Genomic DNA, 57,671 nt, shown 5'->3' with positions numbered 1-57,671 from the left:
GACAAACAACATCACCGACCACCAGGCGATGCCGTTCAGTGCCTGTATGACCTGGGTATTGAAAACAAAAGCATAGTAATCGGGAAATGCGCTGCCCAAGATACCCGGCCCCAACAAAATCCCGGTGATGATTTGCACCACCACCAAGGGCGCGAAGTAATCGGTCCGGCCGATTCGCCAAATTAGGTACGGCAAGCTGTAGATAATGGTCAGGGCGATCAGAAATATTTCAGTCGTGTTCATAGTGCCAATCGTTTGGAGTCAGTCGCGTAAGGCAGGTATTATGGCAAATTTACCGCCGATGAACCGATGCAAGCCATTGCTTAGTACAGTGGCTCGAACAAAATTAAATCCACCGCCCCTAGTCCCGATTTTTCTTACACAGGCAAAACAGCATGTCACAATCTGAACGTTTCGATGCCGCCGTCATCGGCGGCGGTCCCGCCGGTACCAGCGCGGCGATCATCTTGGCCAAAGCCGGCAAGCACGTGGTGTTGTTCGAGCGCTCACGCTTTCCACGCTTTCAAATCGGCGAATCCTTGTTGCCGGCTTGCTGGGAGCTTTGGCGGCGGCTGGGCGTGACGGAAAAAATCGAAGCCGAAGGTTTTACCGTCAAGCAAGGCGCAAACTTCGGCATGTTCAATCAAAAACCCGATGTATTGCTGCTGACAGCGGAATATCCGGGGTATTTCGAACGACCCTATACCTATCACGTGGAGCGCGCCCGTTTCGATGAAATTTTGCTGGAGCATGCCGCCGAATGCGGCGTTGATGTGCGGCGGGAGTGGGCGGTGGCCGACGTATTATTCGACGGCAAACGAGCGATTGGCGTGAGCGCCGGCCCGAATGATTCTGACCCCGCGCCCATTCATGCTTCAGTGGTCATCGACGCTTCAGGGCGTGAGTCCCTGATCGCCCGTAAGTTAAACTGGCGACGCCCCTTACCGGAATTGAATAAAATCGCCCATTTTGCCCATTTCAAAGGTGGCTTTCGCCGCGACCCGCACGGTTTTATCAATTTTGGAGACGTGATAGACGGTTCGGTCACCACCGACATTCATACCATTGATGGCGGCTGGATTTGGTACATTCCGTTACGCGACGACATCGTCAGCGTCGGTGCGGTCTTGGATACCCGCTTTGCGAAAAACTTGGGCGATTCGCCGCAACAGCGCTTTGACGCCGCCATTCAAAGCTGCGACTGCGTGCAAGAGTGGCTGGCAGACGCAGAGCAAGCCATGGACATCAAAACCATTTCATCCATTGGCTATATGAACGAACGTTTTCACGGCGACGGCTTTATGCTGGTGGGCGATGCGTCGATGTTTGTCGATCCGGTATTTTCCGCCGGGGTAACGCTGGCGATGCGCAGTGGGGTTTACGCGGCCGACGCGGCGCTGGAAGGTTTTGCCAACTGCGACGATTTCAGTGCCGCGCGTTTCAGTCATTACGAAGCCCGCATCCGCGAACCGATGGGGCGGATCTTTCAAATGATCTACAACTGGTACCGAATCCTGGAACAAAAAGACGCCAACAATATCATCTTACGTTCCCGGCAAAGCCCCATGCTGCGCGAACGCTTTATTGTCTTGCTGTCCGGTGGTTATGACATGGTCAGCATGAAACAAATTCTGGAGGCCGGTCAGGAACCGAGTTCTACTTATTTGATTTCTTGAACTTGATTGGCGTTTTAAGTCAGCCAATTAAAAGACGCCCAAATATCCAAAGCTTACTAAGCTCCGTGCAGCTAGCCGCGTAACGTTAAGGCGATCTTAATATTGCCGGCTAAAATGACTTCGCCGACGGTTTTAAAACGTTGGCAACCTAATAACGACACTACCGAGGCACACATGAACAACATCAACACATTTTTACTATCGGGCGCGTTGCTGGCATTTTTTGGCTTGGCGCAACCCTGCTTCGCCGGCATCGAAACCCCGCGCATCGACCAGCGCCAGGAAAATCAGGAAAGACGCATTGAGCAGGGCGAGGCTTCCGGCGCCTTGACCGACCGCGAAGCCAACCGTTTGGAACACCAACAAATGCGCATAGAACACCAAGAAGCCGCAGCGAAAGCTGATGGTGTGGTCACTGCCGGCGAACGAGCCCGATTGACCCATCAACAAAACAAAGCCAGCCGCAATATCGCTCGTAAAAAGCATAATTTAAGACGGGATTAAGCCAGCGCAATTCAGCCCGGTTCGGCGTTCCCGCGAATGCGGGAGCGCCGTAAAATCAAAAACCAGGAACCCAGTATCTCGGTGCGCTTTAAAATGGACTACGTAAAAACCACACCTAATAGCCGGATTCGTTGCCTGTTTAAGCTTCGCCTTTCATCAAATTCAGCAGTTCATCAGCCGACACTTTGCCGCTAATATCCGCGCCATCCAACAAGCTGTCGGCCAAATCGCGTTTATGGCTGTGCAGCGCGACGATTTTTTCCTCAATGGTATTTTTTGCAATCATCCTATAGATCGTCACCGGCCGCTGTTGGCCCATGCGGTGCGCGCGGTCTGAGGCTTGGTCTTCCACCGCCGGATTCCACCAAGGGTCCATATGAATCACATAGTCGGCGGCGGTTAAATTTAAACCCACGCCGCCGGCCTTCAAGCTGATCAGGAACAATTCGCCGTCGCCGCGCTGAAAGGCGTCTACCCGTTGCTGGCGCTCTTTGGCCGGCGTACTGCCGTCCAGATATTGATAACGAATGCCGCGCTGTTCAATGTAGTTTTTAATCAATTGCAAATGGTCGACAAACTGGCTGAACACCAGAGCCTTGTGTTTGTTATCCAGCAATTCGTCGACGATGTCACCGAACGCCGCCAGCTTGCTGCTGGGCAAAGCCACCGCGGCGTTGGCCAACAAGGTATTGCAGCAACTACGGCGCAATTTGCTGATGGCCGCCAGAATCTGTAATTGTTTTTGCCCGGCCGGTGCATCGGCGCTAGTCAATGCCGCCAGACTATCCCGGCGCAAGGCTTCGTAGAAGGCCATTTCCTCACTGCTCAGCTCGACATAAATCGGGATTTCTGTGCGGGGTGGCAGCTCCTGCAATACCTGGGTTTTGGTGCGGCGCAGAATAAAAGGCTGGATCAGTTTCTTCAATTGGAAACGGGCCTCGGCACTGCGGTCGCGTTCGATAGGGCCGGCAAAGCGTTGATTGAACTGTTCCAATGAACCCAATAAACCGGGATTGATAAACCTGAACAAATTCCACAGTTCGCCCAAATGATTTTCCAAAGGCGTGCCGGTCATGATCAGTTTAAACTCGGCTTGCAGATTCATCGCCCCCTGCGAGCGGCGGGTGGCGATGTTTTTGATCCACTGCGCCTCGTCGAGAATCACAGTCTGGAACTGGATTTTCGCCAACATTTCGGCGACTTGTTCCTGTTGCAACAAGCCGTAACTGCAAATCAGTAAATCGTAAGGCCCCAGGTTATCCAGCAAGCGCTGGCGATCACCGCTACCGAGAATTTGCGGATGCAGAGTCGGCGCAAAACGGCTGGCTTCGTTTTCCCAATTCATGCACACCGAAGTCGGTGCGACGATCAGGCTGGGGCCGTTCGGGGCACGGTCAACCAGCAGGGCCAAGCCTTGCACCGTCTTGCCCAAGCCCATATCATCCGCCAGACACGCGCCGACACCCCAGCGAGCCAGGCGCGCCAACCAGCGATAACCGTCCATTTGATAGTCGCGCAATTCGGCTTGAAAAGTAGACGGTACTTTAGGCTGATAGTCTCGCGAATCCTTCAGACGCTGCATGTGCGCTTGCCAATGTTTATCGGCTTTGAAGCCGGCCTCGTCCTGCCAGTCTTCCAGCGTCAGGGCAGCCAACGGATTGATCCGGACTTTCTTGCCGTGCAGATCCGCGTAGGCGCGTAAATCGTCGAGGCGGCGGCGAAACTCTTCGGTCAAAGCAATGAATTGACCGTCCTGCAATTTCAAGAAGCGGCCTTCGCGATTGTTCAATAAACCCAGCAATTGCTGAATTTCGATGACGGTATCTTCATTGACCTGCAACTCGCCCTGCAGGGCAAACCAATCGTTGTCGCGCTTGATTTGCATGCTAAAGCCGCTGCCGTTGGTTTGCCCCAACAACCGAAATCTGACGCCTTCCGGCCATTCCAATACGGCTTGTTCGGCCGGCAACGCCTGTAATTGCAACAGCAGCTCCAGACATTGTTCAGGTTGATCCAGCAAATAATCACCGGCACCATCGCGTTCCGCCTGCTCCAACACATCGCAAGCCTGCAAAACGGCTTGCGCGCGCTGTTTTTCCAAAGCCAGATCGCGTTTGGTCTGGCAATGGCTGCCGTCGATTTCGGCTAACACGCTTTCGCCGCCATGCCCAGGTTGATAATAGGCGCCGCCGCTGGCGAACGGCCGGATCAGCATCGCCACGCGCAGACCTTCGCCCCAGGGTAATAAATGCACGCGCGGGGTGGCGTCGGCCTGGACTTGCTCGGCGCTACTGGAACTGCCGCCTATATCCGAATGTACGGTCAACAAGCCGGAAATACTGGTCAGAGTTTGCAAGACTCGGTCTTGCGCCGATACCGGCACCTCCAGGCCCTTGGCGCCCAATACCGCGAGGATTTTATGATGGTCGGCGGTGAACTCCAGCACGCGCAAGCGCGTGGGTGTTTCCTTGGCGACATAGAATTTTTGTTCGTGTCCGGGCACGGGTTCCAGGCTGATTTTGATCTTGTCGCTACCAGCCAGTTTTTTCACCCGCAGTTCGGCTTCGCCCTTGACCACATCCACCCGTACTTCGGGCGCATCGGCCCAAAACAACAGCGGGTGTCCCAGCAAGGCCTGCGGCATGCTATTGTCGAACTCAAAATAAGTGCCGCTGCCGTACCAGCCGCTATCGCGGTATTCCTTGATATGCGCGCACAGCTTAATGTCCTGTTCGGTTAAATAGTCAAACTTGTTGGTTTCGTGCGCCAACCGTTTCAAGGCAATCGCCCTGCCCTTACTCCAGCCGCCTTTGGCTTGTTGTTTTTGTTCGCGCGGCTCGATGTCCAGATGATGGCTAATGTCATCGTAACTCAACAACCAGACCAAGCGCGTTGGCTTGTCGATAAGCGCGGCGGTATCGGCTTTTTTTTCGGCCTTGGGCAAATTTAATAAGGCATCCAGTGCCAAGTCCCAATCCGGGCGGCTGGCAAATAAATCCGCCAACGCCGGCCTGGCATCGAAAAAGCTGCAATCCCATTGCAGGGAACGCGGCGGCTCTATATGGGTAAAGATCTTGGCTAATTCGGCGGCCGGCCAACGATAACCGTTGTCCACCAGATGCCGGTACAGCTTTTGACTCAGTGGCGTGACATGATTGAATTGATCGGCTTTAACCCAAAATTTGATCAGGGTTAAAAACACATGCAGCAGTAATGGCGGAGTGAGCAAGGTGTCCGGGTAGCCGCTTTCCCGATAGCCGCTACTGATTTTATAGGTCAAATCGGTGTTTAACAGTTGCTCCCGCAATGACAAATCGCCTTGTAAAAAACGCTGAAACAAGGCCAACTGATGATAAATGCCCAACCAATAATTGTCGGCTTTGATCGCTTGATTGATCAGTGTGCTGAGTTTGGCGCGTTGTTTGGCGTCATTGTTTTTCAGGATAGCCAGCGGGTAAAACACGCCTGCCAAGCCGTAAAAATAGGCAGTGCGTTGTCCGGAAACCTTGCGTAGCTGTGCCAAAGCGCCCTCGAAACGGCTGACCGCTGCCGCGTAATCGCCGCGCAGAAAAATCAATGTCGCCGCGAGCGCTTGCAGCTCAGGATCATTTTGATCTGCGACCCGTTGCTCGACTGCATCCCAGTCACCCCGCAGCAAGCGTAACTCCAAAGCGACGCGGTTCAACAATTCCTGCTGCACACCCTGGCTAACGAACAATAACTGCTCTAAAAAGCCATCCAATTTTTCGTCGGCATACAGATACAGCAGTTGATGTAAGCCCGAAAACCCGGCCAGCCCCAGCAATAATTGCGGATGATGCGTAGTAAACCACGCGACATCCAGCGGGTTTAAAAACCAGGAAAGATACAGTTCGTTAACCGGCGGCAGTTTACCGAGGTAGTGGGCACCGGATTCCAGGCACTCGTCTACTTTGGCGTAATCGCCGCGATAAAATTGGATCCGCGCTTCGCGAATGCAGTCGTCCACGGTGCTGTAACGATAGTAGCCATGGCCGGGCGGATTGTTCATTTGTACGGCGCCGGCAAACAAATCAAACTCTTTGTCTTCGACCGCTTGGCGGGTCAACACTTCCGCTAGGGTTCGGCAGCACCGGGTGCCGCCGGATTTGAGGTTTTCTTCCAGCAAACCGGCTTTGATCAGCGGCTTTAGCCGGGCTTTGACAGCTTCCGACTTAAGTGTTTTCTCACCCTCCCTGATACCCAAACTGCCCAGGCATTTCGCCAAATTGATCAGCGAACTATAGCCGTAATAAACCGCCAGCAACTTCATAATAACCTGTTGCTCTGGGGTTAATGTTCGAAAAGTTTTAAGGCGTTCGACTAAACGAGAAGATTGCATGATTCCGGCAAAACGGCAAAAGAGGGGATGTTACCAGCTTGGCAGGGCAAGCTAAAGAACCTCAAGTCAACACAAACAAAAAAGCCCGCCGAAGCGGGCTTTATTTTAGCGGTGGGTAACTTACAGCTTTGCCAATACCTTAGCCACTGTCTCACCCATCGCCGCAGGAGTTGGGGCAATAATTACGCCCAACTCTTTGAGCATTTCCACTTTCTCCGCCGCCGACTCGCCTACTGAGGAAATAATCGCTCCGGCGTGGCCCATACGGCGGCCTTTCGGAGCGGTTAAACCGGCGATGTAGGCCACAACGGGCTTGGTCATATGTTCTTTGGCAAACATACCGGCTTCCACTTCTTGCGGTCCGCCGATCTCGCCGATCATCACCACCACTTTCGTTTCCGGGTCTTGCTCGAATTTTTCCAGAATATCGCGGTGCGAGCTGCCGTTAATCGGGTCGCCACCGATACCGACTGAAGTCGACACGCCGATGCCCAGCGCTTTCATTTGATCGGCCGCTTCGTAACCCAGGGTACCGGAACGACCGACGATGCCGACGTTACCAGGTATATAAATATGCCCCGGCATGATGCCCAGCATGGCTTTGCCCGGACTGATGGTGCCGGCACAGTTAGGGCCGGTCAGCACCATGCGTTTTTCCTTGGGAAATTTGCTCAGAAAGATTTTGACTTTCATCATGTCCTGAGTCGGGATGCCGTCGGTAATCGATACGCAGTATTTGATGCCGGCTTCGGCGGCTTCCATGATCGAATCGGCGGCATAAGCCGGCGGCACGAACACGATACTGGCTTCGGCGCCGGCTTGTTCGACAGCGTCCTTGACGGTATTGAACACCGGGCGGTCCAAATGTTTTTGCCCGCCCTTACCCGGCGTCACGCCGCCGACCACGTTGGAACCGTAGTCGATCATCTCCTGGGCGTGAAAAGTACCAATCTTACCGGTAAAGCCTTGAACGATGATGCGAGTGTTTTGATCGATAAAAATTGCCATGTCTGTTCCTTAAGCTTGCGCGGCTACAACTTTGTTACGGGCTTCGACCGCTTTCTCGGCGGCTTCCGCCAAGGTATTTGCCGTGATGATGGGCAAACCGCTTTCTTCGATGATTCTGCGGCCTTCCTCAACGTTGGTACCGGACAGACGGACCACCAGCGGCACCTGCATGTCGATTTTTTTCACCGCATGGACCACGCCTTCGGCAATCCAGTCGCAACGGTTGATACCGGCAAAAATGTTGACCAGCATGGCTTTGACGTTTTTATCCTGCAACACCATCCGGAAGGCTTTTTCGGTGCGTTCGGCCGATGCACCGCCGCCGACGTCCAGGAAATTCGCCGGCTCGCCGCCCGCCAATTTAATCATGTCCATCGTCGCCATCGCCAAGCCGGCGCCGTTGATCATGCAACCGATGTCGCCGTCCAGACCGACGTAGCTCAAACCTCGGTCAGCGGCCGCCATTTCCCGTGGGTCTTCTTGCGTTTTGTCGCGCAATTCGGAGATTTTTTGCCGACGGAACAAGGCGTTGTCGTCAAAGCCCATTTTGGCGTCGAGTGCGATCAATTCGTCGTGGCCGGTAATGACCAAAGGATTGATTTCGACCATGTTGGCGTCCAGTTCACGCATGGCACGGTAGCAGCCTTGAATCAACTTCACGGCTTGCGGAATCAGATCGGCGTTCAAGCCCAGCGCAAAGGCCATTTCGCGGGCTTGGAAATCCTGTAAACCAACTGCAGGTTCAATGTAGATTTTTTTGATCGCATCCGGATTATTTTCCGCCAGCTCCTCAATCTCCATACCGCCTTGCGCGGAACCGACCATGACAATCCGCTCCTGGGCACGGTCGATCAACAGGCTGAAATACAGTTCCTTGGCAATATCGGTTCCGGCTTCGACGTATAAGCGCAGGCATTGTTTGCCGGCAGGACCGGTTTGGTGTGTCACCAATTTTTTGCCCAGCAAAGATTCGGCGGCATCGCTGACTTCGTCGTGGGTTTTGCAAATCTTGATACCGCCGGCCTTGCCGCGGGCGCCGGAATGAATCTGGGCTTTAACCACCCAGACGTGGCCGCCGATTTCGCGGGCGCGTTGCACCGCATCTTCCGGGCTGTAAGCCAGACCGCCATCCGCTATTTTCACGCCATAGTCGGCCAATAGCTGTTTTGCTTGGTACTCATGAATGTCCATGCACTCTCTCGTGATATTGGAAAAATGTAGGTTGGGTTAGGCATCAGCCCTAACCCAACACGAAGGCCTTAAATGTTGGGTTACCCTTGGTTTTTTCCCAAAGAGCAACCCAACCTACAATTTTTTATTTTGATTTCGCGGCAATCGCTTCGGCGGCACGGACGATGTTGTTCGCCATCCGTTCGGAAGCTGCATCAATCAAACGACCATCCAGTGCGGCAGCGCCTTTGCCTTGCGCGGCGGCTTCCTGCAACGCTACCAGGATGCGCTTGGCTTTTTCGACTTCCGCAGCAGGCGGGGTGAATACTTCGTTCGCTAAAGCGATTTGCGAGGGATGAATCGCCCATTTGCCTTCACAGCCCAGCGCAGCAGCGCGGCGGGCACCGGCTTTATAGCCTTCAGGGTCTTTGATGTCGCCGAATGGACCGTCGATAGGACGCAGTCCGTAGGCACGGCACGCCACCGTCATCCTGCTAATCGCCGCATGCCATTGGTCGCCGGGATAATCGGGATTCAAACCACCGATATTCACGGTACGGGCCCGATTGCTGGCGGCATAATCGGCGACGCCGAAATGCAGGGCTTCCACCCGACCGCTAAGCGCACCTTGTTTGGCAATATCTTCGACGTTGGCCATGCCCAGTGCCGTTTCGATCAGGCACTCGATGCCGATTTTGTTTTTCAGGCCTTCCTGCATTTCCAGCTGCGACAGCATCGCGTCGACCATATAGACATCGCCGTAGACGCCGACTTTGGGAATCAACAGCGTATCGATTTTAGCGCCGGCTTGTTCGACCAAGTCAACCAGGTCGCGCACCATATATTGCGTATCCAGACCGTTGATACGTACGGACAGCGTGATGCCGTTACCTTTCCAATCCAAATCGTTGATGGCCTGGATGACGTTTTTCCGCGCTTGCAGTTTATCGTCAGGCGCAACGGCGTCTTCCAGATCGAGAAACACAAAGTCCACACCACTTTTTAAGGCTTTTTCAAACATTTCCGGACTGGAACCCGGTACCGCCAATTCGCAACGTTGCACGCGCTGGGCATTAGCTTCGTAAAGAGTGTGACTCATGTATGTTTCCTACGGTTGGTTGGCCGGCTAAAAAACCGCGCCATGTATGGGTTGAAGAACGTGACATTTTACTTTCAGGGCCTGCAATGTCAATTGCGCTTGTCAGCTTCGGTGCAGGTTTGCGCCAGTAAACGACTTGCCGAATCACGGCTTCTGTGGCAACATCCCGCGATTTTCTAAGCTTCCAAAATTCCAAGGAGACACCAGATGGCAGGTCGCAATCACCTATTTGTTCCAGGGCCAACCAATACCCCACATGAAATTCTGAGCGCGATGCATGTGCCGATGGAAGATCACCGTTCGCCTATCTTCCCTAAATTGCTGGCGCCGATTTTGGAAGACCTGAAAAAAGTGTTCCGCACCGAAACCGGCCAATGCTTCGTATTCCCCGCCACCGGCACCGCCGGCTGGGAAGTGGCGATGACCAACTGCCTGAACCAAGGCGATAAGGTATTGATTTACCGCTTTGGTCAGTTCGGTCATTTGTGGGCGGAAGCTTCAAAAAAACTGGGCTTTGACGTGGAAATTCATCAGGTTGAATGGGGCAAAGGCATTCCTTTGGATCATTTGCAGGCGCGTCTTAACGAAGATAAAAACCACGAAATCAAAGCGATTCTGGCGACACATAACGAAACTTCTACCGGCGTCACCAGCGACATCCCTGGCGTGCGCAAAGCGCTGGATACGGCAAGCCATCCTGCGTTGCTGTTCGTCGACGGTGTCAGCTCGATAGGCAGCCTGGATTTCCGTCAAGACGAATGGGGCGTGGACGCCAGCATCGCCGGCTCGCAAAAAGGCTTTATGTTACCTGCCGGCCTGGCAATTCTGGGCTTCAGCCAAAAAGCCCTGGCCGCGATTGACAACAGCAACTTCCCGCGGTCTTTCTTCTCATTGAAAGACATGGCAGCCTCCAATAAAGACGGCTACACCCCTTACACGCCATCCACACCAATGTTGTACGGCCTGCGTAAAGCGCTGGAATTGTTGCTGGAAGAAGGTATGGAAAACGTCTACGCCCGTCATCACCGCTTGGGTGAAGGCGTGCGCCGTGCAGTCGCGGCCTGGGGCTTGCAAACTTGCGCGCAAGCAGGTTGGGACTCCGACACCGTCACTGCCATCGTGGTACCGGCCGATAAAGATGCCCGCCACGTCATCAGCACCGCGTACAACAAATACAACATTTCATTGGGCGCAGGCCTTAGCGAAGTAGCCGGTAAAGTGTTCCGCATCGGCCACGTTGGCGATATGAACGATGTTTCCTTGTTGGGTGCGATTGCCGGCGTGGAAATGGCTATGCTGGACCATGGCTTTGACATCAAAGCCGGCAGCGGCGTAGCTGCAGCCATCGAGTATTACCGCTCAACGGCTAAATAACATTCCCTAGATTTGGCGGGTGGCCTGCTTAACCAGCCACCCGTCATTCGATCAGCTTGTTATTCCCTCCGCCCTAGCCCCCCATCACAGCCCAAAACAGGCGGATATAGCACTTCCCTGTACTTTAGAACACGAGACAAGCAGCTGTGTTTTGTGCTTTAAGCACCAAAACTAACCATCTTTTGCACCATTCCACACCAAAAACACCTGATTTTTCACATCAAAAACAATGAAAACATCAGTAATTATTTAAAATAAAAGACTTTTTAAATAAGGGCATTGCTATTGCTTGATATTTTTTTGAGTTATCTTCTGACTCCAAAACCAAAGGAGAAAATCATGAGACACCGCCTATTGTTGTTAGCAGCACTGATCGCTCCTGCTCATGCGGAAATTCATGAACACGAGCCCACTGAAGTTCACCATCAAGAATTGCTAAAAAACGCCACTCAAAATAGCTTGGCGCCAAATTCCGACTTTTTAGCACCCGGCCTATGCTGGCTACCCAGCAGCTTAACCGGCAACCATAGCATCGACCAGATCAACACTTGCGTTATGGAAGCCATTTACACCTCAGGATTAAATCGCGGAAATACCATAGAAGCGCGCGAAATTGGCGCAGTGAACTGGTCCGTGATGAACTATCCCGCCATCAGTAGCGGAGCCTGGTCATTTATCCCCGACATTGGTTACCAGTTTCTAATGGAGAAAACCGCAGATGCCCAACCCGGCCAGCCAGACGTTGCGGTGCTTAGTGAAAAATCCTTGTCATCTATGCCCCTCGCCACGCTAACTTGGTTCGTATTGGGCTGCATGCTGGGTTCTTTAGCGTTGCTGCGTAGGAACCAAGAAAAGCTGGCAATCGTCACCGATTAAATTTTTAGCGGACGTTTGCACTGTTAATTTCAATTCTTTATAGTCCCATCTGCCGGTGCTTTGTTCAGCACCGGCATTGTCTGGGGCTAGTCCGCTATCTACCGATCATCAGACGACAAAGCGTTGGGAGATGCGAATATGGCAAAAACTCTATATCAACTGTTAAACATACCCGAGTCCGCCGACGACGAACAAATCCATCGCGCATTCAAGGATATTGAACGCCATTTGCTAAAACGCGAAGACGACGCCGGCATCGATACACTGAACCGAACCCGAGAAGCATTTGTAATCCTGTCCGACGCCAATCGGCGCATCGCCTATGATCGTAAATTGGCAGCCAGCCGCTTGCCGCAGGATCTATCGCCACCCGCCACTATCAACCGCCATCCCGTATCACCATGGTTGCAACGAGTAGCGATTGCCGCACTGCTGCTATTTCCAATTGGCTCTTGGCTTTATCACGATCATCAGCAAACCAAACAACAAGCCGAACTAGAGCGCATCCAAAATGACAAAGCTATTGAGGCTGCCGAATTGCTAAAAAACCAGCGGGAGCAAGCGTTACGCGAAAATCAACAGATTAGCGCTCAATACCAAGACGAACAGGCAGCCAAACGCGCGGAAATGGAATTAAGGCTCAGGCAACAGCAGCTGGATGACGCCAGAATACTGACCGAGCAACAGCTGCAAAACCAAGCTAGCGGCCTGGATTTAATGGAGAAACGTCTGAACACGGACGCGCGTGCACAAGAACAAAACATCGCCGAACGCCAAGCCGAACTGCAATACCAAAAACCGGCGATGGCGATGGCCTTGCAAGAGCAAAAAGACCAACATTTGGCCCTGCAGCGGCAAAGATCCCTAAAGCAACACGATGAAAACATAGCCAGCATCAATAGCCTGCGGGCAGCACGCTTAAAAGCCTACGACCGTGATCACGGTAATGGCGGCATAATGACCTCCAACCCGGCCGTCGATCCTTAACCACCTCACCACCGATTCTAACCTGAAAGTACCTGAAGTTTTACGATAGGAAATCCCATGAACAAACCCAAAGTCCTGCTTAGCCGCCGGTGGCCGGCAAGTGTTGAAGCCAAATTGCAAGCGCTTTACGACGTCACACTGAATCTCGACGACCACCCCTTGAGTGCTGACGAATTTAGGTTAGCTTTACAAAATTACGATGCGGTGTGCCCCAGTGTTTGCGATTCCCTGCCGGCCGAGGTGCTGAATGTCGCGAACAAGCGCTGCAAAATCCTGGGTAATTTTGGCGTGGGTTATAACCATATCGATATTGCCGCCGCCAAACAACAGGGGCTAATCGTCACCAATACCCCGGGCGTGTTGACACAAAGCACGGCTGATATTGCGATGACTTTGTTACTGATGTCTGCACGGCGCGGCGCCGAAGGCGACAGACTAGTGCGCGCCGGCGCATGGGCCGGCTGGTGCCCAACGCATATGATGAGCAGTGACGTGACCGGCGCCACGCTCGGACTAGTCGGCTTCGGCCGCATCGCCCAAGCCATGGCGCGCAAAGCCCATCACGGCTTTGGTATGAAAATTTTGTATCTCAAGCCCAGTCCGGCAGACCCCGCCGTCGTTGACGAACTAAAGGCGGAGCGTTGCGATACGCTGGAAGCACTATTACCGCGATGCGATTACGTGTCGCTGCATTGTCCGGGCGGCAACGAGACTCGGCATTTAATCAATGAAAAAACCTTGAATTTAATGAAACCCACTGCGCATTTGATCAATACCGCGCGCGGCGATGTGGTAGATAGCAAGGCCTTGATCAAAGCCTTGCAAGAAAAACGCATCGCCGGCGCCGGCCTGGATGTTTACGAAGGCGAACCCAACATAGATCAGGGCTTTTTGGCGCTGGAAAACGCCACACTGCTCCCCCACTTGGGCAGCGCCACGATTGCAACGCGCACCGCGATGGGGGAAAAGGTGCTGGAAAATCTTAAGGCTTATTTCTCCGGCAAAGACATACCGGATCGTATAGCTTAGAATCAAAGTATTTATTCTCGAAAGTAGGGGCTGTTGCCATTTTGAAACGATAGCCTTGAAATCGAACGGCTCTGCCTCATTGATTGATTTTTCAATCAGAAGACAAGTGAGCTATGCCGCGACAAATGTTTACGGATGCATACTGGAATAAATTCAAAGCCATCCTGTTAAGCCTGGGGATTTATGACAAGCCTTCGCTCAGGCAAACGGTAGAAGGGATTTTTTATCGCATGCGAGTCGGCTGCCCCTGGCGAGACCTGCCTGCCACGTTTGGTAAGTGGAATGCAGTCTACAAACGGTTTAATGCGTGGTCACTGCAAGAAAAACTGATGGGCATCTTTCGAGGCCTGGTTGTGGCACCGGATTTGGAATGGACCTTTATTGACGGCAGTATCGTGAAAGCGCATCAGCATAGTAGTGGTGCGGCTCATGAACAGGATGCCGCGATTGGGAAATCCGTTGCGGGTAACACCACGAAAATCCATATGGCCGTTGATGCCTGTGGGCTGCCTATTCATTTCTCGATCACCGGTGGTGAAGTCCATGACTGCAAAGAAGCGCCGGAATTAGTGGCTAAACTGCCTTTGGCTGACTACACGGTCGCTGACAAAGGCTATGACAGTGAACCTCTACGGATTCAAATTCGAGAGAAAGGGAGTGTCCCTATCATTCCTAGAAAACAAAATTCAATCGTCGGGAATGACGGAATGGATTGGTGCCTCTACCAATATCGCCACCTCGTTGAAAATGTCTTTGCGCGATTGAAACATTTCAGAGCCATCGCAACGCGATATGACAAATTGAAACGCAATTTTGAAGGCGTTGTCGCTTTGGCCTGCGCTTTTATTTGGTTACCCATGTAAAACGGCAACAGCCCCTAAAGTATCCTCCGGGAAAGCGCCCGTGGGGCTGTTGTGAACGGCTCAAAGCGGTGCTCACAGGTAGGTTTCCCTCGTGAGTATATGAAACCATCAAATCACACTCAATTTTAGGCTGGTGCCATCATTATCAAAATGCCATTGCCGACCTGTTGGTAGTTGAGGCAAAATCAGGTTGGCTTGGTTAAAATCATCCGTGCGAATGTCGTTAGCGGTGATTATTGTGAAACTGTTGCCTATATTAGGCATAAAGCCATTTTTCAGGCTGATGGCGATTTTGGCGCTACCAACAATATAAGCCTCGCCGTTAACGTGCAGCTTGCTGTTATTGTTCAAGCCACCAATTACAAAGTTCAGTGTACCATCACCGAATACTGAATAACCCATTTCAGGAGTTAGCGTCAATTCACCGAAAGGTGATGTGGAATTGCCGGGCGATATACTAAAACTGGCGTTCCATAATTGTTCAGGAAACTTCAATATCGTACCTGTTCCGGTCAGAATTCCTCCCTGGAAGTCAAGTAAACGTGATCCGAAAGTACCGTTTACCTTAGTTTCGCCTTCAAATTGCTTGTAACTGCCAGATTTGGTAGATATGAAATTGCATGTGCTACCCTGAGCAATCTCAAAATATCCACGATTTTCTATCTCAGGCGCCTCAGAACCCTGCGATTGGCATAGATTTACTCCATTATTGCGGTCTATTATGAATTTGCCGGTAACCTTGTTATCAATTTTGCCCCAGAATATATATGTCCAAGGCATATAGTCCTTTGCTGGGCGAAGTTGTCCACCAATTGTTCGTGGATCTAAGGCGATATTTTCACCAACAGCGTTAGTTACAGCAATGGTACCGGAGTTTTCGATCAGCGCTTGGGCTCCCTGTTTGTAACAATCAAAATATCCGCCGATAGCAATATATCCCTTGGCATAGTTGACCAATTTTTGCCCAGGACAAGTTATTTTTGACGGCAAATAAATACTTCCATAGTTTTCTAGTAATAAAGGTAAGTAATCATCAGTTTCACCAATTACTAGTCCACGATTTATTATATTATCAAAGCCTGGGCTTGATAAACCAGTTATGGTTTGATTGGCTTCAATAGTATACGGTGATGCAAGAGCTTGGCTGCCGGACAATATTAAATTCGCAATTATTAACATTGATTTTATATTGTCATTTAAATGTTTTGATTTTTTCATTAAATTTTCCTTATTTATTGATTAAGCTCAGCTCTTGATGGGGGGATGCATAGTTATGACTAAATGTGCATCCACTTACAGTGGCAGTTTAAAGGCTTGTGAAATTTAGGTATTGTTGGATTTCGCAACGAAACTTTTTTCTTTGCTACAAACTTGATAAATGAATAAGACGCAGATACAACTGGTCAGCAGAAGTTTGCCACTAAGTTAAAGCAATATTCAGGCCTATTCCGTTATAAGTTCTTGGCTGTGCAAACTTGCTTCCTTCAAACATACTTAGAGAGCGTTGCCATCCAAATGCAAGACAACATCATCAACTTTAGGTGCGGGTAATGCCCCAAAGTGCGGCAAATGCCTTAGAGATAGAAAGGGTTACTAGGTGTGTAAATACTCAATTCCAAGTCAACAAAATTCCATCGCTTTTTACTCACTGATGATCGGTATCGGAGTGGCGTAAAAACCGTGTGTTATTGAATGGCTGATCGTGTTTTAAAATGCCGTGAAATCGCATGCAGTAGTTTACGCATGATAGCGCAGGCGACTTGTAACGGCTTCCTGCCATTGTCGACCAAGTGCTGGAAATAAGCTTGACCTAGGGATCATCTTGTTTGGCGCTCAGAGCCGGCATATGCATGCCTAACCAATATGCCTGTTACCCACTTTGGATGGCGGCATTTTCTTGTGCATACTTTTGCCCGGTTCAAAGGCCTTGGGATCTAGCCCGGCAAACTGACCCACTCGCGCTAGGACAGGTTGGCCGGTAGTAACAACAGCTCGCCCATCAAAGCAATGGCGCTGGTTTGGTTAATGCCTGTTGCTGGTAACAAATTCAAAATACGCGATAGCTCCGAGTGAGCCTTGCCCCCAATCATCACTTCCGCAGCCAACGCAGTAATGCGTTTTTCCAATTTACTAATCGCCAGCTTGGCATCGCGCAGCAACGCCTTCGGTTTTTTTTGCGTCGCACTCAGCGCGTGCAGATGTTTTTTCTGACCGGGCAGAGCATCAATGCGACCAACAAACCCACGTAAAGTCAGGCGTTGATTGATGGTCGTGCCCAAGCGACAAAACCCATGCGCTCCACATATTTCATCAGGGTATTGGCATCGACAGCATCGGTTTACTGTTTTTCACTAATACCTTGGTAAAGTGTTGCGAGGCCTAGGGATTGCCCCAAATCTCGGGAATACCGGCGTCATGCGACGAAATCGCCAGATCGAAGTGGTAAATGCCGGCACATCCAGGCAGCCCTTGATACCGGCTAATTGACGCTGGACAATGCGTCACATCTGCCCCATCTGGGCAGCGCCACGATTGCAACGCGCACCGCGATGGGGGAAAAAGTATTGGCGAATTTGCAGGCTTATTTTTCAGGCGAGGAACTTCCGGATAGAGTGATCCAATCCGGCACAACAAACCATGAATCGGCTTATCCCTAACGCTTTAAGCAATCGTGGGCTGTTTACGTTTTTTAAAACCCAAAATTCCTAGCAAGCCTACTAAAAACGACCAAACCGCAGCGGGTAATGGCACTGGTGCAGCCAGCATAGTACTCGCAATTTTAACGTCAGCCGAAAGCGTTTCCGATTCACCGGGATTGAGTGAAAAACTAAATACTCCGGAACTGCCATTGACCGTAAACTGCTCGGAAAAAGGCACTGAAAGCGTGGCGTTAAGGCTATCGAAACCATTAAAAGTGTAGTCTGAGTTGTAATAATCAAGATAGACATCGCTGTCGGCAGCCTCACCGGCAACTGCGGCATGAAGTATATAGTTCAGCGTTAAATCCACATTGATTACAGCCGTGCTGGAATTAAAAAAATTCAAACTGAATACACCGTAATGCTGCGACTTAAACTCACCGGCATTGTCTTGACCGCTCACAGAAAAGCTTAAGGGTGTGTCCAGAGTTAAAGGAAACAAACCGGCACCGTGGCTTGGCGTAACCGTACCATTGTCGGCGATCAAGAAAGAGTCCGGACTACCCAACATTTCAAAAGATCCGTCGATATCGAGTCCGTCAGCGCTCGAAGAAAGACTGTAAGTGAGCGTGGCATAATTACTAAATACGCTTACCGCATGAGCCTGCTGCCCGTAAAACACCGACAATATTGCGACTACCGTCGGGTAAAAAAATCTAGCGCTTCCGTTATTTGCAAATCCCATGTTGAGAATCCTAAAATCTAAAGTTCAAATTGAATGTGGGCTAGCGCAAAATCTGATCGCCCCAGCCCACATCTTTAACACCTTGTTTACATACAGCTAAGGTGCCAAGTAAGTATCGAAAGGCCGAATCGGGTCTTGCAAACCATTCGCCCCCACTGCCGGTATGGTCATGGTTTCTTCTATCGCCAGATTGCTGTTCAATGGATTACCTGGAGTCACGGCGACATTGTCCCCGGCATGTCCGTGCGGCACGACAATTTCAGGATGATCGAACGGTGCTTTGTCGTAGCGAACTCGTTCATCGGTGAGCGTTTTCAGAAACTCAATCAAATCGGCTCGTATCGATGCGGGCTGGCCGGACAGAGCGATCTGATTGACAACGATATGCTTGTTATCATTGTTGAAGTTACCCTTTCTGGAATAAAACTCAAGGACTTGCTCCAAAGTAGACATACTGCCGTTGTGCATATAGGGCCCAGTCAATTCAATGTTACGTAAAGTTGGGACTTTAAACGCAGCCTTGGTGGCAATACTCATTTTTTCTGTCGTCAAGTTCGCTAAAGCCGCAGCGGCTGTGGGAATGTAGGCCGAGCTGGCAACGGTACAGTTTTGGTTTCGCAGCAGCCCTTCTTTGCTACCATCTGCGATAATTCCATCAGCTACGCCAAACCAACGAGAAAACGGTATCGCGTTATCCGCCAAAGCTTTAATGAAGTCACAGGCTTGCAAAGTCGAGACTCCCGAATCCAGCACACCAGCTGGATTATCGAGCAAGTATTGGACATATTGCTTGGTAAATGACAAAGGATTACCAAAATCGTCCACGCCATCAACACCCACATCAGAGTCCGGGTCCGCTACGCCAGTGTTGGCAAAACCTAAGTCCATCAATTTGTAATAGCTGGTAGCGCCATTTCGAGTAGTGTCCCGAGTCACAACATTCGCGGCTGGTGTGATACCGCCGATTCTGCCGCCGTCACCGTCACCGATAGCATTCGGACCGTAAGGAATGGGTTGACTAAGCGGTCCGTAATTCATGCCCGGCGTAGGCGTCACCAAACTGGCATTGGTAGCTACCGCGGCAATGCTTAAGGTCGGCCCCCCATGGCACAGTTGACAATGGTTGCCGGTAAAAGCCTCAAACCCGCGTGTCAGGGTATCAATTTTTTCCTGATCGTACCCTAAGTTAGTCCAAATAGGCTCCAAGCTATCGGGATCGCGTGCGGTCAAATCGATTGGGGCCTGGTCCGAAATTAACGTGCCTTGGTATAACTGTAATGCGATACCGAAAAACATCGAAAAATTGGCTTCCATTTGGTCGTAAGGTACTTGTCCCTGACGCCCCCCGAAAGGACCGATACCGCTGTAGGACCAGTATTTCTGATTAAAAGCTTGCTTGATTAGTGCTTTATAAGTGGTATTTAGGCCGGGCCGCAAATTTCCAGCGCTGCTTAAACTATACGGACCAAGCACGCTATCTTCGTTGTGAACCTTTTGGTTCTGCAGCGGCTGCCTTAACAATAGTTTTCTTCCGATATCGGGCCAAACTCGCTGCCGGCATCCCATTTCCGAATCACTCAAAGGCGGAGCAACCGCAAGAGAGGCCAATGAAGAATTGACCAAATGTAAACGTGATTTTTGAACATTCCGCGCATTGACTTTCTCCCAGACACCGGCCGTTGGGTCACGGTCGCCCCATGGACTACTGCCGTTAAACACGTTATTGGCTCTGCCGTCCCAAAAATTGCGATGATTAAAAACCGCGTTGATCACGGTTGGCGCGTTACGCGGCTCAACCCGCCGCGTCCCAATACCATTCACGTGAAACACCGGATCAGCGCCTCTGCCGCATTGATCGTTATTGCCACTAAACTGTGGTGCACTAATGAAGGTTCCGCTAAAAGTACCTGCCGAAGACACTACATCGTCGGAATTAAAGGTGACCTGACTCGCTGAATTTAGCGGATCGCTATATCGACGTAGCGGAAAGTCGGCAACGCTGAGTTCGTGATTGGGACCACCCAAGCCGGTTGGCAACGCTTCGAAGGTCTGCCCGCTGGGCTGAGTACTTTTTTGACCAGGATTGATTTGATTTTTGACGCGGCTATCCGCGCCGGCATGGAAATGACAAGAGCCGCAAGCCATGCCATCGCTGCCGACATTGACATCCCAAAATAACGCTTTACCTAAAGCGATCGCTTTATTCTTGTCCACAACAATTGGATTTGGACCATCGGTAAGTCCCGGCACGGGCGGAACCGGCACACGTTGCAGCGGCATAGGCATAGGCCCATGGGCAACTGCTGCCTGCGACACGAGCAAACAACACATAATAACAATATCGGTTAATCTCATTTTTTGCCTCTAAATTAATCCTATCCGTCGCTTGATCAAGTATGCCGCAACATTGCCACCAACAGCCAACTCGCCAAGTCGCCAAGTCTCGTTGCAAGAGCGGCGAATTCACTCTTGCAACAGTAGCGTTTACCGTGAAAACTTACTCGAATTGCGCTTACCAAAGCCCAGCAAACCGACTAAAGCACTACCAAATAGCCAAACAGCACCAGGCAACGGGACGGGAGCGGCAGTGCTAAGATTCAATCGATACCCAGCGTGCGGGTTAAAGTTACCTTCTCCCGAGTTACCACCCAGATATATTGAATAAACCTGTCCGGCAACTGCGGTAAACACCAATGCGTTCGTAGCGTCTACGGTCGCGTCATGCGTCAAATAGGTTAGGCCGGTGGTGCCCATGGGGTTGTCCGCAGTAAAACTGGTCTCGTTCCAACCCGCATGGTGACTATAGTTGGGGGTTGTAGCCTTGGATGTATCCGTATCCATGCCGGTAAAAACCGTAACACCAAAATTGCTCCACGACTTATCGGGCTCGGAAACATTAAACAGTGGCGTTAACCTGATGGATACTTCGGTGGTAACGTCGGATTTGAACAAGCCTATATCGGTATTGTGCGCCCAGCCGGTAGAGCCATCGAACCAAGCGCCTTTAGCTGTATCGATATTAGCCAAGTACGTTGTACCCGCCACTGGACCCCATGCAGTCCCGTAGCGCGTCGCGGCATCGGCTTGCGAAATCTCCAAAGAATCTCCCGCAGCCGTAACATGCGCCGCCCAGTTCGCAATCGACAAGCCTTCGTAGCCAAACGGCCTTACCGCACCAACTGTTCCCAACCAAGGCAAAGGGGTTCCGGTATTAGTACTATTGTTATTGCGAGTCCAGCCGTCGGTAGATAAGGCCGCCGCATCGGTAGGATTACCGTTGGTAATGGGCTTATTGGTGTTATACATCGTGGTGGAGGCTGAAGCATTTGATACGCCAGCGAGGGTTATTGCGCCGCCAGCGATAGCTAAAGAAATAGCTTTGGCAAGTGTGTTTCTTATCATCAGATTTATCCTAAAAAATATGTCCTAAAAAGTTACTACTGAACTAGACTGCTAATGACAAAAAGGTCATTGTTGATCCCTTACGCTAAGCATCAACCGAGAATTAGCAAAAACGATGCCATAGCGAAAAGCCTTATAAAGCCTTATAAAGCCTCGCCTTAACCAACAATAATCAGACCCCAGGAAGAAAAAACAGGTTAAATCACTTAATTAAATACGGGAATTGGCGCCAAAGAGCGCCGATGCGAATGCAAGACCAACACCGAAAGTATGGTCAGTCACTTGTGAACAAAATAATGCCGTTTTTGGTTAGATCAATAGCGGACCAAAAAACGTCCTTTGCAAATTAGACTTCATATTTTTCACAGTCAACGCGACAATTATAAGACTTTGGTCTAATTTACTTTTTACTAACAAGCGGATTGTTGGTCGTAAATGTTCCATAAATTAATCTATGTTATATACAGCATAGATTTACTGGCATTTACCCTATTTTCGAGCTATTCAGTCAACGGCGAGCAAGCCATTTTCAGGGACTACTTTATAGCCACCACTTCCATTCCGCTACAAACAAAGAAGGGCAAGACGAACTCGCCTTGCCCTTCAGTTCAAGCAGAATTTCAAATAACCAGCTTAAATCATGGCTTTTCTGCGGCCTTGCGCAATCATGCCCAACAAAGCGGAACCGAACAACCATACCGCGCCAGGAACCGGCACACTTGAAACAGGCGCATCCAGGGTGATATCGTCAATACGAATATCCCAATCAGGATAACTGCCCAAAGCATAGTTGACAGTTGGGCTATGATTAAAGCCCTGGAAAGTCAGCCAGAACGCGCCTATATCACCCCAATCGGAATCGGCAGCCAACAGGTCACTTAAAGTGACGTTCTGATCGAAAGTACCATCATTAGCTACGACATAGCTAGCGATAGGTGCAGTATTACCGCCTTCCGGGTCACTGCTTGAACCGGCACCGCCACTCGTTCCGCCGGCAACAGTCAGCAAGCCGTTGTTGATAGCATTGCTGTAACCGTACAGCACGAAATTGCCACCCGCCTCGCCATTGGTTACGTTCAGGTAGATATTTTGCAAGCTGAAGTTGGAAAGATCGGCCATACGCACATATAGGCCGGTGGAATCCGGATGGTACTGCGCTTCGCGATCACCTGAAGTACCTTGACGATGATAATGAGCGCCGGAATCAGTAGGATCGCCCACAGTACCCACTACGATACCGTTTTGAGCGAAGCAATTGGCATCTGGACAGCCACCGATAAAAGCGCCAGTTGTTTCATTGGCGTTACCATAAGTAGCCGCTGTCATTCCTTGGAAATCGACAGTCGCCGCTTCAGCATTAGTCGCTAAAGCCGCCGTGCCAACCAAAAATAAACCACCCAAGGTCTTGAGTGTAAAAGCTTTGTTCATCATCGATAAAATCTCCATCAGATAAAATCTTACGCAACAGACCGATGGCCTGTCATTCAGTTTGAATGTCCGGATTTCGGGGGATTGGACATTTACATTCAAAAGCGCTGGTCAAATCTATTTTCCACTCCACCAACGGCAATCCATGGGAGGCTAAAACCTGGCTTACCGAATTCTTGAGGTGTACGACGATTTGTTCAGCACTTGCATCAGGGAATTCCGCCTAGAAAGCGGGCTTAGCCAGCAGATTTCCCGACAAAGCTAAAGCAGTTATCATGCCATCCTTAGGAAATCATATGTTCTGCGGGCTCCACGGCTTTCGCTCTGGCGAAAAAATCGAATAATTGAGCCATATCACTTATTTTCTGAAAAACCGAGGCAAAGCACTTACATATTTGCTGAGTGGCTAAATACCAGGCCTTTCTAAAACGCATAATTCCAAGTAGCCGACAACACACCTTCGCGCTCCAGCTGGAAACCGTTAAATTTGTCGGCGACAGGCTGCTGCCATTCCACACTAAAGTTGTGACCTGCCATCGCACCATCCGGCACGTTCAGATTTAGACCGAAGCCAACATCCCAGAATTTACCGCCGTAGTTGGCTGGACTGTCAACCGTCGCACCCGAAGAGCTTATTCGATTAAACGCACCGCGTATTTTGCCCTGGTCGGTATAAATACCGCGCAACGTGGCCGAGAGCCAAGTGGACACGCTATAGCCACCCCAAGCCGTGGCCTGAAACATGTCACCCAAGGCGTAACCCGATGGATTTCGGTCCTGTAAACGCTTGGTACCGCTAAGTTGAGCACCCCAACTCCAATCGCCAATTTGACCGGTATAAGTTAAACTGGGCTTGAAGTCCCAGGTACCGCTGCCAAGTTGCATGCCGTAATCTTGTAACTCGCTGTCCGGCTCGTCTCTACCATCCAGCGTCACGTCCACATCGCCGCTAGGCGCACTAACGCCCACGCCAGCATGCACATGATGACCGGGCGCATCGAACACCTTGACCATCGCCACCATCAGCGTGTCACCTAAACCGTGACTTTCGTGCCCGGACCCGTGTGCAGTCTCTGCAACCGCTCCCGGCAATTGTTCCAGGCTCATGTTCATATCCATCAACTGCGGCATCAGCATCAGATTCAGCCAATCAGTAGGTGCGTACATCAAATCAAGCATATGCATGTGCATACCCATTTCGGTCGGCCTCGAGATACAGCTGGTTGTACCGCAAGCATAATTCAACACAGCGCTGTCACCGGCGGCATGCGAGCCTTGATACATACCACCGGACTGATTGGCGTACATGTATCGGTAACCTACCATGATGTCGTCCGCACTATTCATCATATGCGCGAACATCACGCCAGCCGGGGCCGATGCGCCGTGATTATGGTGATGATGGTGATCGCCGGCGCCACCGCCGAAAATTTGTCCCGGTGCCGATAGCGCGATATTGAGTCCTGCATGCGCCATCCAATAACTAAAATCGGCGTAATCACTTTCGCCACCCCCACCCAATTTCAGATTACCTTGATGGGTGTAATACTCCATGCCCAATTCCAGTTTGATACCACGATTGAACTGCTTGGCTACGGTAACACCGCCGCTCAGGGCTCCATAGCCGGAAAGGCGGAAATCGCTGGAATACATCCCGTCGGCGCGTGGCGCCAAAAAATACGGCGCGAAAAAATCGGCCTGGGATTGCGAGTAATAGCGCAGACTAGGCGTAACAGTGAGACCGAAAGGCAGTTTTTGCAGCCACTTCATTTCCATAGTGTGGGAATCAATGCCCCAGTCATCCCGAAAATAACGATAATCCATGTGCAAAGCGGCGTCGACCGCCGGGATATATTGATTCAGCCGGGTAGAGAAAGAAAATTGATTCCTCAGATTTGGACGAACTTCTCGGAATAAATCGATACCGACAATTTCCAGATTTGTAATGCCACTCCAGTTTACGGTTTCCGGCGAATTAAACATCTCATAATATTCTTCGGCAGTAACTTCGCCACGTACGTACACATATTTATAAGGGTTGCTAAGGTATCCGCTTTGCCGGGTGTAGTTGGCCGAAAGTTGCAATAATGCATTCTTATTAAGCACTTGGGACAGACCAAGATTGAACCCATTGGACTCACTAGACTCATCAAGCTCAGGATAAATCGCCGGATTGTGACCCGGATCTTGTGAATGATGATCGCTGTGCCCACCACCGCTTCGCGTAACATCATTATGGGTGTAACTATAACCAGCCGAAACAGTGGTAAGTTTGTTATTAAACTCCTGCGAGAAATTAACCGAACCGAAGTTTGAGTTGAAATCGGGCTCGTTCGATTGACCGCCGGAAACCCCCAAAGTAGCGTCATCGAAATAATATTTGGCGCCGAATACGGGTTGCGTGCGGGTTTCTTGCGGCTGAGTCTGGAACGTTTGCTTGACCCGAGTGTTGGGCGGGACAACTTGGTTCAGAAAATTGCGGTATATACTGATTAAGGCGCTCTTTTCGAATGCCGCCTTTTGTGCAGCCGCATTATCAATAATAGCTTGTCGCTGAGATGCAGACGCCGTTTCAAGACTGCTCTGATATGCACTATAGGCCTGCAGCCATGCAATTTGTTCCGGTGTTGCGTTGGCAAATTGCGCTGGCGCAAGATTGATGTCGTCAACCCTCAGCTCAAAATCAGCGCCTGAATTTGTCACATCTTGTATATAACCCTTGTAATGAATCCACAGCGCATTAATATTCGAGAACGATGAATCAAGAGCCAAAATGCCGGTATGGTTGGTGGCAACTTGTTGATAAGCCACTCGATTCGCGTAATTTGCGCCATCACCCGTGCTCAAGTTTTGATTCACTGCCGAATTAAAACCGAGGATTTCCCAGACATCATTAACGCCTGAGCCATTTGCTTGCAGACTGTTAAAAAACATATTTGCAGCGCGAAAAGCCTTACCATCCAATTCGCGGATATAAATGCCCGATGAGTCGGCATGGTATTGGATTTCACGATCTGCAATTGTGCCTTGTCGATGGAGATGCCCGTCGGGATTTAGAGGATCGGAAATTGTGCCGACTACAATGCCATTTTGTTGATAACACCCCGCTCCACCCGGGCAGAACCCGCCAGTATTGGTATCAGCCTTACCGTAAACAGCCGCGTTTACTCCCTGAAAATCGATAGTAACTGCGCTGGAAATAGTCTGCCCCCAACCCGCCGGAAAACCGGGTGCTGGATTAGCAGCTTGATACTGGGTAAGCAGTTGATCGGTATTCGCCGTTATAGCAGCGGTACCCTGCTGGATTAAATTCAATTCGAGCTGTTGGCTTTGGGATCCTATGGCAGTATAGGCTTCGAATGGTTCTTTAAATGACATTACACCTTGATATCCGGCCAACTTGGTCGGATCTACTCCGCCCGAGGCAGCCGAAATCACATCGGCACGATTCTGGTTTTGATCTATTTTCGTTTGGTTCGCCATCACCTCGGGCATACTGAACGACGGTGTCGCCCCACTGTATGTATCCCGATCCACGCTGAAGGTAAACTCCAGGCGATCCGACATTGGAATCACAAAATCGCCGTGATATACCTCTACGCGCATTCGGTTATCGCTTTCCTGATAATAGCCGTACTGCGCGTTGGCCTCGGCCTGAGTCGTCGGCGTTGCCGCATGACTATCCAGCCCGGGCAATCCTAACGCTGCAGATGTCAGCGCAGCTAAAACCTTGTTTTTTTCGAGCTTAGTTGCAGCCACAGCCGCCTCCCGAACCGCCGTGTCCACCCTGCGAGGCTTCCTTGCTGGTAAAAATATGATCTCGAAAAGCTTCCCTGTTTGGATACGGCGTGATCGCCATTTCGTCTTTGGCAAGATTACCTCTTTCCCAAGGAGACACGGCGCTACAGCCAAAACATTGAGTCAATACAATCAGAGCCAGCCCTTTGCATATAAGCGAAACAATCCGATTGTTATCCAACAACATCTTATTCGCTCAATAACTGGGTAATCTGCTTGCGCAACCCTTCTTTGTCTTCGTCGCGAAATCCCAAATGAATCATCCGAATTCTGCCTTGTTTATCGACGATAAATGATGACGGCATGGCTGTTACTCCGAAAATGCGCGGACAGTCGCCTTCTGGATTAAACGACATCGGATAGTCGACTGCGGCGGACTTCAAGTATTCTTGCGCAGCCTCGATGTCTTCATCGACATTAATTCCTATCACTTCAAAGCCGTCCTTGAGTTGTTCATTACGTAATCCGTTCAAAAATGGCATCGCTTTTCGGCACGGGCCGCACCAGGTCGCCCAAAAATCTATCAATAACACTTTGCCCTTGTAAGCGGAAATATCTAGCCGATTAGTCCTATATGCGCTAGTTGCGGGGCAACTCGGCACCGAACTTCCTATCTCTGCGGATAACACCATACTGCAATGGGCTATGAGGCAAAACGCTGCTACAACTTTTAATTTCATGGTCTGGGTATGTCTATAATGTTGCTGTTATTGCAGTTTAGTTTTTTGAATCTGCAGTCACAACCTACGCCTCCCGGCCCAGGAAAAGACTACGGACTACTTTTGCAAGCAATACACAATCGACATCTTTCAAGATAAGCCAAGCTCATGCTTGCTGCTACACCCAATTTACAGCAAGTAATATGCCACAAATAATATTGCGCATTATAAAACTCTAAAAACCAGGCAACCGGTCCGGTTGCGGCACGTGAACATGTTACAAATACGCATATCGAAGTTCGTTAAAAACCGTAACAATCTACCCAGTAAACCAGCAAAATCAAAGCGTTGCGGTGTTCCTATCGGAACCGCCTCCTAGATGCTGTACGGTTTTAATACGTTCGAATAGGCGCAATCAGCAATTCGAATAACGTTCATTTGCAGACATTGAGCTCTGCATTCAACCCAGATTGTCCATTAGAGGCTGAATCGCACTAATATCAACAAGTTACTCTAATGGCATCCATTAGAAATCGTCAGAATTCGGTGTATTTCTGGCGAATGGATTATTTGGGTTCTAGTTTAAACTTGCTTGGCATACTGGTTTATACGTTAGACGAAAAGCCTAAAATACCAGTAATCACCCGCAATTACGTCGATACGTAGCTATATAACATAGTTTAATTATTATCCTTTCAAACCTTTGCTGACTGAATCACCTCACGCCCTCAGCCGACCCCTGATTCAGCCCTTTATAAGATTGTGGCCGACGAAATGTCTAACGAACATGGTACGGATATTGCGGCAGCTTTTGACGTATTGCCTATCCTACGTTGCGACCTATGACCCACTGTTTGATTCCACTGAGCTCTAGCCTTAAAACACATCAAGGACAGGCATGTTCTTTGATTTACATGCCTCTAAAACTTTTCAAGGAAAAAATCACTATGAAGAAATCGATATTTCGCTGCCTGACTACCAGCAGCCTTATTCTGGCGAGTTCGCAGTCCTTGGCAGCAATTGCGCCGCCCACCTTACCAACCGTGATTGGATTCAGCGCCTTAGGTACTGCAACTGCCGGCAAACCCGATCTTCCGGCAAACCCTGCAACAGGCGGCTGCCCAGGCCCCTCGGCTATTTACGGCACATGCTACCAGGAGGACGGTTTTCTGGTGGGAGTGGTTTACGAGGGAGGCGGCGAACATATTCATAGCGCGACAGTTAGCGGGAACAAACGCGCTCAATATCATGCCGATTCCACCGGCATATATATCAGGGCTAAAGACAGTTCCGCCTTTAGCCTAGATAGCATGGACTTCTTTGCCCCGATTAATGCCGGCAACCCTATTTACGGCGATAATCCAACTTATACCGCCTACGATAACGGCAATGGCGGGCAGTACTTGGTACCCGAGCCAATTTCTTCTAGCCCCGACGACACAGCCTTGCTAGGCGACAACGAATATTGGGAAATTCTGGGTTTTAATAGCGCTGCGCATCCAGGCCTTGCCGGCGCGACCAGCGACGGCACCAATTACTCGACGCGCGTGGCGTATCAAACTGTCGCTAATGGCTTCCAAGGCAATTTGCTGCTCAACGAAGACTTTCGAAATATCAATGCCTTCTGGATCCATTACCACGACTTTCCCCGCGTTCCGGACATCGGAATCAGCTTCGGCATGCAATTAGACAACGTCAATATTTCCACGGCAGTGCCGATTCCAAGCGCAGCTTGGCTACTTATCACCGGCCTCGCAGGCATATGGACTGCTGCCGGAAAACTCCGTGACCGAAGTGAGGCTTAAGTAGGCTATCGGCATTTGTGAAATCTTTTACAACTCCCTCTTCCCCCAACCTGAAGATATTTATGAATAAAGCAAAACCGGCTTTAGCGGTAATTTGGTTAGCAATGCTTGCAGCAAGTAGCCATGCCGACGCGGCGATTACCGCCCCAACCTTCGTCGACTTCGGCGTAAAACCCGATAGAGCTTCGCCGAACCCGGTACTACCGGTTGGCGCCTATTACGGCCACGCCAACACCGCCCCCGGCGCCGATGGCACTTGCAATACCACGGCATGCATTTATCAGAATGGTCTTGTCGTCGGCACATTGTCGGAAGCAATCAATACCGGGGGGCATCTACATGCACTGAATTCCGTGACGGATTCCGAGTTGTCTTACCATGCTGATGCACCGGGTATCTATATAAGAGCCCTAGACTCGACCGCGTTTAGTCTGCACAGCATACAATTCAAAGCACCTTACGCCGCCGAAGGAAATCCTTATGCCGGCGGAACGCCAATACCGGAAAATTTTGATCCGGCAATTCATTTTTACGAAATCATAGGGTTTAGCAGCGCCTTGAACCCGGATTTGACCAATGGCGACGGCACCCACTATAGCAACCGAGTAGCCTATCAGACAGTTGAAAATGGCTTTTCCGGAACGCTGGCACTGAATCAAGACTTTGCGAATGTCGCGGCGGTCTGGATACATTTCCATGGCGCGCAAAGCGTTGAGGATATAATCGAAATCGGCGCGGAATTCAAAGTGCAAATTGACGATATTGCCGTAGATACACCAACAGCAGTCCCCCTTCCCGCCGCGAGTTGGATACTCGGCAGCGGACTGTTAGGCTTGATTTCGATTGCCAGAAAAAACCGGCAGCCAACATCACGCTAAGTATGCTCACAACCAGGTGATAATAGCTGGCGCGGCTAAGATATAATCAGCGTCAATAACGTATTGAAACCCCAGCGGCAGGAGGCCAAGACAAATTACAGCAAACCGCAATCCCCTAAAGCACCTCACGTAATTGATTTAAGCGAGTTTTGCAACTTCGCTTAACAATAAAAACGCCCCCTCAGACAACTGTCATTCGATTTTATAGCGATAAACACCATGCCCCCATTCATGCAACTCGGCCAGGCCGCCGTCCAACAAAAAAATTTCAGCGAAGCGGTGGTATGGTTTACCAAGGCAGCGGCGGAAAGCCCTAAAGATCCGCAAATCAAGGCCTGCTTGGGACAATCGCTATGCTGGCTCGGGCAGCGCGAGGAAGGCTTGGCGCACCTTCATCAGTCCGGGCAGCTGCTGTTAAAAAAATCCCGTAAAAGCCGCGACATTGGCCTGGCTCTGGATATGGTCGACCAATTGCAGTATTGGAACGATTTTCCCGGTGCACTGGCGCTATGCAAACAAGCCGTGCAAATTAATCCGGGGCAATTGCGCGGCTATCAATTGCTGGCTTTGACCTACTCTCGTCTAAATCAGAAAAAACCCGCCCTCGCAGCCGGTAGACAGGCATTGAAATTGGCGCCGAACAGCGCAGTACTGTCGATTTTACTCGCCACTCTGGAAGCTGCCGATGGCCTGAACCAAGAAGCCAAACAACGTTTGGAAAAGGTATTGCAAAACGCTTTATTGACCACCGAAGAAAGATTCCGAGCCAATAAAGAGCTGGCTCGGATTCTGGACAAGCTTGGACAATATGATCAGGTTTTCCCGCATTTGCATGCAGCCGCCGAACAGGCGCCGCGCCTACCGGAAGTAAAACGCCAAGACGCCAGCTTAGTTCCAAAAATGCTGGAAACACATAAGACGGAATTTGATAGCGAACTACTGGGACGCTGGACCCATACCGAGTTTCCAGCCGACCAACCCGCGCCGGTTTTTCTGTTGGGCTTTATGCGTACCGGCACTACCCTAACCCAGGAAGTGCTGGCCGCCCATCCGGAAATTTTTGTCGCGGACGAAACCGATCTGGTTATCTCGATGGCGAAGGAACTTAAGCGAATGTCGAATGGACAAGGTCACGTCGCCGAGCAACTGCGCAAACTTGATTTAGCAGGCGTAGAACACTTACGTGCGTTTTACTGGCACCGAGCCCGCGCCTTGTACGGCGATAAGATCGGCACCCGATTATTGCTGGATAAGACGACGATGAACACCATCGATCTGGGCTTGATCAACTGCATTTTTCCGGACGCCAAACTGGTATTTTTGCTGCGCGATCCGCGCGACGTTTGCTTGAGCTGCTTCATGCAAACCATGTTGCCGACGCCATCAACGGTGCAATTACTAAGCTGGGAAAGTACTGCCCGGTTTTATGCGCAAGTCATGGACTGGTGGCTGACTATCAGACCGAAATTAACGATGCGTTTTATCGAGTTCCGATACGAAGACGCGGTATTTGATTTCGAACCGGCATTCCGAAAGGTGTTTGATTTTATTGGTTTGGAGTGGGATCCGGCAGTCGCCGAATTCCATAAAAAAGCAGGCGGCAAGTACATCGCCAGCCCCAGTTTTAGCCAGGTCGCGCAACCTTTATATTCATCATCAGTTGGCCGTTGGCAGCATTATCGAGCGGAATACACCACCATCCTGCCTGAGCTGCAACCATTCATAAACGAGTTTGGCTACGAAAACTAGCTTAAATTAAGGGCTGGGAAACGGGATTCATGTCCCGAAACCCCGGCCTACTCAAAGCGATTAATTTTCCAGCCATTAATCGGGAACAGCCGATCCACGTCCACTGAACACAGTTGCGCCGCAAGCCACTCAGTCCGACCGCAGAACTTCCAGCATCTGTAATTTAAGGTAAATAACCCATTTTCCGACACGCTAAATAGCCAAAACGCGCCTACCGGAGGAGTCCACACCAAAAAACCGGAGGAATCATGCTGGAATTTGCAATACAAAAAAATATTTCCTGTCAAAAGCCTCTAAAACATACTGTTTAGCGAAAGCTTAAAGTACTTTCAGCGTCGACAATCTAAATGACTATGTCATATAACGCATAGATAGGGCATATGACACACTTATCCAAAAGCTAGAAATTTGACATATCGAAAAAATCATCTAGCGACCCGAAGAAGCTTGTTCTCAGCTGAAAAAAATCAGCATCAAATAAATTCTTATCATTGATTTATATAAGTTTTTTCAACAAGATTACAATAAAACACATTCGGGCATGGCTATTGCTTTGGCCTGGGGGATGCCGCGCTGGAACACAATTTAATTGGTTACCATGATCAGAAACATCCGGAACCGTGCTTTCTATCAAATCCCGTCGTTGTCCGCCGCATCAGCCTTATTTAGCTCAACCCAGGATTATAAGCATGAAAAAACAATTAAAAATTCCCTTGGCTTTTGTCGCCGCCATCGCCTTGGGCTATGCTCTTACCCCCAAACCGGAAGCCCCCTTCACCGGCCACGGCAATGTCGATGCCTTAAGTAAAGTATACGAACGCTGGAAAACCGCACACGAACAACAAGGAAACCTGGAGGTTTTGCGTGTCGGCCTGGGCTTTTCGCGAGCACAATCTCGGCAATTTACCGCTGCCAATGGTGAAGCGGCATTGAATCTGCTGAATGGCCAATTAAGCGTGGCGGTCAGCGGCTTATCCAATCAAGAACAATACGATGTGTGGCTGCTGGATAATCACAAATCCGGCAATAACCTAAACGATAAAGCAATCAAAATTGGCCCATTGTCGGCTCATGAAGATAAACATTTACTGACAACCCAATTGGACCGCGACCGCTTCACCGGCTTTACGATGGATGCCGTCGCGATTGCCAAAGCCGGAGAGACACCGCAAACCGGCGGCCTGTTATTCGGCTCACCAAGCTTGCTGCAACGGCTGTATTACACCGAACGCTATTGGCCGGCGGCAACCATAGGCGCCGTAACGGCAGAAGAGAACGCCCGCCCCGCACAAGCGGCGTTCGAATTTTTATTGCCCAAAACCGCGCAAGCCGCAGTAACTTCGTCGGCGGCCACCTCGCCCGAACAACTGACGCAACTGATCGCCACCGGGCAACAGCTGTTTACCGAACAAACCTTTAACGGCAACGGCCGTACTTGCGCCACTTGCCACAGGCCGGACAACAACCACACCATCGATCCCAGCTACATTGCCAAACTGCCGAAAACCGACCCGCTATTTGTAGCCGAGACCAATCCGGTATTGGCCGATCTGGAAAAACCGGCGCTGCTCAGACAATTTGGTTTGTTCGTGGCCAATGTCGATGGCTTCGATAGGCCGCCAGTCATGCGTAGCTCCTCGCATCTGCTAGGTATTGCCAACACCCTGACCTTCGAAAAAACCATCAACCCAGGTTACGGCAACGGCGAATTCACTCAGGATACGGATTATTTCAACGCTCACGACCCCGAAGCGCAGCAATCCGGTACGCATACGCATGCTATCGGTTGGTCTGGAGACGGCGCCCCCGACGGCGGGTCGCTGCGAGATTTCGCCAAGGGGGCCATTAAACAGCATTTGCCAAAAACCCTGATTCGCGCTGAAAACATCGACTTTAGATTGCCTACCGAAGCCGAGCTGGATGCGTTGGAAGCTTATATGCTGTCTCTGGGCCGCAGTGAAGAAATCAATCTTGCCAATATGTATTTCAAGTCGCCGCTGGTGCAAAACGGCTTGCTGTTGTTCAACACCAAAAACAATCCCAAACTTGCGGATGGTACGGTGCTATTCGGCACTACCGGCAACTGCAACGGCTGCCATTCCAACGCCGGTGGCATCAGTTCCACCACCAACGCCAATCCTACCCGGGACACCGGCGTCGAGCGCATGCGCGACCAATTGCATCATTTGGCCGATCCAAATCTGGCCTACGATGGTGGTTTCGGACAAACGCTACAAACCGATTGCGGTCCAAATTTCGATCAGACTTGTTATAGCGACGGCAGCGTGGCGCCGGCTGGCACCACGACGCGCCCAGCGGGACATCAGGGATTGAATCGTTTTAACACGCCATCGCTGATCGAAGCCGCCGATACCGCGCCGTTCTTTCACAACAACAGCGTGACCACGCTGGAAGAGACCGTAGCGTTTTACAGCTCGGATGCATTTAACAGTTCGCCGGGCGCATTCACCTCAAGCAAAGCCAACCGCCAAGGCAAACTGGATTCGTCGCAAGTGATTGCCGTTGCCTTGTTCCTGCGCTCCATCAACGTGCTGGAAAACATCCGCAGCTCCAATCTTTTGGATCAAAAAGCGATTACGTTGAACGGTGACCAAAGTGTCAAAACCTTAAAACTGGCGATTGCCGATACTCAGGACGCTATCGACGTACTTAAGGAAGCTGTCATTAATCCCTATCCGGATGCGTTAGACAAACTGCAGCAAGCGCTCTATTACGAAACACAGGCAACGAACAAGCTTTATCCAAACCGCACAACGCTCATGCAAAACGCGATCAATCTAAAGAATCAGGCACGAAGCATGATAGTCAGCGGCGGTTAGCATCTGCGGGCCGGGACGGACATGTTCCAGTCCCGGCATTTCGGCAAGCTGTTAGCCTAAGCTTTAAACAAAGCCTCTCCTGCGCTAGCCGACGCACAGGAGAGGAACCGGATTCCCGTTTTTACGGGCGTAGCAACGCCAGGGAATTTAAAGGCTGGATTAGCAAAACCGACTCGCCCGGTAAAGCCCTACCCACCGGACCAGAGTGGTCTCCTTTTCAATATGAACCAGAACAACGATGAATAAGCAACTCAACAAATTTTTAAAAACCGGCCTGACCGTACTTATCCCATTATGTGCAGCCGGCAACGCCGACGCCGCAATAGTTACTTTTAGTCTCGATTACAGCGGCTTAGAATTCGGAAACGCCGCCACTGCGCAAGGCCTTATCAGCCTGGATGAGCAACTCATTCCCAATCCAGGCTCGGCTTTTCTCGATTTCAGCAACAATGACGCAATCAAGGCTTTCACATTAACCGTGTCCAACGCCACGGGAGGCTTGGGAAACGGCACATTTCAGATGACGGATTTCGATTTTGCCACCTGGGATAGCGCAGGCGAAACACTGAACTTTAGCCAACAATTGATAGGCCAGTGGACGCAAGGTGGCGGTTGGGGAAAAAGCGCTAGATGGGACGGCGGCGCGGGTGAGTTTAACCTTTACGCCAAAGCCGGCTCCTCCGCGCCGACCAGCTCCGGCTACTTTACCTTGGCGGCGAACAACGATTTTCTGAATGGCGATTTGTTGAAATTAGTGTCGTTTAAACCCGTGTCAGGCTCTGTTCAGCCAGTTCCGCTGCCCGCACCCATTTGGTTATTCGGTAGCGCTGTTGGCGTGTTCTTAAGCAGAAAAGCAGTGAAGAAAGACCATTAATTGCTCACTTATTTATCAATCGTCGCTCCCGGGAAAACGGGAGCTCAACGGCCACAATGATCCACTAAGCGATTTAAAAGCTCCCGCCATGCGGGAATTTAAAGGTACTCGGAGATTTTCAACAGACATAAAAAAACCGGATGGAGAACGACTCCATCCGGTTTAAAAAGCTCAAAAATTTTAAGCTTGAACGGCCGCTTTACGACGACCGGTATACAGGAAGCCCATCAAAGCACTTGTCATAAACCATACCGATGCAGGGAGAGGTACACTAGTGACAGGGTCTTGATTCGCAGCAGCTTTCAGATCGAATCCAAACAGAAAGCTCAAGTTGCTGGTGACTACGCCTGGTTTTACAAAGGTCAACAAGAACGTATTAGGGGCACCCAATTCATAGTTACCAGCTTCGCTAACCCAACCGCTCGCTGTCAACAGACCCAATTTGAAAGGGCTAGCAGAAGCAAACGTGCCTACACCGTTAAAAGTGTAAACAGGTGCATCAATAGCCAGATCAGCGGTAGCAGAAAAGATACCGAAGGTGTCACTTGAAGTAAATGGGAATGAACTGGAACCGAAGGAGATAAAATTGCTATCGCCGTCAGTAGATTCCCAAATGATGCCTGCCGAACTTACAGTCGAAACCGCAAATAGGCAAACAGCAAGCCAAAGTTTTAAAGATAAAAGCGTTTTCATGGATATTCCCCATTTAAATTAACGTTAACAATTGGTCATCCTTTTGACCACCTTACTCCTTAGTCAAAATTGTTCCTCAATCCCAACTAAGAAGGGGGGTGGATATATAAACACCCACCCATACAGAATAAAGCAAATACAATGCCAAAATTAATTATGTTTTTTTTCAATAAGTTATAAGCGCAAAAATTGCAAAGTGTAAATATTACCGACACGTTACGAGTAATTTTTGCCTTTTGCCTAAAAAAGTCACCAAATCGGTGCGTTACACCTTTTGAACTGCGTCAAAGTAATTTTTCGGACATAAAAAAGCCGGATGAACCTAAATTAGCCTCATCCGGCGCAACGACCGTCATAGCGTCTGTAGCAAATGCGGCCAGAGTCTGGCGCCTATTTCAATGCATTGCCACAGTCTATATCGGCCACTCGTGTATAGCCAACATTCTTGAAAATAGCGCTCTGCCCCCCGACGAACCGAATAAACAATTCATCCCGGAGTTTATTGCGCTGCCTAATTTCCGCTTTGACGCCTTGCTCGGCCAACTGGTTTTTAAATAGCATGGCGCGCTGCCGATCATTGAACACGCCGAGCGATATTGCCCCTTTGATATCACCATCCGAGATTGGCCAGACATCGTTTAATCCTTTGGCTTTTAACATCATCTTATTGATACGGGTTTGTTCGGCATCTTTTCCAGCCGGGTAATAAACCTGAAAGTCCGAAGAAACCATAGTTGATTTGTTTGCGGCTTTAAACACAGTTAAATGCTCAGTGCTGGCCCATCGCCGCAACGCCTCCTGATCGCTGAACGGCCCAGCCTCATAGCAGTGATGAATCGCGGTTTTCTGCCTGTCTGAACCAGTTGGCTTAGGCGTATCAGGGCTTGTTTTGAAAACTAAAACAACTTGGGGCGGGTTTAAGCGCTGCAGAATATCCGTTACTTGCTTGGCTTGCAATTCAGCGGCAGCATTGTCCAGATAAGCAGAAATTTGTGCTCCACGCCGTGCCAATTGTCTCTCTCTGACCGTTAGCAAGGCCGGAATATTAGTGACCGGCTCGACCGATGGCGTAAGCGCACCAAAATGTAGCTTCCAGAAAAAAAACAACACATTCAGCAGACATAACAAAAAAAACAGCACCTTCATAAGGCTTTGTCGTTTTGGCAATAATTGAGCAAGCCTTTAAAGACCAAATCGCCGTCTACAATGCTTGGAACGGCCAGATGCCGCGCTAACATCTCCCCATCGCCGCCACTCAACACTAACTGATAGGCTTTGGGCTGACGCACCAAGGCCGCCTCTACCAGACCAGCCGCGGCTAACAAGGTACCGTTATTGATAGCCGCCGCCGTGACAACCGCCAAACTTGTCTCTGCCTGGTCTTCGCTAAACGGCAGCGCAGCGGTATTGTTTGCCAAGGATTTTTTCATCAGCAACAACCCCGGACTGATTAAGCCGCCCAGATGCCTGCCATCGCTCTCGATGAAATCTATTGTGATGGCGGTGCCGCAATCGACAACACAGGTATCCCCAGGATAAAAACGATGCGCCGCCTGCAATGCCAACCAGCGGTCCACCCCCAACTTCTCCGGCTCAGCGTATGCATTTTTGACGTTAAAAGCTGTTTGCGAAGACTGCGGCATGATCAGCTCTGCACCGGGCCATAGTCCCCGCGCCATGTCGGCCAATAAAACGGTCAGAGCATTTTCCGATACCGACGCCATAGCCATTTGCTTGGGTGCGGGGATACTCAGCCAAAACTCACGCAAACGTTCCGGAAAATCCGCTAGGCGATAATCCATAAACATCGTCGGTTTCAGCACACCGGCCTCTGCCTGGGTCCATTTCAGACGTGAGTTGCCAATATCGACCAGTAAAATCATAAGCGCCGAAAACTGACTTCGCCGGACGCAAACACCCGGGTTTCGCCGTCGGCGAGTTCCAGCAACAACAGGCCTTGATCGTCGATGCCCGCCACCACGCCGCTAAAGCTCTGCTCGTGCATAAAAATATCGACCTGTTTGCCTTGCATGCAATCGTAGCCACGCCATTCGTCGAGATAATGCGCCAACGTACGGGTCTCGTACTCCGCCAGCACCGGTAGCAACTGATTTAATAACTCGCCCACCAGCCGATTACGTTGACCATGAACCGACTCCGCCAAAATATCGTGCAAATCGACCCAATCCTGTTCGATGGCCTGACCTTCATGCGCCGGCAAAGACACATTTAAACCCAAACCTATCACCGCATGGCAAGGCCCGCTACTTTCCCCGGACACCTCAATCAAAATCCCCGCCAATTTACGTTGTCGCCAATAAATATCGTTCGGCCACTTCAAACCCACATCAACAATCCCGAAACCTCGCAACGCCCGGATTACAGCCACTCCAACCGCCAGACTCAATCCGCTGATCGCAGCTGGCCCACCCTGGAAACGCCACAAAATTGATAAATAAATATTGTGACCAAACGGCGAAACCCAATACCTACCGCGCCGCCCTTTCCCCGCGGTTTGCCGTTCGGCCAGGCAGACCGAGCCGATGCCGGCACCCAGCCGCGCCCTATCCAATAAATAAGTATTGGTAGAGTGAATCTCGTCGTGAATTTCCAGTTCACCCAGCAAGGATCGAGCATGACCCTCCAAGTGCTGATCAATCTGTTGCTCGTCCAACAACTGTAAAGGGCTTTGCAAACGGTAACCTTTGCCCGATACCGCTAGTAACTCGATACCGAATTCGGACAACGCACTTAAGTGTTTCCATACCGCCGAACGACTCACGCCCAGCAAGCCCGCCAATTCGGTCCCCGAGTGAAATTGGCCGTCCGCCAGGACATGTAAAAGTTGTTTAAGTTTAGGAGAAATCAATCGCCAACCTGTCGAACGCGCAGTAAAGCCGGACTACGCAGCTAGAATTCGTTTTTATCACGCAATTGTTGCAATTGTTTCTTGACGACATGCTTGATTAACAGCTCTCTATCGTCTTCTTTGAGATTGACGTACTCAACACAGATAAAAAATGGCCGCTCCGGGCTTTCGCCGGAAATATCCTTGCACTGGACGACGTTCGCGTAGGCCACGATCACCGCCATACACGAGGTCAGCAGCATCCGCAATTCCAGCAGTTCGCCAACCGCTATAGGTGTTTCATTGCTAAAAGCTAACCCAGTGGCGCTGAGACTGACGTCTCGGGTATCGTGTTCGGAAAACTCTTCGCTCTGTGCGCTGATCGCCTGTGCAATCAAGTTGATTTTGGTATCGATGATCTTCAGATATTCAAACATTTCCGGATCGCGCCTTTCCAGGCGTGGCGACAACATGCGCGCTTCCTGCGCCAATACGTCTAACGCGGAGGTCAATGAACAATTGCCCAATACATCATTAGAGACATGACTCAAGGCGTCGACATTTTTTTTGTCGATGACTTTGTGCAGCAGATTTATCGTGTCGTTGACTCGAAAATAACGCCTTTTTTCTTCAATTTCATCCGCCATGGTGTGCTCGTCCTCGGTCTACTTAAGTGGGGTAAATATTACGAATAAAGAATTTTAGCTTAAGCGGCTTCAACTGTTTAATTCCACAGCATCAATCAGAAATAATAAGATCGTAACGATGCATCAAGCGGCTAACTTCGACACGCGGCAGACTGACGACAGGCAAGATTAGATCGGTGGATGTGAGTCCGGCCAGTTGCAAAGATTCTTCTTCTACGTACAAATCGTTAACGTCGTAAATTTGCAAGGCCTGAAAAATTGCCGAGGTATCCTTTAAATCTAATCCGCCAGGATGCTGCTGATTTTTTAATTGCCACACGGCATCGTCAATAAAAAGCAAGGCGACGTGCTGATCAAAGGCCGCAGCAGTCAAAATGGCGTCCAGCGTTTCTTGCAGATGGCCCCCGCTGTAAGGCAAGCGGCGCATGATGAATAGATAACGTTTCATGGCACAGTTAACCGAAGACAATACTGCGGTCAGCTAGCAGAGTCGCCTCCAGCCACTGTCCTAAACCGGCTATCCGAAACCCTGGCGCCGTATCGTCATCTTGCTTACCCTGCCGTGCAGCCTCATCAAGGCACAATAAACCCCGGCGCTGCGCCGCGGAGATGCATACCACTAAATCCACGCCATATTGCTCAGCCAAAGCCGACCAATGTCGAGTAATCGAAAATTCATCCTCAGGCGGCTGGGCATAACGGAAAGCATGATAGATACCCTCCTTGTAAAAAAATACTCGCAGAATTTGGTGCTCGGCCGCCAACGCCGCCTGAATAAACCGATAGGCGTTCAGGCCGGCATTGCTGGCGTAAGGACTGGCATTAACTTGTACGGCATATTTCATCGCGCTGTAAAATAATCGTTAAATTCAATATTCGGCCTATTTTAATACGAGCACACTCAAGCTGCCCGTTTTTGCCGCGCATTGTTTCGCCATTGAACCAAACTTACTGCTTCCAGTCCGAGCTTCCATGACAATTAAGCCTCTTTTTTTCAGCCTTGGCCTGATCCTGTTCTGTCCGTCGCCGCGAGCCTTGGACATCGAAAAAATCCAACTGCCGGACATGGGCGATTCAGCAGGCGCCATCATTTCACCCGCTCAGGAAAAGGAGTTCGGCGAAGCTTTTTTTCGTAATTTGCATCAACAAGCCGAAATTAATCAGGATGTGGAAATCCAACAATACATCCAGAACATAGGTCGGCAATTAGCGTCCCACAGCGACACGCCATCCAATCCCTTCCACTTTTTTGTCGTGATGGACCCCAATATCAACGCCTTCGCCGGCCCGGGCGGCTATATCGGCGTCAATTCCGGCTTGATTCTGTTAACCGAAGCGGAAAGCGAACTCGCATCGGTAATGGCTCACGAGATTGCCCACGTCACTCAACGCCACTTATACAGATCCATTGAAAAAGCCAGCAAATTGTCGATCCCGACCGTCGCCGCCACGTTGGCGGCGATTTTGATCGGCACCCAGTCCCCCAATATGGGCCAAGCAGCTTTAATGGCCATCCAAGCCGGCAACATTCAGTTTCAAATCGATTTTACCCGCGACCACGAAAAAGAAGCAGACCGGGTGGGTATGCAAACCCTAGCCGGTGCCAATTACGACCCGCGCAGCATGCCGACTTTTTTCGAACGCTTACAGCAATCGACGCGGTATTACGGCAAAGGCGTACCTGAATTTTTAAGAACCCACCCGGTATCGGAAAATCGGGTGGCCGACACCCGCGGCAGAGCGGAAATCTATCCCTACCGGCAATATCCGGATTCATTAGCGTATTTGTTGACCAAGGCCAAGCTTACCGTGCTGACTGCGCAGGACAAACGCACCCCGCTACAGCATTTCACCACGCTCGAAATGCAAGGCACGCCGGAACAAAGAGCTGTCGCCCGCTATGGCATGGGCTTGGTATATTTGGAAAATCAACAATACGCCGCAGCCAGCGAAATTTTTCAAAAACTCACCGAGCAATATCCGTCGCAACCGCAATATATCTCCGCGCTGGCCCGCACAGCGATGGATGCGCACGACTACGAAAAAGCCGGCAAATTATTTGAGAAAGCAATTAACACCTTCCCCAGCAATGACGCCCTAAAAATTCAATATACCCGTAGTCTGGTCAAGAACGCTCAACCGCAACGCGCAAAACAAGTGTTACAAAGCTTGTCGGATAGCGAGAAAGACCAGCCGTATTATTACGAACTACTCGCACAGATTTTCGCCGACCTCAAACAGCCCGGGGAATCGCATCGCTACATGGCCGAGTACTATTACGCCAGCGGCGAAACCGAAGCGGCGATCATGCAAATCAGATTGGCAAAACAACAGACTGATCTGAGCTTTCAGCTACAAGCCATCCTCAACGAACGGCTAAATTTCTTTCTCAGCGAAGAAGAATCGCGCCGAATGGAACGCTAATTTCAAACATTAGATAAACCTGATGCTAGCTAAGTTTTTGTTTAAGAAAATTAATTTCGGGGCAAAACCATTTCCCGAAATAAAACTGATTTTTTTGTTGGACACCCGGTTTTTTTTAAAATACACTGCGCCCACCTTGAATACGGAGTGCATTCAACCTTAACGGGTTGCATCTTTGAGGGGGGAGGGAAACAGCCGGTAAAACGGCTGATAATAATAACTATAAAATAGTAATTGCTTGACTAAACTGCCCTAAGGCAGGCGTCCAACACAATAACAATAATAATTACAACAAACAGGACGGGCCCGCGTATAGCGGGCTTTTTATTGCCTGTCGTTTTACTTTCTCCACCTAGCCGCTTGCAGCCTCGATTGGCCTAAGTGCGCCGTTTATCTTATAATTCAACCCTGTCCGCTCAGTACTGTTAAAGTCTATCGGGCGAAGATCCCCCGCAAACTCAGATAAGGTTTAATAATGGCACGCGTTACCGTTGAAGATTGTTTGGAAAATGTTGAAAACCGTTTCAAATTGGTGTTACTCGCCAGCAAAAGAGCACGGCAGTTGGAAAAAGGCGCCGATGAATTCGTTCCACGCGGCAAAGATAAAGACACTGTGCTGGCACTTCGTGAAATAGCCGCAGGCTTTGTCAACGAAGAAAATATCGACCGTTTGCATCGCGCAGGTTACGTTTCGGAAACCCATCTGGAAATCTAACACCCATGCCCGAGATAGCTGTCAAACCCGCACCAGCGCTACCTGCTATCGAGCATCCTGAAGAAAAACTTCTTCACCAGCTCTGCGAGATCCTGCGCAGCTATCTCGACCAAGAACAAATCAACGATGTGATCCGCGCCTACCATTTCGGTGCGGCCGCGCATTCCGGGCAATTCCGCAGGAGCGGCGAAGCCTATATCTGTCATCCGGTATCCGTGGCGATCACACTGGCCAGCATGCACATGGATCACCATGGCATCATGGCGGCCATTCTGCACGATGTCATCGAAGACACCCCTATCAGCAAGGAACAACTGGGGGAACAGTTTGGCGTCGAAGTGGCTGAACTGGTTGATGGCGTGACCAAACTCTCCAAGATCGACAGCCGTTCCCGCGCCGAAGCGCAAGCGGAAAACGTCAGAAAAATGTTTCTGGCCATGGCTCAAGATCTGCGCGTAATCGTGGTAAAACTCGCCGACCGTTTGCACAACATGCAAACCATGGGCAATATGCCGGTCGATAAAAAACGCCGCATCGCCAAGGAAACGCTGGAAATATACGCCCCTATAGCCAATCGGCTGGGCATGAACGATGTCAGGCATCAGCTGGAATCGCTGGGCTTTAAAGCGCTCTACCCCAACCGCTACACGGCCATCAATAATGCCGTGAAAAAATCGCGCGGCAACCGCAAGGAAATCATCGACACCATCCAGAATGCCATCCAGAATCGTCTAAACGAATCCAACTTGGACGGTGCAGTGGCGGGCCGCGAAAAAAACATCGCCAGCATTTATCAAAAAATGCTCAGCAAACGGATTTCCTTTACCGACGTTTTTGATGTCTACGCTTTCCGCATTTATTGCCATCAGGTCGACGACTGTTACCGGGCTTTAGGTTGCGTGCACAATCTATATAAACCCGTTCCCGGCCGCTTCAAGGACTACATCGCGCTGCCGAAAGCCAACGGCTATCAGTCGCTGCACACGATATTGATAGGCCCTTACGGCGTACCTATCGAAATTCAGATTCGCACCCACGAAATGCATCGCCTTTCGGAATCGGGAATTGCCGCGCATTGGCTATACAAATCCGACAACGATAAAAGTGAGACCATCCAGGCGCGCGCTAACGAGTGGCTGCGCGATTTACTGGAAATCCAAAAGTCCGCCGGCGATTCGCTGGAATTCATCGATAACTTAAAAGTCGATCTGTTCCCGCAAGAAGTTTTCGTATTTACCCCCAAAGGCAAAATCATCAAATTGCCGCGCGGCGCGACCATCGTCGATTTCGCCTACTTGGTGCATACCGACGTCGGCAACGCCTGCATTTCCGCACGCATCGACAAGAAACTGGTACCGCTACAAACCAAACTAGAAAACGGTATGACGGTGGAAGTCATCACCGCCACTTGGGCCAGACCGAATCCCCTTTGGTTGAACTACGTCACCACCGCCAAGGCACGCAGTTGCATCCGCGCCTATTTGAAAAACTTCAACCAGCAGGAAGCGATCAATCTGGGCCGCCGCCTGCTGGAAAAAGAACTGCAGAGCCTGGGTATTCAACTGGAAAATGTCGATAACACCCGCATCATCCAGGTGTTACAGGTCTTGAAAAAGCACTCGATGAACGAGTTGCTGGAAGACATCGGTTTGGGCAATCGCATGCCCTTCCTGGTAGCCAAACGCATCAGTCAAACCGACGTGAACGCGGCCGTCAAACTCGACGACAACGAATCGACGCATAAAACCCCGTTGATCATCAAAGGCACCGAAGGCATCGTCGTAAGCCTGGCCAAATGCTGCCGGCCGATTCCCGGCGACTCGATTATCGGCTTCTTCAACCCCGGCAAGGGCATCGTCGTTCATCATCACGAATGCCGTAACAGTAATGAAGTCAGAAAAAAACAGACTACCTGGCTGGATGTGGAATGGAGCCCGGAAGCCAGCGGCGAATTCCCCGCCGAAATCCGTATCGAATTGTTAAACCAACGCGGTTCGCTGGCCACCATCGCCTCGACCATCTCCAGCATGGATTCCAATATCGAAAACATTACCGTCGTCAGCCAGGATGATCGGGTCTCGGTGGATTTATTAACCCTGGCCGTGAAGGACCGCGTGCATCTGGCCAATATCATCCGTAAATTGAAAAAACTTTCCATCGTTTTAAAAATTACCCGCATCAAGGCATAGCATGAACAAGGAAATCATCTCGACACCTCTGGCCCCGCAAGCCATCGGCACTTATTCGCAAGCCGTCAAAGTCGGCGAGACCGTTTATTTATCCGGACAAATCCCGCTTGACCCGGAGACCATGCAAGTCGTGGACGGTGACATCGCTGTGCACATCCGCCGGGTATTCGATAACCTGAAAGCGGTGGCCGAAGCCGCTGGCGGCGACTTCAACGACATCGTCAAACTGAATGTGTTTCTCACCGACTTAAGCAATTTCCCTATCGTCAACGAAATCATGGCCGAATACTTCAGCCAACCCTACCCCGCTCGTGCGGCAGTAGGCGTGGCGGCATTACCCAAAGGCGTCGGCGTGGAAATGGACGGCGTGATGGTATTGCGCAACGAATACTACTGATCAAAACGACGGGGCGTTTTTTCGCCTTATTTATTGATTCATGAGTCATCCGGAACCGCATAAACAGCCTGTCACCACCTTGACAGGCATCGGTTCCCAATCCGCCGCCCGCCTTGAGAAACTGGGCATCCATACCCTCCAAGACCTGTTGTTTCACCTGCCTTTACGTTACCAGGATCGTAGCCGTATCGTGCCCATTTCCCAGTTGATGCCGGGTATGACCACCTTGGTTTGCGGCACCGTCGAATTTACAGACAGCATCCAGCGCGGCCGTCCCAGCGTAATTTGCCGCATCGCCGACGAAAGCGGCAGCTTGTCGATCCGGTTTTTCCATTTCACCGTGCAACAAAGTCAGCAGCTAAAGCCCGGCACCCTACTCGGCTGTTTCGGCGAAATTCGTTACGGTTATAGCGGCTTGGAAATGGTGCATCCGGAATACAAAATCGTCTCTGCCGCCGAGCAGCTGCTGGAAGCAACGCTGACGCCGGTCTATCCGTTAACCGAAGGCATTTCCCAATCCGCATTGCGTAAAGCTATCAAACAGGCGTTTACCCTATGTTTAACCAGCGACAGCGCCATCACGGACTGGCTACCGGCTAATTTGTTGATCGAGCACGGCTACCCTTCCCTCAGCGAAGCGCTACAAACCCTGCATAATCCGCCGCCGCATTTGTCTGCGGAAATCATCAGCGGCGGTGGCTTGCCCGCGTTAAAACGCCTGGTGTTCGAAGAGTTTTTGGCCCACCATCTGGCGCTGCTACAAGGCAAATTGGCTTATAAAAGCTGGCAGTCGCCGATTTTTGACATTAACCAAGCTGCCAAGCAGGCCTTCCTGGAAGGTTTGCCGTTTCAATTGACAGGTGCGCAACAGCGAGTGACCGCCGAAATCGAAAGCGATTGCCGCCAAGCGCAACCGATGCTACGCCTCGTGCAAGGCGACGTTGGCTCCGGCAAAACCGTAGTGGCAGCTCTGGCAAGTTTGCTGGCGCTGAACTCGGGTTATCAAGTCGCGATCATGGCACCTACCGAATTGTTGGCCGAACAACACTTTCGTAACTTCAGCCTATGGTTCGCCGAGACCGGCTATCAAGTGCTGTTTCTGACCGGCCAATTAAAAGGCAAATCCCGGCAAGCCACTTTGGAAGCGCTAACCGACGGTTCGGCGAACATCGTGATTGGCACACATGCGCTATTTCAAGACAGCGTGCATTTTCATAAACTGGGTTTGATCGTTATCGACGAACAGCACCGCTTCGGGGTTCATCAACGATTAGCCCTGCGCGAAAAAGGCCAGCATGGCGGCTTAAGACCGCATCAATTAATCATGACCGCCACGCCGATTCCGCGCACCCTGGCGATGCTGCAATATTCCGACCTGGACATTTCTATCATCGACGAGCTGCCGCCTGGCCGTAAACCCATCGCCACCAGCGTGATTTCCTCGGAACGCCGGGAAGAGGTCATCGGCCGCATCGAACATTGGGTCGCGCAGCAACGTCAGGCCTATTGGGTCTGCACCTTGATCGAAGAATCGGAAGTTCTGCAATGCGAAGCCGCCGAAAAAACCGCGGCCTATCTATGCCAAGCCTTGCCGAATGTGCGCGTCGGACTGGTCCATGGCCGGATGAAAGCTGCGGAAAAAGACGCGGTGATGCAGGCCTTTAAAAATCGCGATTGCGATTTATTGGTCGCCACCACCGTGATTGAAGTCGGCGTGGACGTACCCAACGCCGGCTTGATGATCATCGAAAACCCGGAGCGTTTGGGCTTATCGCAATTGCACCAATTGCGTGGTCGGGTTGGCCGCGGCAATCAAGACAGCTATTGTCTGTTGTTATACCAGTCACCGCTCTCGCAAGCCGGCAAGCAACGACTGGCTATTCTGAAAGAAAGCAACGACGGCTTCGTCATAGCCGAGAAAGACTTGGAATTGCGCGGCCCTGGCGAAGTGATGGGCACCCGCCAAACCGGGCAGATACAGTTCAAAATCGCCGACCTAGAGCGCGACAGAGACCTGCTGGAACTGATCCCAGCCGCCGCGCAATTGATCCATCGCCAACATCCAGATGCCATTCAACCGTTGATCCAACGCTGGATCGGCCATAGCCGCCATTACGCCGAGGTTTAACGCTTGCCCGACAAAAGTTTTTTATTCAGCCGTCCGCCTGTCTGGAAAAGCCACGAACAGAGCAGCCAACGGCAACTACCTGCTGACTTGCAATCCTGGCTCAATGAAACCGGCTCGCTGACCAAACGCCTGCGCGGCATACACGGCAAGCGTTTCGGCGTAAAAGTGTTATTTCACCGCTGGAAGCCGGCTTTCATAGACGAATGCCGCCTATTGGGCTTGCCGCCCTGCCGCTACCAATTGATCCGCGAAGTGCTGTTGCACGCCGATGGCGAGCCCTTGGTGCTGGCCCGCACCATCCTGCCTGAGCCCACCATCGAAATCGCCCATCGAAATTTATCCCATCTCGGCACCAGACCCTTGGGTGAAGTGATTTTCGCCTATCCGGATTTGGAGCGCCGCCAGAGACAGTTCAGTCGGGCTGATACGGGCATTTGGTCGCCAGGTTTGCAAACGGCGGTTGGTGTAGACGATGCTATTTGGGGGCGGCGAACGGTTTATGCGATCCATCGGCAACCGTTGTTGGTCGCGGAATTTTTTCTGCCGGGGGTGCTGAATGTGTAATCGAGAACCGGCTCAACCCGCCTTTTCTACCATGCGTCATAGTGGCGCTTTTTCGGGAAAATTGACACGCTTGACCGCTTCCCGATCCAATCGTATCGGCGTGTCGCGCAGATACAAATAAGTTCGACCATCGTGCCGGTAGTGCTGATAGGTTTGCGCTAACCGAAACTGCGAATTCGGCTGTTTTAATGCCGAAAGCAACAAATCGGAGTGTGCAAAATGCGGTTCGATTAACGGACCTTCAGCAACTACCACAGCACTTGCCGAAACCTGATCCAGCAAATCCAACACGGCTTGCGGCGACTCCGTTATTAGGGCGTAGCGTTTACCCATGAAGTCCGATTTTGCCAACAACTGCGAACTGCGCACCACGTAGCACTGCAAAAGCTTATCGCGTAACGCCAGTTCGGCCGCGAATGCACCCTCAGTGCCCGCATGCCCGTCGACAATCGTCACCGTACCCGGCGCCTGGCTGATAATTTGTTCGGCTACCAAATCCATGCGCAAATCAAACCTTGGCGCGCGGTCGACAAGAAAAAACCAGCCGGGAGCGCAAAACACAAAGATCAAGACTGTTGCCACCAGCCAAGGCCTAGCAAATGCCCACTGCCAACGCCTTACTGCGGCTGCGGCACCCATGCTGATAAAAATCGCCAGATAAGGCATGGCGGACGACATATACCGCTGATCCAAGTCTACCGGCACGATGGCATGAAAGATTACGGTGGCAAGTACCATGGCCAGGCCGGTGCGCCCCGCTTCTTTTAAAGCCGGATCCGCCCTGCCGCTCACACTGACGACTACCCCGACTAGCGCCGCGATTGTCCCTATCGGCCCGATATTGGCGTATATGGCGGGAAGGAACGCCGATAAAGCCAAAACAAAGTAATCCATACCCCAAGCGTAATTGAAACCATCGCTGGATATTTTGTAGGTGACTACCGTCCAGGCCCCAACGATAGCCAACGCCGCGAAACCCGATACGTATGTACGCCAATTCAGCAGTATCTGCCAACGTCCCGTCAGAGCAATGTGGAAAAACGGGAATACGCCCAGTAACCAGCCGTTGCCTTTTACCAGGATAGCGGCTGACGTTAAAGCCGCGTAGGTCAAACCTCTGCGTAAGGTGGGCTGTTGGGTGTAACCACTCCACTGCATGGCCGCCAACACGCACAAGCCAACCAAAGCCTGGTCCAACATTAATCGCAAGGTGTTATTAATGGTGACGGGCATGCAGACATAAGCAATCGCCGCCAAAAGCGCCCAAGGCATACCCAGAACTTGCCTGGTAATACGTGCCACCAATAAAGCTGGTAGCGCCCCTATCAGCAAATTGACCAGCATGAACGGAAAGGTAGCATGCGGCAGGATGAAGAAGAATAATGACAGAAACGCATAGTACAGCGGCGGCCAATGCCCAATCGAAATCTTGGGGTAATGCACGTAAAAATCAGTGGCGTACTGCATGGGATTCTGCCCGAATGCTGTGGTGACATACGACCAGATCAGATACGCATTCAAAAAATGAGATCCCTCGTCGCTGCCAGTCAAGCCACTGTCCAAGCCGCGCAAAACTATCATTGCCGCCGCGAGGATCGCGGTGGCAATACCAAATACAGCCAAATCGGGATACCAAGAGCTTGCCCTAACAAAGCCCTCCAACGATGTTCCGCTAGATAATTTCTGCCGCAAATCGCTGTTTGTATTACCGGCGGCGGCATCACTGAATACGAAATAACGATAGGCGTGAAAACTGAGAATGGTCTGACAAGCGGTTGCCAAGGTCACCGCCAACATCGGCCACAAGCCATAACTAACCAAAACCAAGTAAATCAGGTAGTTGATTAAAGCCATGCTCAATGCCACCAGCATATAGCGCCCGCCTTCGCGGATAGAACGGGAATGTTCGACTTGGTAGGTAAAACACCGATTGGCCAACCACGTAAATAGCATTGCGGAAAAAATAGCCGGAATACGCGCCAGCCACGGCGCCAAATTAAGCTGTATCAGCAAAAAAGTCAGACCGGCATCGATACAAAAGCCGGCTCCGCCGACGAGCAGGAAGCGAATAAACATCGGGATTACAACCTATGCCTGACTTCTGCTGTTTGTCATATACCACATGCGCTTTTGTTCGAGGCGGCCGCGGGCGACGCTATCCAGAATCAAACCGCAAACAGTGAATATGCCAGCCAATAGCACTATGCCTGTTGCCAGAATAGCGGTGGGAAATCTCGGTACCAAGCCGGTATCTAAATATGTCAGCAATAGCGGCAGAGCCAGAATCAGCGCAATCATAATCAGGCCCATCGCAAGCACGCCAAAAAAACGCGCCGGACGAATTTCTTTGAACAATATCAGAAAGGTAAACAGTATTCTGAACGCATCCCGAACCGTACGCAGTTTGCTGGCGGAGCCCTCTAGGCGCGCGCCGTAATCGGTGGGCATTTCCGCGATGGGCATGCGCAATTGACTGGCATGAACGGACATTTCAGTTTCTATCTCGAAACCGCTGAATATCGCCGGAAAACTTTTTACGAAGCGCCGCGAAAAAACTCGATAGCCGGAAAAAATGTCCGTAAACAGCGGCCCGAAAAGACTGCGGTACATCGCATTAAACAGCCGATTGCCAAAACCATGGCCGGCCCTATGGGCATTTTCGAATACGTTACGCCGGGTACCTACAACCATATCCAAATGTTCGTCGACCAAACGCTGAATCATTTGCCCGGCTACTTTAGAATCGTAAGTGCCGTCGCCGTCGGCCATGATGTAGATATCGGCATCGACATCCGAAAACATGCGCCTGACGACGTTGCCTTTCCCCGGCCACGGTTCTGATCTCACCACAGCGCCGGCTAGAGTGGCCTCTGCAATTGTGTTATCGGAAGAACGATTGTCGTAAACGTAGACGGTAGCATCCGGAAGCTCTTTACGAAAATCGTCAACCACTCTTCTGATCGACAGCCCCTCGTTATAACAAGGCAAAAGTACGGCAATTTTGCCGATTTTGGAACCGTCCTGAGCATAACTATTCATCAACCATCCTTACTCGCTAAATATTGTTCTTGGGTATTTTCCGAGCTGTCAGAGCCGGACATTTTTGTTATTGCAACACCGCGGACGGGTGTCTTTGGTTTTTTAACGCGAATTCGAAACCCAACCTCAAGCGAGACATTTTAGGCCCCGACTTATCGAAAAAGAATATGGCGGCACGGCGATTTTAGCAAGGCAAAGCACTCACACAGAAATCCCGATTGAAAACAGCCAAAAACCGACCTACTTAGGCATTATTCAAAAAAATCACAGCCCAAGCACAACCGGCGACACTAAAGTTACTCAAAAATCTTGAATATCACTTCGGCGACCGACGCCACTAAGTCACCGTCGATACTTGCTTCGCCGTAGCTTTGTTGCGGGCGGGAATAGTCTTTCCTAAAGGCCTTTTTGAATTGCTCGGAACTGGCTTTTTCTTGTTTGGCAGTGATTTTTTGCTGATTCAAAATCTGGCCGCCGGCTTTTTTCCATTCCAGCAGGTGACTGATCTGTCCACCGTCCAGCCAAATCCCATGGCTTCTGCATTGATCGATAATTACACCGCTGCGATAGCCGTAGATCACCCGATTCATTAACACCTGGCACACCGGGCATTTAAGGTATTTTACGGTGTCATTTTTCGGATAGCGGTCCTTATTAATATTGCTCAGTAGTTCCAGGTTGACGGTAACCACCGGCGCTACTGCGCTATCCAGCAAGGTTTCTATTTCATCGGGATCGAAAAATAAGCCATAGCAGTTGGCGCACCGCTCGATATGTAGGGAACCGGCGGCATCCAGACTAATGGTTTGCAGACTTTGCGCGCATTCCGGGCAAACTCGCTCGCTGGTGGCATCGATGACTTGATAGTCGTGCTTGCCTAGCAAATCGATGTCGTTGCGGACGCCGCAATAACTGCAATACTGTGTGTTGGCAGGCAAGGGTGCGGAACAACTCGTGCAGTTGGCCATGCTAAAACTTATCCAATATTTGTTGTTTCTTGGCGGCGTATTCGGTCTCGGTTATTAGCTGCGCTTCGAATAGCTGCTTCAATTCGGTCAACTTGGCGACGGTTTGATTGCTATCGGCAGCAACCTGATTAGTCGTCGCGCCCAGCGACTGGGCCATACCTTGCCCCAAGCCGATGCCCGCACCCATCCCCATCCCAAGCCCGGCACCGCCACCTTCGTTGCGAGCTGCGTCGCGTAGGGCATCCAGCTGTTGCACCTTGGCATAATCCAGACCCACCGCTTGCGCGGCTTGCGCTTCAGCGGTCAGATCGGCGATACGATTGATACGGCGCAAGGTGTCTTCGTCGAAATCGGTACCTTCGATGCGAAAATCGCTAATGCTAAAACCCAGCTTACGAAACACGATGGCCAGCTTAATGGCTATGCCCCGGGCTATTTCGTCTCGGTTGGCGTCGATGTCGGCGAAGCTATGCTGACATTCCGCCAGATAATCGGAAATCGGGTTGATGATTCGCGCGGAAAGAATGTTGCGGAAATCGTCTATGCGCATTTGGTTGTGACTGCCGACGATGTTGACGAAGAAATCGTTGGCATCGGCTATTTGGTAGCTGTAGTTACCGTAGGCTTTTAACGCGACCGGGAAATGATATTTCGGGTCCTGATATTTAATTGGCGAGGTAGTGCCCCACTTCTGATCGAGAATCTTGGTTTTACGGAAGAAATAAATCCCCACCTTATGTTCACTCTCGAAAAACTGCATGAATTTCTTGATCGTGGTCCAAAACGGCACGTTATCGGTTTCTAAATTGATCATGCATTGTTCTTCGATCACCGCTTTGACCTGGCCCTGATAGACAAAAATACAGCCCTGCCCCGGACCGACGATTAATTTGGAGGCATTTTTGATTTCGTCGCCGTTTTCAGTCCATTGTCCCAACAACAGATCGGGATCGGGGTTTTCCCATTCGATCACCGAACGTAGTTGCCGTTTGATACCGTCTATAAATGCCATTACTACCCTCGCTGGACTGGAGAAGAATCGATTAATTGCGTAACATCGCGGTTTAAGTATGGCAAAAAATGGGAGTTGCGGTGGCAATCAGAGTATATAAGGGCAAACAACCCAAGGTCGGCAAAAACGTGTACATCGACGAAGCCGCGGTCGTGATCGGCGATGTGAGAATAGGCGACGATGTATCGGTGTGGCCGACCACGGTGATACGCGGCGACGTCGAAGCTATTACCATAGGCGAAGGCACCAACGTTCAGGATGGCTCGGTGTTGCATGTTTCCCACGCCGGCGACTATTCGCCGCAAGGCCATCCGTTGACAATCGGTAAAGGCGTCACTATCGGTCATCGCGCCGTGGTGCATGCCTGTACGATAGGCGATTATTGTCTCATCGGCATAGGTGCAATTGTGATGGATGATGCCGAACTGGGAGATTATGTGATGCTGGGTGCCGGTGCTTTAGTGCCGCCCGGCAAGAAGCTGGAAGGCGGTTATTTATATGTCGGTACACCCGCCAAACAAATCCGGGCTTTGACCGATGACGAAAAAGCTTTTCTGGAATATTCAGCCAAACATTATGTGAAGTTGAAAAACGACTATTTAGCTGAATTAGAGTAAATTTCATACTCTCTAGGCTGTATCGGCGCTTTGCATCCCACAGCCTATCGTGTAAATAGCCGGCGTCATCTAAAACCGGCTAGACCCTTCAGGGAAGAGCTTAATGAATATGCACTTCCCGCGATTTGGATTTATCGCTTCTTGCCAGCGTGTAATCGTCCTGGTCGCCGAGCATGGGCGTACCGTCGCTATTCAGGTGTATCAACGTTCCTTCGTCTTTGATGCTGAATTTGCGATTCAGATCGCCTTTATTGGAGGTTAACGACAGTATGTGAGTTTTGTCATCCCAGTCGTACTTGCCTTTCTCGTAAAACTCTCTGGAAGAGGCTTTTGCGTATTGAGTGACCAATAAGTAATTGTTCTTTTGTTTCAAAGACAAGGTCATTTTGAAACCATCACAATCTTTTTCCTTGCAGGGCAAATAACCGTAAAACACGCCGCGAAATCCCTCGGTTTTGTCCGCGAGTTCCGCATGGGCGGAATGATCCATGTCTTTCTGATGAATCAATTCCCGCGCTTTAAGCGTTTTTTCCTGGAGTTGCTTATCGGATTCCGCCCAAACCGGGTTTAGCGCCGGAAGCAATGCACCTAAAAAAATCACCGTCACATATTTTTTAATTTTTCTAGTCAATGTTTGCATATGAGATTTTTCTATTTCTGTGAGTAAAGTAATTAGACAAGAACAGCATCGAAGACTACCAGGATAATCGCCAATTTCAACTTCGCGAATATTTTATCGCCGGTAGATGCTTCTTTTTTCCAGACTTTTCAAATAAAGCGCCGTCGGCTTTTTACGCCAAATCGCGCCTGATCAGATTGGGGAGAGCAGATAATAGTGCAAAATCCAAACACCACTTGCAGACAGTCTTTGCGAAAACAACGGCAAACGTATAATATTGATACGATATTTGTTTGACAAGCCCGCGCATTTCTTTTATTGTTTCGATTCGCTACCATGAAGCAGCTCAAAAAAGCCTGAATCAGGTGTTTTCAATCCGTAGCTGCTTACATGGAGGTGTAACGCAATTCCTGGCTGATGCATTCAATGCTTTCAGCGAAATATTCGATCTGGCTCGACGGCGCGAGCATGCTATAGGTATCGGAGAAATCGCTAAGGTTGACGTCAAATCAGTGCCGACCCTGTTAAAGGGCGAACAGGTTTTTCAATACAAATTCGGTTCGGCACTGGCCGATTTATTATTATAAGAGGTAAAACCATGACAGAAGTAAAACAAGAAAAAGATAACTTCGTGTTGTATTTGGTGCTGGCTACCGCAGTTGTTGTTGGCGCCATCCTGGCGGTAAAAATGAGCGAAAACGAAAAATTTGCCCCCATCAAGGATCAAATTGCCGAAGAGAATCGCTTAATGAACATCCGAGTCATCGGCAACCGCGAGGATTAATATGATGAAAACCACTTTTATCGGCACCCTGTTAGCCTCTTTATTGTTAGCTAGCCCCGTCCAGGCTACCGAATATATTTATCGAGACATCATGGCGAACACTCTGGCCCCCGAGCACTGCCAAGTTGAGAGCAAGGCCAAGGAAAATGCTGCCAAAAACTACAATATCGACAGGTTCAGCAAGAAATTCTGCCAGTCCCAAGGTTACGGCTGGCATGTCGACGAGGTAAAAAGCACTGGTAACACAGTTTGCGACACCTGCAGCAACCCACAGGAAGCAAAATGCCGTCAGGAAGATGTCGTAGTGAGTTGCAAACGAATTAAACCGGGTACGGTAGGTATGTTGCCCGGCAAAGGATAAGCTAAAGTCCAACCCAAGGGATAGGTAATCCCGGCTTTTCCACACCTGAAGCCGCCGGAAAACGAAGTTGACCGGCGGCCCAGCCAGCCTGAATCAGGGCTGCAACCATTCGATAATATGATCTTCCAGATCGGTAACCTGCGACTCTTTAACCGCATAACTGCCGATAGACACCCCCGCCTCTTTCACCGACTCGCGAGTCCCGGTGATCAAGGGATGCCAGCTAGGCAACGCTTCACCGTCTGTTAACAAGCGGTATGCACAGGTTGACGGCAACCAGTTGTATTCGGCAAAGTCATGTTGCTTCAAGTCGATGCATTCCGGCACCAGCGTGCAACGCTCGCTATAACGAGTGCAACGACAGGTTTCTAAATCGATCAAATCGCACGCCACGCTGGTAAACGCAATTTCGCCGGTGTCTTCGTCTTCCAGCTTGTTCAAACAACACTTGCCGCAGTTATCGCACAGCGACTCCCACTCTTCCGTGCTCATTTGCGCCAGGGTCTTGGTTTCCCAAAAATTCATAGGCTTATTGCGGTTTTAGTTGCCGTAACTGATAGTGCAACACCGCCCAGGAACCAAGTACCGCCAGCATGGACGAAATCATCAATAGCAAAATAAACTCCGAGAAACTCAAAAACAGTAAGTCGAATGAACTGTTATACAAGGTCGATAGTTTCTCCACCGGCGTTTCCAGGATCAACAGCATGATAGTCATGATCAACCAACCGAGAAAACCCGAGATAAAACCCAGCCAGAAACCGGTGTACAAAAACGGCCGTTGAATAAAAGCATGGGTAGCGCCGACCAGTTTAGAAATAAACACTTCGTCCTGGCGATTCTGCAACTCCAGACGAATGGTATTGCCGGTAATGAACGTTACCGCAAAACCGAGTAACAGACTGACCAACATCACACCACGGCTGGCAATCAGCATGATGGTTTGCAAGCGCGCCACCCATTGCATATCCACCTGCACGAAATCGACTTGCGGGAATTGTTTAAAATCGGACATCAGTTTCTCGATGTCTTCGTTGCTTTCCAGCGCATTTTTCGGCACTACTTGAATCACGCTCGGCAAGGGATTGCGTTCCAGCGCATTCAACGCATCGCTGAAGCCGCTATTGGCTTTGAACTCCTCCAGCGCCTGTTTCTTGCTGATAAATTTAACTTCCATGACGCTACCGTTTTGCTGGATTTGCTCGGCGAGCTTCTGGCCGGCCGCGTCGGTAATGTTGTCGTGTAAAAACAAGGACATCTGATTGCTGGACTCCAGATTGCCGGTCAATTGCTGGATATTGGCGACCACGATATAAAAACTGCTGGCCAAGGAAATGGCGATAGCCAACACCAAGATAGTCATGGTAGACGTAAAAGGCGTCCGGCTCAGCCGGCCTAGACTGGAGAACAGCCCATGGGCATGGTTGAGCATATAGGCATGGAATAATTCCACCAGCCTGCTACCGGTTTGTCTGCGGTGATTGCGTTTCATCGTCAACTCGCTATCAAATGGCCTTTATCGAGCGTCAATACTCTATGGCCGAGATGATTAATCAACTCTATATCGTGGCTGGCTATCAACACCGTCACCCCGACTTGTTTGAATTGCTCGAACATGAACATCACTTCGGCAGACAGATCCGGGTCCAAGTTGCCCGTCGGCTCGTCGGCCAGAATTAATTTAGGTTTATTGACAATGGCTCGGGCGATACCTACGCGCTGTTGCTCCCCACCGGACAGGGCCAAGGGATGTTTCCTTTCCTTGCCTAACAGACCCACTTTATCCAAGGATGCCCGCACCCGCCGCGCCACTTCCTGATGGTTATAACCCGAGACCACCAATGGCAGGGCCACGTTATCGAATACCGTTCTATCGTTCAGCAGTTTGTAATCCTGAAAAATC

The 57,671-nt window shown here is 50.5% G+C and carries 52 protein-coding genes (2 of these 52 cut by a window edge); 23 read left to right on the top strand and 29 right to left on the bottom strand.

All coding sequences use genetic code 11. The annotated features are described in order from the left end of the window. On the bottom strand, positions 1-243 hold the 5' portion of the coding sequence (locus tag ACR02O_RS12350) for a cation:proton antiporter (protein ID WP_033156529.1). Its footprint begins 957 nt before the window's first position; 243 of the gene's 1,200 nt are visible here — the first part of the coding sequence; it begins with the start codon at positions 241-243; the stop codon falls past the left edge of the window. A gap of 152 nt (positions 244-395) precedes the next feature. On the opposite strand from ACR02O_RS12350, the gene ACR02O_RS12345 reads away from it, so the two are divergent. Together ACR02O_RS12345 and ACR02O_RS12340 are read left to right on the top strand one after the other, a co-directional pair. Then, the gene (locus ACR02O_RS12345) at positions 396-1,676 is read left to right on the top strand and encodes an NAD(P)/FAD-dependent oxidoreductase (protein WP_051669944.1); all 1,281 of its coding nucleotides are present in this window, start codon (positions 396-398) and stop codon (positions 1,674-1,676) included. A 174-nt stretch (positions 1,677-1,850) separates the two neighbouring features. Next, positions 1,851-2,180, top strand: coding sequence for a hypothetical protein (locus ACR02O_RS12340; protein WP_033156530.1), 330 nt, complete (start codon positions 1,851-1,853; stop codon positions 2,178-2,180). A gap of 139 nt (positions 2,181-2,319) precedes the next feature. Here ACR02O_RS12340 and ACR02O_RS12335 read toward each other — a convergent pair whose 3' ends face one another. From ACR02O_RS12335 to ACR02O_RS12320, 4 genes are all read right to left on the bottom strand, one after another. Then, complete coding sequence (locus ACR02O_RS12335) at positions 2,320-6,540, bottom strand: DEAD/DEAH box helicase (RefSeq protein WP_033156531.1); 4,221 nt, start codon at positions 6,538-6,540, stop codon at positions 2,320-2,322. A 120-nt stretch (positions 6,541-6,660) separates the two neighbouring features. Beyond that, on the bottom strand, positions 6,661-7,548 hold the full coding sequence (gene sucD, locus ACR02O_RS12330; RefSeq protein ID WP_033156532.1) for a succinate--CoA ligase subunit alpha: 888 nt from the start codon (positions 7,546-7,548) through the stop codon (positions 6,661-6,663). A 9-nt stretch (positions 7,549-7,557) separates the two neighbouring features. After that, on the bottom strand, positions 7,558-8,739 hold the full coding sequence (locus tag ACR02O_RS12325; protein ID WP_171695685.1) for a malate--CoA ligase subunit beta: 1,182 nt from the start codon (positions 8,737-8,739) through the stop codon (positions 7,558-7,560). A 124-nt stretch (positions 8,740-8,863) separates the two neighbouring features. Continuing rightward, a complete protein-coding gene (locus tag ACR02O_RS12320; RefSeq protein ID WP_171695686.1) occupies positions 8,864-9,817 on the bottom strand; it encodes an HpcH/HpaI aldolase/citrate lyase family protein in 954 nt (317 codons plus the stop codon). Positions 9,818-10,024: 207 nt separating this feature from the next. On the opposite strand from ACR02O_RS12320, the gene ACR02O_RS12315 reads away from it, so the two are divergent. From ACR02O_RS12315 to ACR02O_RS12295, 5 genes are all read left to right on the top strand, one after another. After that, on the top strand, positions 10,025-11,191 hold the full coding sequence (locus tag ACR02O_RS12315) for an aminotransferase class V-fold PLP-dependent enzyme (protein ID WP_033156535.1): 1,167 nt from the start codon (positions 10,025-10,027) through the stop codon (positions 11,189-11,191). 339 nt (positions 11,192-11,530) lie between these two features. Further along, a complete protein-coding gene (locus ACR02O_RS12310; RefSeq protein ID WP_033156536.1) occupies positions 11,531-12,067 on the top strand; it encodes a hypothetical protein in 537 nt (178 codons plus the stop codon). A 138-nt stretch (positions 12,068-12,205) separates the two neighbouring features. Next, the gene (locus ACR02O_RS12305) at positions 12,206-13,054 is read left to right on the top strand and encodes a hypothetical protein (protein ID WP_033156537.1); all 849 of its coding nucleotides are present in this window, start codon (positions 12,206-12,208) and stop codon (positions 13,052-13,054) included. 57 nt (positions 13,055-13,111) lie between these two features. Then, positions 13,112-14,083: a 2-hydroxyacid dehydrogenase gene (locus ACR02O_RS12300; RefSeq protein ID WP_033156538.1), complete on the top strand. Its 972-nt coding sequence runs from the start codon at positions 13,112-13,114 to the stop codon at positions 14,081-14,083. Between the two features lie 113 nt (positions 14,084-14,196). Next, positions 14,197-14,946 carry an IS5 family transposase gene (locus tag ACR02O_RS12295; protein WP_033159547.1) on the top strand — a complete coding sequence of 250 codons (750 nt, stop codon included), beginning with the start codon at positions 14,197-14,199 and terminating at the stop codon, positions 14,944-14,946. A gap of 108 nt (positions 14,947-15,054) precedes the next feature. On the opposite strand, the gene ACR02O_RS12290 is transcribed toward ACR02O_RS12295, so the two are convergent. Further along, a complete protein-coding gene (locus ACR02O_RS12290; RefSeq protein ID WP_101051967.1) occupies positions 15,055-16,164 on the bottom strand; it encodes a hypothetical protein in 1,110 nt (369 codons plus the stop codon). A 743-nt stretch (positions 16,165-16,907) separates the two neighbouring features. Next, entirely contained in the window at positions 16,908-17,225 is a 318-nt protein-coding gene (locus tag ACR02O_RS12285; protein WP_033156540.1) for a hypothetical protein, read from the bottom strand. Positions 17,226-17,429: 204 nt separating this feature from the next. On the opposite strand from ACR02O_RS12285, the gene ACR02O_RS12280 reads away from it, so the two are divergent. Next, positions 17,430-17,603, top strand: coding sequence for a hypothetical protein (locus tag ACR02O_RS12280; protein WP_225893087.1), 174 nt, complete (start codon positions 17,430-17,432; stop codon positions 17,601-17,603). A gap of 4 nt (positions 17,604-17,607) precedes the next feature. On the opposite strand, the gene ACR02O_RS12275 is transcribed toward ACR02O_RS12280, so the two are convergent. The 7 genes from ACR02O_RS12275 to ACR02O_RS12245 all read right to left on the bottom strand — a co-directional run bounded on the left by ACR02O_RS12275 (position 17,608) and on the right by ACR02O_RS12245 (position 27,590). Beyond that, complete coding sequence (locus tag ACR02O_RS12275; protein ID WP_033156541.1) at positions 17,608-18,330, bottom strand: hypothetical protein; 723 nt, start codon at positions 18,328-18,330, stop codon at positions 17,608-17,610. A gap of 96 nt (positions 18,331-18,426) precedes the next feature. After that, positions 18,427-20,544 carry a cytochrome c peroxidase gene (locus ACR02O_RS12270; RefSeq protein ID WP_269468524.1) on the bottom strand — a complete coding sequence of 706 codons (2,118 nt, stop codon included), beginning with the start codon at positions 20,542-20,544 and terminating at the stop codon, positions 18,427-18,429. A gap of 270 nt (positions 20,545-20,814) precedes the next feature. Further along, positions 20,815-21,732, bottom strand: coding sequence for a hypothetical protein (locus tag ACR02O_RS12265; protein ID WP_129871381.1), 918 nt, complete (start codon positions 21,730-21,732; stop codon positions 20,815-20,817). 633 nt (positions 21,733-22,365) lie between these two features. Next, entirely contained in the window at positions 22,366-23,178 is an 813-nt protein-coding gene (locus ACR02O_RS12260) for a hypothetical protein (protein ID WP_494521713.1), read from the bottom strand. 405 nt (positions 23,179-23,583) lie between these two features. Beyond that, positions 23,584-26,919 carry a DUF3570 domain-containing protein gene (locus ACR02O_RS12255; RefSeq protein WP_240617969.1) on the bottom strand — a complete coding sequence of 1,112 codons (3,336 nt, stop codon included), beginning with the start codon at positions 26,917-26,919 and terminating at the stop codon, positions 23,584-23,586. Beyond that, positions 26,906-27,145 (bottom strand): DUF4266 domain-containing protein, encoded by a 240-nt coding sequence (locus ACR02O_RS12250; RefSeq protein ID WP_051669948.1) that lies wholly within the window; start codon positions 27,143-27,145, stop codon positions 26,906-26,908. Before ACR02O_RS12250 ends, ACR02O_RS12255 begins: the two co-directional genes overlap by 14 nt. A 1-nt stretch (position 27,146) precedes the next feature. Beyond that, positions 27,147-27,590 (bottom strand): TlpA family protein disulfide reductase, encoded by a 444-nt coding sequence (locus ACR02O_RS12245; protein ID WP_225893110.1) that lies wholly within the window; start codon positions 27,588-27,590, stop codon positions 27,147-27,149. A 974-nt stretch (positions 27,591-28,564) separates the two neighbouring features. Between ACR02O_RS12245 and ACR02O_RS12240 the strand changes: the two genes are divergently transcribed. The 5 genes from ACR02O_RS12240 to ACR02O_RS12220 all read left to right on the top strand — a co-directional run bounded on the left by ACR02O_RS12240 (position 28,565) and on the right by ACR02O_RS12220 (position 35,763). Beyond that, positions 28,565-29,422 carry a hypothetical protein gene (locus ACR02O_RS12240; protein ID WP_033156546.1) on the top strand — a complete coding sequence of 286 codons (858 nt, stop codon included), beginning with the start codon at positions 28,565-28,567 and terminating at the stop codon, positions 29,420-29,422. 62 nt (positions 29,423-29,484) lie between these two features. Further along, positions 29,485-30,300, top strand: coding sequence for a VPLPA-CTERM sorting domain-containing protein (locus ACR02O_RS12235; protein ID WP_033156547.1), 816 nt, complete (start codon positions 29,485-29,487; stop codon positions 30,298-30,300). Between the two features lie 219 nt (positions 30,301-30,519). Beyond that, positions 30,520-32,049, top strand: coding sequence for a tetratricopeptide repeat-containing sulfotransferase family protein (locus ACR02O_RS12230; RefSeq protein ID WP_240617967.1), 1,530 nt, complete (start codon positions 30,520-30,522; stop codon positions 32,047-32,049). Positions 32,050-32,738: 689 nt separating this feature from the next. Beyond that, positions 32,739-34,889: a c-type cytochrome gene (locus ACR02O_RS12225; protein WP_415880600.1), complete on the top strand. Its 2,151-nt coding sequence runs from the start codon at positions 32,739-32,741 to the stop codon at positions 34,887-34,889. A gap of 238 nt (positions 34,890-35,127) precedes the next feature. Further along, complete coding sequence (locus tag ACR02O_RS12220) at positions 35,128-35,763, top strand: hypothetical protein (RefSeq protein WP_458137287.1); 636 nt, start codon at positions 35,128-35,130, stop codon at positions 35,761-35,763. A 180-nt stretch (positions 35,764-35,943) separates the two neighbouring features. Here the strand turns inward: ACR02O_RS12220 and ACR02O_RS12215 are convergent, their stop codons facing one another. The 7 genes from ACR02O_RS12215 to tusD form a co-directional block, all read right to left on the bottom strand. Beyond that, on the bottom strand, positions 35,944-36,456 hold the full coding sequence (locus tag ACR02O_RS12215; protein ID WP_458137286.1) for a hypothetical protein: 513 nt from the start codon (positions 36,454-36,456) through the stop codon (positions 35,944-35,946). Between the two features lie 390 nt (positions 36,457-36,846). After that, positions 36,847-37,602, bottom strand: a complete 756-nt coding sequence (locus tag ACR02O_RS12210) for a hypothetical protein (protein WP_458137285.1) — start codon at positions 37,600-37,602, stop codon at positions 36,847-36,849. After that, positions 37,599-38,339 (bottom strand): type III pantothenate kinase, encoded by a 741-nt coding sequence (locus ACR02O_RS12205; RefSeq protein WP_458137284.1) that lies wholly within the window; start codon positions 38,337-38,339, stop codon positions 37,599-37,601. Before ACR02O_RS12205 ends, ACR02O_RS12210 begins: the two co-directional genes overlap by 4 nt. Further along, positions 38,336-39,325, bottom strand: a complete 990-nt coding sequence (gene birA / locus ACR02O_RS12200; protein WP_458137283.1) for a bifunctional biotin--[acetyl-CoA-carboxylase] ligase/biotin operon repressor BirA — start codon at positions 39,323-39,325, stop codon at positions 38,336-38,338. The genes ACR02O_RS12205 and birA overlap by 4 nt, the downstream gene beginning before the upstream one ends. Before the next feature lie 41 nt (positions 39,326-39,366). Next, on the bottom strand, positions 39,367-39,951 hold the full coding sequence (locus tag ACR02O_RS12195; protein WP_033156554.1) for a PilZ domain-containing protein: 585 nt from the start codon (positions 39,949-39,951) through the stop codon (positions 39,367-39,369). A 91-nt stretch (positions 39,952-40,042) separates the two neighbouring features. Beyond that, positions 40,043-40,399: a sulfurtransferase complex subunit TusC gene (gene tusC / locus ACR02O_RS12190; RefSeq protein WP_458137282.1), complete on the bottom strand. Its 357-nt coding sequence runs from the start codon at positions 40,397-40,399 to the stop codon at positions 40,043-40,045. 7 nt (positions 40,400-40,406) lie between these two features. After that, positions 40,407-40,796, bottom strand: a complete 390-nt coding sequence (gene tusD, locus ACR02O_RS12185; protein WP_319962467.1) for a sulfurtransferase complex subunit TusD — start codon at positions 40,794-40,796, stop codon at positions 40,407-40,409. 127 nt (positions 40,797-40,923) lie between these two features. On the opposite strand from tusD, the gene ACR02O_RS12180 reads away from it, so the two are divergent. The 6 genes from ACR02O_RS12180 (at position 40,924) to ACR02O_RS12155 (ending at position 48,368) form a co-directional block, all read left to right on the top strand. Then, entirely contained in the window at positions 40,924-42,375 is a 1,452-nt protein-coding gene (locus ACR02O_RS12180) for a M48 family metalloprotease (RefSeq protein ID WP_445368936.1), read from the top strand. Positions 42,376-42,850: 475 nt separating this feature from the next. Beyond that, positions 42,851-43,090 (top strand): DNA-directed RNA polymerase subunit omega, encoded by a 240-nt coding sequence (gene rpoZ / locus ACR02O_RS12175; RefSeq protein ID WP_033156558.1) that lies wholly within the window; start codon positions 42,851-42,853, stop codon positions 43,088-43,090. A gap of 5 nt (positions 43,091-43,095) precedes the next feature. Further along, complete coding sequence (locus tag ACR02O_RS12170; RefSeq protein ID WP_020482114.1) at positions 43,096-45,279, top strand: RelA/SpoT family protein; 2,184 nt, start codon at positions 43,096-43,098, stop codon at positions 45,277-45,279. A 1-nt stretch (position 45,280) separates the two neighbouring features. Next, positions 45,281-45,676, top strand: coding sequence for a RidA family protein (locus ACR02O_RS12165; protein ID WP_494521712.1), 396 nt, complete (start codon positions 45,281-45,283; stop codon positions 45,674-45,676). Positions 45,677-45,716: 40 nt separating this feature from the next. Then, positions 45,717-47,804 (top strand): ATP-dependent DNA helicase RecG, encoded by a 2,088-nt coding sequence (gene recG, locus ACR02O_RS12160; RefSeq protein WP_494521711.1) that lies wholly within the window; start codon positions 45,717-45,719, stop codon positions 47,802-47,804. A gap of 3 nt (positions 47,805-47,807) precedes the next feature. Further along, positions 47,808-48,368, top strand: a complete 561-nt coding sequence (locus ACR02O_RS12155; protein ID WP_494521710.1) for a chorismate--pyruvate lyase family protein — start codon at positions 47,808-47,810, stop codon at positions 48,366-48,368. A 36-nt stretch (positions 48,369-48,404) separates the two neighbouring features. Here ACR02O_RS12155 and ACR02O_RS12150 read toward each other — a convergent pair whose 3' ends face one another. From ACR02O_RS12150 to ACR02O_RS12135, 4 genes are all read right to left on the bottom strand, one after another. Beyond that, the gene (locus ACR02O_RS12150; RefSeq protein WP_494521709.1) at positions 48,405-50,444 is read right to left on the bottom strand and encodes a GtrA family protein; all 2,040 of its coding nucleotides are present in this window, start codon (positions 50,442-50,444) and stop codon (positions 48,405-48,407) included. A gap of 12 nt (positions 50,445-50,456) precedes the next feature. Continuing rightward, positions 50,457-51,407, bottom strand: a complete 951-nt coding sequence (locus tag ACR02O_RS12145; protein ID WP_458137279.1) for a glycosyltransferase — start codon at positions 51,405-51,407, stop codon at positions 50,457-50,459. Positions 51,408-51,703: 296 nt separating this feature from the next. Continuing rightward, positions 51,704-52,375, bottom strand: coding sequence for a zf-TFIIB domain-containing protein (locus ACR02O_RS12140; protein WP_494521708.1), 672 nt, complete (start codon positions 52,373-52,375; stop codon positions 51,704-51,706). 1 nt (position 52,376) lies between these two features. Next, positions 52,377-53,387 (bottom strand): SPFH domain-containing protein, encoded by a 1,011-nt coding sequence (locus ACR02O_RS12135; RefSeq protein WP_458137277.1) that lies wholly within the window; start codon positions 53,385-53,387, stop codon positions 52,377-52,379. A gap of 80 nt (positions 53,388-53,467) precedes the next feature. Here ACR02O_RS12135 and ACR02O_RS12130 point away from each other — a divergent pair, with 80 nt between their 5' ends. Then, positions 53,468-54,004: a gamma carbonic anhydrase family protein gene (locus tag ACR02O_RS12130; protein WP_458137276.1), complete on the top strand. Its 537-nt coding sequence runs from the start codon at positions 53,468-53,470 to the stop codon at positions 54,002-54,004. Positions 54,005-54,104: 100 nt separating this feature from the next. Here ACR02O_RS12130 and ACR02O_RS12125 read toward each other — a convergent pair whose 3' ends face one another. Next, positions 54,105-54,644, bottom strand: coding sequence for a copper resistance protein NlpE (locus ACR02O_RS12125; protein ID WP_458137275.1), 540 nt, complete (start codon positions 54,642-54,644; stop codon positions 54,105-54,107). A 272-nt stretch (positions 54,645-54,916) separates the two neighbouring features. Here ACR02O_RS12125 and ACR02O_RS12120 point away from each other — a divergent pair, with 272 nt between their 5' ends. The 3 genes from ACR02O_RS12120 to ACR02O_RS12110 are packed head-to-tail and all read left to right on the top strand — an operon-like array spanning position 54,917 to position 55,768. Continuing rightward, on the top strand, positions 54,917-55,210 hold the full coding sequence (locus ACR02O_RS12120; RefSeq protein WP_458137274.1) for a hypothetical protein: 294 nt from the start codon (positions 54,917-54,919) through the stop codon (positions 55,208-55,210). An 11-nt stretch (positions 55,211-55,221) separates the two neighbouring features. Beyond that, positions 55,222-55,407 carry a hypothetical protein gene (locus ACR02O_RS12115; protein WP_033156565.1) on the top strand — a complete coding sequence of 62 codons (186 nt, stop codon included), beginning with the start codon at positions 55,222-55,224 and terminating at the stop codon, positions 55,405-55,407. Between the two features lies 1 nt (position 55,408). Then, a complete protein-coding gene (locus ACR02O_RS12110; RefSeq protein WP_084153277.1) occupies positions 55,409-55,768 on the top strand; it encodes a hypothetical protein in 360 nt (119 codons plus the stop codon). 93 nt (positions 55,769-55,861) lie between these two features. Here the strand turns inward: ACR02O_RS12110 and ACR02O_RS12105 are convergent, their stop codons facing one another. The 3 genes in view from ACR02O_RS12105 to ftsE are tightly spaced (at most 4 nt apart) and all read right to left on the bottom strand, a layout consistent with a single transcriptional unit that may run on beyond the window. After that, positions 55,862-56,293, bottom strand: coding sequence for a YcgN family cysteine cluster protein (locus tag ACR02O_RS12105; protein WP_458137273.1), 432 nt, complete (start codon positions 56,291-56,293; stop codon positions 55,862-55,864). 4 nt (positions 56,294-56,297) lie between these two features. Then, positions 56,298-57,260 (bottom strand): permease-like cell division protein FtsX, encoded by a 963-nt coding sequence (ftsX, locus tag ACR02O_RS12100; protein ID WP_445368927.1) that lies wholly within the window; start codon positions 57,258-57,260, stop codon positions 56,298-56,300. Between the two features lie 2 nt (positions 57,261-57,262). Further along, positions 57,263-57,671, bottom strand: the 3' portion of a protein-coding gene (gene ftsE, locus ACR02O_RS12095) for a cell division ATP-binding protein FtsE (protein ID WP_445368926.1). It continues 248 nt past the right edge of the window; the window shows 409 of its 657 coding nt (coding positions 249-657); the start codon falls outside the window, past its right edge — the gene reads right to left on this strand; it ends in the stop codon at positions 57,263-57,265.

Source organism: Methylomonas sp. PHL2-19 (genome assembly GCF_059331595.1).
This window is presented reverse-complemented; position numbering and strand designations above follow the sequence as displayed.

Excerpts from the sequence above, each read along its gene's own strand:
- ACR02O_RS12240 (WP_033156546.1), top strand. The coding sequence starts at position 28,565 with ATGAAGAAATCGATATTTCGCTGCCTGACTACCAGCAGCCTTATTCTG.
- ACR02O_RS12215 (WP_458137286.1), bottom strand. The coding sequence starts at position 36,456 with ATGAAAACGCTTTTATCTTTAAAACTTTGGCTTGCTGTTTGCCTATTT.
- ACR02O_RS12265 (WP_129871381.1), bottom strand. The coding sequence starts at position 21,732 with ATGATAAGAAACACACTTGCCAAAGCTATTTCTTTAGCTATCGCTGGC.
- ACR02O_RS12250 (WP_051669948.1), bottom strand. The coding sequence starts at position 27,145 with ATGTTGTTGGATAACAATCGGATTGTTTCGCTTATATGCAAAGGGCTG.
- tusD (WP_319962467.1), bottom strand. The coding sequence starts at position 40,796 with ATGAAATATGCCGTACAAGTTAATGCCAGTCCTTACGCCAGCAATGCC.
- ACR02O_RS12300 (WP_033156538.1), top strand. The coding sequence starts at position 13,112 with ATGAACAAACCCAAAGTCCTGCTTAGCCGCCGGTGGCCGGCAAGTGTT.
- ACR02O_RS12165 (WP_494521712.1), top strand. The coding sequence starts at position 45,281 with ATGAACAAGGAAATCATCTCGACACCTCTGGCCCCGCAAGCCATCGGC.
- ACR02O_RS12340 (WP_033156530.1), top strand. The coding sequence starts at position 1,851 with ATGAACAACATCAACACATTTTTACTATCGGGCGCGTTGCTGGCATTT.
- ACR02O_RS12315 (WP_033156535.1), top strand. The coding sequence starts at position 10,025 with ATGGCAGGTCGCAATCACCTATTTGTTCCAGGGCCAACCAATACCCCA.
- ACR02O_RS12105 (WP_458137273.1), bottom strand. The coding sequence starts at position 56,293 with ATGAATTTTTGGGAAACCAAGACCCTGGCGCAAATGAGCACGGAAGAG.
- ACR02O_RS12345 (WP_051669944.1), top strand. The coding sequence starts at position 396 with ATGTCACAATCTGAACGTTTCGATGCCGCCGTCATCGGCGGCGGTCCC.
- ACR02O_RS12335 (WP_033156531.1), bottom strand. The coding sequence starts at position 6,540 with ATGCAATCTTCTCGTTTAGTCGAACGCCTTAAAACTTTTCGAACATTA.
- ACR02O_RS12310 (WP_033156536.1), top strand. The coding sequence starts at position 11,531 with ATGAGACACCGCCTATTGTTGTTAGCAGCACTGATCGCTCCTGCTCAT.
- recG (WP_494521711.1), top strand. The coding sequence starts at position 45,717 with ATGAGTCATCCGGAACCGCATAAACAGCCTGTCACCACCTTGACAGGC.
- ACR02O_RS12140 (WP_494521708.1), bottom strand. The coding sequence starts at position 52,375 with ATGGCCAACTGCACGAGTTGTTCCGCACCCTTGCCTGCCAACACACAG.
- ACR02O_RS12260 (WP_494521713.1), bottom strand. The coding sequence starts at position 23,178 with ATGGAGATTTTATCGATGATGAACAAAGCTTTTACACTCAAGACCTTG.
- ACR02O_RS12210 (WP_458137285.1), bottom strand. The coding sequence starts at position 37,602 with ATGAAGGTGCTGTTTTTTTTGTTATGTCTGCTGAATGTGTTGTTTTTT.
- sucD (WP_033156532.1), bottom strand. The coding sequence starts at position 7,548 with ATGGCAATTTTTATCGATCAAAACACTCGCATCATCGTTCAAGGCTTT.
- ACR02O_RS12150 (WP_494521709.1), bottom strand. The coding sequence starts at position 50,444 with ATGTTTATTCGCTTCCTGCTCGTCGGCGGAGCCGGCTTTTGTATCGAT.
- ACR02O_RS12110 (WP_084153277.1), top strand. The coding sequence starts at position 55,409 with ATGATGAAAACCACTTTTATCGGCACCCTGTTAGCCTCTTTATTGTTA.
- rpoZ (WP_033156558.1), top strand. The coding sequence starts at position 42,851 with ATGGCACGCGTTACCGTTGAAGATTGTTTGGAAAATGTTGAAAACCGT.
- ACR02O_RS12230 (WP_240617967.1), top strand. The coding sequence starts at position 30,520 with ATGCCCCCATTCATGCAACTCGGCCAGGCCGCCGTCCAACAAAAAAAT.
- ACR02O_RS12115 (WP_033156565.1), top strand. The coding sequence starts at position 55,222 with ATGACAGAAGTAAAACAAGAAAAAGATAACTTCGTGTTGTATTTGGTG.
- ACR02O_RS12320 (WP_171695686.1), bottom strand. The coding sequence starts at position 9,817 with ATGAGTCACACTCTTTACGAAGCTAATGCCCAGCGCGTGCAACGTTGC.
- ACR02O_RS12325 (WP_171695685.1), bottom strand. The coding sequence starts at position 8,739 with ATGGACATTCATGAGTACCAAGCAAAACAGCTATTGGCCGACTATGGC.
- ACR02O_RS12295 (WP_033159547.1), top strand. The coding sequence starts at position 14,197 with ATGCCGCGACAAATGTTTACGGATGCATACTGGAATAAATTCAAAGCC.
- ACR02O_RS12135 (WP_458137277.1), bottom strand. The coding sequence starts at position 53,387 with ATGGCATTTATAGACGGTATCAAACGGCAACTACGTTCGGTGATCGAA.
- ftsX (WP_445368927.1), bottom strand. The coding sequence starts at position 57,260 with ATGAAACGCAATCACCGCAGACAAACCGGTAGCAGGCTGGTGGAATTA.
- ACR02O_RS12125 (WP_458137275.1), bottom strand. The coding sequence starts at position 54,644 with ATGCAAACATTGACTAGAAAAATTAAAAAATATGTGACGGTGATTTTT.
- ACR02O_RS12195 (WP_033156554.1), bottom strand. The coding sequence starts at position 39,951 with ATGGCGGATGAAATTGAAGAAAAAAGGCGTTATTTTCGAGTCAACGAC.
- ACR02O_RS12145 (WP_458137279.1), bottom strand. The coding sequence starts at position 51,407 with ATGAATAGTTATGCTCAGGACGGTTCCAAAATCGGCAAAATTGCCGTA.
- ACR02O_RS12180 (WP_445368936.1), top strand. The coding sequence starts at position 40,924 with ATGACAATTAAGCCTCTTTTTTTCAGCCTTGGCCTGATCCTGTTCTGT.
- tusC (WP_458137282.1), bottom strand. The coding sequence starts at position 40,399 with ATGAAACGTTATCTATTCATCATGCGCCGCTTGCCTTACAGCGGGGGC.
- ACR02O_RS12275 (WP_033156541.1), bottom strand. The coding sequence starts at position 18,330 with ATGGGATTTGCAAATAACGGAAGCGCTAGATTTTTTTACCCGACGGTA.
- ACR02O_RS12235 (WP_033156547.1), top strand. The coding sequence starts at position 29,485 with ATGAATAAAGCAAAACCGGCTTTAGCGGTAATTTGGTTAGCAATGCTT.
- ACR02O_RS12305 (WP_033156537.1), top strand. The coding sequence starts at position 12,206 with ATGGCAAAAACTCTATATCAACTGTTAAACATACCCGAGTCCGCCGAC.
- ACR02O_RS12220 (WP_458137287.1), top strand. The coding sequence starts at position 35,128 with ATGAATAAGCAACTCAACAAATTTTTAAAAACCGGCCTGACCGTACTT.
- ACR02O_RS12205 (WP_458137284.1), bottom strand. The coding sequence starts at position 38,339 with ATGATTTTACTGGTCGATATTGGCAACTCACGTCTGAAATGGACCCAG.
- ACR02O_RS12170 (WP_020482114.1), top strand. The coding sequence starts at position 43,096 with ATGCCCGAGATAGCTGTCAAACCCGCACCAGCGCTACCTGCTATCGAG.
- ACR02O_RS12225 (WP_415880600.1), top strand. The coding sequence starts at position 32,739 with ATGAAAAAACAATTAAAAATTCCCTTGGCTTTTGTCGCCGCCATCGCC.
- ACR02O_RS12290 (WP_101051967.1), bottom strand. The coding sequence starts at position 16,164 with ATGAAAAAATCAAAACATTTAAATGACAATATAAAATCAATGTTAATA.
- ACR02O_RS12245 (WP_225893110.1), bottom strand. The coding sequence starts at position 27,590 with ATGGTGTTATCCGCAGAGATAGGAAGTTCGGTGCCGAGTTGCCCCGCA.